This is a genomic window from Arsukibacterium tuosuense, from assembly GCF_900215315.1.
GTDB lineage: Bacteria > Pseudomonadota > Gammaproteobacteria > Enterobacterales > Alteromonadaceae > Alishewanella > Alishewanella tuosuense.
In genome coordinates this window covers 230,687-275,544 of the sequence record NZ_OBEB01000007.1, presented here as the reverse complement: position 1 = coordinate 275,544, position 44,858 = coordinate 230,687, and the positions used below count along the sequence as shown (strand labels likewise).

General features: G+C 50.0%; 45 protein-coding genes (1 of these 45 cut by a window edge). 7 read left to right on the top strand and 38 right to left on the bottom strand.

The features are described from left to right. Positions 1 to 384 precede the first annotated feature (384 nt). From CRO03_RS15415 to trmJ, 19 genes are all read right to left on the bottom strand, one after another. Positions 385 to 2,640 (bottom strand): arginine/lysine/ornithine decarboxylase, encoded by a 2,256-nt coding sequence (locus CRO03_RS15415; RefSeq protein WP_097112524.1) that lies wholly within the window; start codon positions 2,638 to 2,640, stop codon positions 385 to 387. Between the two features lie 16 nt (positions 2,641 to 2,656). Continuing rightward, positions 2,657 to 4,141, bottom strand: a complete 1,485-nt coding sequence (der, locus tag CRO03_RS15410) for a ribosome biogenesis GTPase Der (RefSeq protein ID WP_097112523.1) — start codon at positions 4,139 to 4,141, stop codon at positions 2,657 to 2,659. A 72-nt stretch (positions 4,142 to 4,213) separates the two neighbouring features. Further along, positions 4,214 to 5,389 (bottom strand): outer membrane protein assembly factor BamB, encoded by a 1,176-nt coding sequence (gene bamB / locus CRO03_RS15405; RefSeq protein ID WP_097112522.1) that lies wholly within the window; start codon positions 5,387 to 5,389, stop codon positions 4,214 to 4,216. Positions 5,390 to 5,401: 12 nt separating this feature from the next. Next, positions 5,402 to 6,031, bottom strand: coding sequence for a YfgM family protein (locus CRO03_RS15400; RefSeq protein ID WP_097112521.1), 630 nt, complete (start codon positions 6,029 to 6,031; stop codon positions 5,402 to 5,404). Between the two features lie 104 nt (positions 6,032 to 6,135). Then, positions 6,136 to 7,413: a histidine--tRNA ligase gene (gene hisS / locus CRO03_RS15395; RefSeq protein WP_097112520.1), complete on the bottom strand. Its 1,278-nt coding sequence runs from the start codon at positions 7,411 to 7,413 to the stop codon at positions 6,136 to 6,138. 76 nt (positions 7,414 to 7,489) lie between these two features. Then, positions 7,490 to 8,602 carry a flavodoxin-dependent (E)-4-hydroxy-3-methylbut-2-enyl-diphosphate synthase gene (gene ispG / locus CRO03_RS15390; RefSeq protein ID WP_097112519.1) on the bottom strand — a complete coding sequence of 371 codons (1,113 nt, stop codon included), beginning with the start codon at positions 8,600 to 8,602 and terminating at the stop codon, positions 7,490 to 7,492. 2 nt (positions 8,603 to 8,604) lie between these two features. After that, positions 8,605 to 9,528: a RodZ domain-containing protein gene (locus CRO03_RS15385; protein WP_097112518.1), complete on the bottom strand. Its 924-nt coding sequence runs from the start codon at positions 9,526 to 9,528 to the stop codon at positions 8,605 to 8,607. Then, entirely contained in the window at positions 9,525 to 11,543 is a 2,019-nt protein-coding gene (gene pilW / locus CRO03_RS15380; RefSeq protein ID WP_245861684.1) for a type IV pilus biogenesis/stability protein PilW, read from the bottom strand. Before pilW ends, CRO03_RS15385 begins: the two co-directional genes overlap by 4 nt. Before the next feature lie 21 nt (positions 11,544 to 11,564). Further along, positions 11,565 to 12,692, bottom strand: a complete 1,128-nt coding sequence (gene rlmN / locus CRO03_RS15375; protein WP_097112516.1) for a dual-specificity RNA methyltransferase RlmN — start codon at positions 12,690 to 12,692, stop codon at positions 11,565 to 11,567. Between the two features lie 245 nt (positions 12,693 to 12,937). Then, entirely contained in the window at positions 12,938 to 13,369 is a 432-nt protein-coding gene (gene ndk / locus CRO03_RS15370; protein WP_097112515.1) for a nucleoside-diphosphate kinase, read from the bottom strand. A 91-nt stretch (positions 13,370 to 13,460) separates the two neighbouring features. Then, complete coding sequence (fdx, locus tag CRO03_RS15365) at positions 13,461 to 13,799, bottom strand: ISC system 2Fe-2S type ferredoxin (RefSeq protein WP_097112514.1); 339 nt, start codon at positions 13,797 to 13,799, stop codon at positions 13,461 to 13,463. A gap of 2 nt (positions 13,800 to 13,801) precedes the next feature. After that, entirely contained in the window at positions 13,802 to 15,658 is a 1,857-nt protein-coding gene (hscA, locus tag CRO03_RS15360; protein ID WP_097112513.1) for a Fe-S protein assembly chaperone HscA, read from the bottom strand. Positions 15,659 to 15,666: 8 nt separating this feature from the next. Then, positions 15,667 to 16,191, bottom strand: a complete 525-nt coding sequence (gene hscB / locus CRO03_RS15355) for a co-chaperone HscB (RefSeq protein ID WP_097112512.1) — start codon at positions 16,189 to 16,191, stop codon at positions 15,667 to 15,669. 30 nt (positions 16,192 to 16,221) lie between these two features. After that, on the bottom strand, positions 16,222 to 16,545 hold the full coding sequence (gene iscA, locus CRO03_RS15350) for an iron-sulfur cluster assembly protein IscA (protein ID WP_097112511.1): 324 nt from the start codon (positions 16,543 to 16,545) through the stop codon (positions 16,222 to 16,224). A 6-nt stretch (positions 16,546 to 16,551) separates the two neighbouring features. Next, a complete protein-coding gene (iscU, locus tag CRO03_RS15345; protein WP_019675682.1) occupies positions 16,552 to 16,935 on the bottom strand; it encodes a Fe-S cluster assembly scaffold IscU in 384 nt (127 codons plus the stop codon). Positions 16,936 to 16,964: 29 nt separating this feature from the next. Beyond that, a complete protein-coding gene (locus CRO03_RS15340; RefSeq protein ID WP_097112510.1) occupies positions 16,965 to 18,179 on the bottom strand; it encodes an IscS subfamily cysteine desulfurase in 1,215 nt (404 codons plus the stop codon). Positions 18,180 to 18,198: 19 nt separating this feature from the next. After that, entirely contained in the window at positions 18,199 to 18,681 is a 483-nt protein-coding gene (iscR, locus tag CRO03_RS15335; RefSeq protein ID WP_046555617.1) for a Fe-S cluster assembly transcriptional regulator IscR, read from the bottom strand. Positions 18,682 to 18,782: 101 nt separating this feature from the next. Further along, positions 18,783 to 19,592, bottom strand: coding sequence for a serine O-acetyltransferase (cysE, locus tag CRO03_RS15330; RefSeq protein WP_245861682.1), 810 nt, complete (start codon positions 19,590 to 19,592; stop codon positions 18,783 to 18,785). A gap of 4 nt (positions 19,593 to 19,596) precedes the next feature. After that, the gene (gene trmJ, locus CRO03_RS15325; RefSeq protein ID WP_097112538.1) at positions 19,597 to 20,346 is read right to left on the bottom strand and encodes a tRNA (cytosine(32)/uridine(32)-2'-O)-methyltransferase TrmJ; all 750 of its coding nucleotides are present in this window, start codon (positions 20,344 to 20,346) and stop codon (positions 19,597 to 19,599) included. A 194-nt stretch (positions 20,347 to 20,540) separates the two neighbouring features. Here trmJ and CRO03_RS15320 point away from each other — a divergent pair, with 194 nt between their 5' ends. The 4 genes from CRO03_RS15320 to CRO03_RS15305 all read left to right on the top strand — a co-directional run bounded on the left by CRO03_RS15320 (position 20,541) and on the right by CRO03_RS15305 (position 25,529). After that, positions 20,541 to 21,365: a class I SAM-dependent methyltransferase gene (locus CRO03_RS15320; RefSeq protein ID WP_097112508.1), complete on the top strand. Its 825-nt coding sequence runs from the start codon at positions 20,541 to 20,543 to the stop codon at positions 21,363 to 21,365. Positions 21,366 to 21,378: 13 nt separating this feature from the next. Continuing rightward, a complete protein-coding gene (purD, locus tag CRO03_RS15315; protein ID WP_097112507.1) occupies positions 21,379 to 22,674 on the top strand; it encodes a phosphoribosylamine--glycine ligase in 1,296 nt (431 codons plus the stop codon). A 3-nt stretch (positions 22,675 to 22,677) separates the two neighbouring features. Then, complete coding sequence (locus tag CRO03_RS15310) at positions 22,678 to 24,471, top strand: ExeM/NucH family extracellular endonuclease (RefSeq protein ID WP_097112506.1); 1,794 nt, start codon at positions 22,678 to 22,680, stop codon at positions 24,469 to 24,471. Between the two features lie 161 nt (positions 24,472 to 24,632). Further along, entirely contained in the window at positions 24,633 to 25,529 is an 897-nt protein-coding gene (locus CRO03_RS15305; protein ID WP_097112537.1) for a phosphoribulokinase, read from the top strand. A gap of 55 nt (positions 25,530 to 25,584) precedes the next feature. Here CRO03_RS15305 and speD read toward each other — a convergent pair whose 3' ends face one another. From speD to rpe, 11 genes are all read right to left on the bottom strand, one after another. Then, positions 25,585 to 26,391 (bottom strand): adenosylmethionine decarboxylase, encoded by an 807-nt coding sequence (speD, locus tag CRO03_RS15300; protein ID WP_019675691.1) that lies wholly within the window; start codon positions 26,389 to 26,391, stop codon positions 25,585 to 25,587. 48 nt (positions 26,392 to 26,439) lie between these two features. Beyond that, complete coding sequence (locus CRO03_RS15295) at positions 26,440 to 26,868, bottom strand: OsmC family protein (RefSeq protein ID WP_097112536.1); 429 nt, start codon at positions 26,866 to 26,868, stop codon at positions 26,440 to 26,442. An 84-nt stretch (positions 26,869 to 26,952) separates the two neighbouring features. Then, positions 26,953 to 27,303, bottom strand: coding sequence for a DUF3802 family protein (locus tag CRO03_RS15290; protein ID WP_097112505.1), 351 nt, complete (start codon positions 27,301 to 27,303; stop codon positions 26,953 to 26,955). A gap of 107 nt (positions 27,304 to 27,410) precedes the next feature. Beyond that, on the bottom strand, positions 27,411 to 28,880 hold the full coding sequence (astD, locus tag CRO03_RS15285; protein WP_097112504.1) for a succinylglutamate-semialdehyde dehydrogenase: 1,470 nt from the start codon (positions 28,878 to 28,880) through the stop codon (positions 27,411 to 27,413). A gap of 13 nt (positions 28,881 to 28,893) precedes the next feature. Next, positions 28,894 to 29,913 carry an arginine N-succinyltransferase gene (gene astA, locus CRO03_RS15280; RefSeq protein WP_097112503.1) on the bottom strand — a complete coding sequence of 340 codons (1,020 nt, stop codon included), beginning with the start codon at positions 29,911 to 29,913 and terminating at the stop codon, positions 28,894 to 28,896. A 114-nt stretch (positions 29,914 to 30,027) separates the two neighbouring features. Beyond that, on the bottom strand, positions 30,028 to 31,245 hold the full coding sequence (locus tag CRO03_RS15275) for an aspartate aminotransferase family protein (protein ID WP_097112502.1): 1,218 nt from the start codon (positions 31,243 to 31,245) through the stop codon (positions 30,028 to 30,030). A 290-nt stretch (positions 31,246 to 31,535) separates the two neighbouring features. Further along, a complete protein-coding gene (locus tag CRO03_RS15265; protein WP_097112500.1) occupies positions 31,536 to 32,651 on the bottom strand; it encodes an HDOD domain-containing protein in 1,116 nt (371 codons plus the stop codon). Further along, positions 32,651 to 33,262, bottom strand: coding sequence for an anthranilate synthase component II (locus CRO03_RS15260; RefSeq protein ID WP_097112499.1), 612 nt, complete (start codon positions 33,260 to 33,262; stop codon positions 32,651 to 32,653). Before CRO03_RS15260 ends, CRO03_RS15265 begins: the two co-directional genes overlap by 1 nt. A 111-nt stretch (positions 33,263 to 33,373) precedes the next feature. After that, positions 33,374 to 34,060: a substrate-binding periplasmic protein gene (locus tag CRO03_RS15255; RefSeq protein ID WP_170949033.1), complete on the bottom strand. Its 687-nt coding sequence runs from the start codon at positions 34,058 to 34,060 to the stop codon at positions 33,374 to 33,376. 91 nt (positions 34,061 to 34,151) lie between these two features. Continuing rightward, on the bottom strand, positions 34,152 to 35,156 hold the full coding sequence (gene trpS / locus CRO03_RS15250; RefSeq protein WP_097112497.1) for a tryptophan--tRNA ligase: 1,005 nt from the start codon (positions 35,154 to 35,156) through the stop codon (positions 34,152 to 34,154). A gap of 78 nt (positions 35,157 to 35,234) precedes the next feature. Continuing rightward, on the bottom strand, positions 35,235 to 35,912 hold the full coding sequence (gene rpe, locus CRO03_RS15245; RefSeq protein WP_097112496.1) for a ribulose-phosphate 3-epimerase: 678 nt from the start codon (positions 35,910 to 35,912) through the stop codon (positions 35,235 to 35,237). 222 nt (positions 35,913 to 36,134) lie between these two features. Here rpe and CRO03_RS15240 point away from each other — a divergent pair, with 222 nt between their 5' ends. From CRO03_RS15240 to CRO03_RS18690, 3 genes are all read left to right on the top strand, one after another. Further along, complete coding sequence (locus CRO03_RS15240) at positions 36,135 to 36,815, top strand: TorF family putative porin (RefSeq protein WP_097112495.1); 681 nt, start codon at positions 36,135 to 36,137, stop codon at positions 36,813 to 36,815. A gap of 154 nt (positions 36,816 to 36,969) precedes the next feature. Continuing rightward, positions 36,970 to 37,224, top strand: coding sequence for a hypothetical protein (locus tag CRO03_RS15235; protein WP_212682431.1), 255 nt, complete (start codon positions 36,970 to 36,972; stop codon positions 37,222 to 37,224). After that, on the top strand, positions 37,224 to 37,418 hold the full coding sequence (locus tag CRO03_RS18690; RefSeq protein ID WP_097112494.1) for a DUF2970 domain-containing protein: 195 nt from the start codon (positions 37,224 to 37,226) through the stop codon (positions 37,416 to 37,418). Before CRO03_RS15235 ends, CRO03_RS18690 begins: the two co-directional genes overlap by 1 nt. Here CRO03_RS18690 and CRO03_RS15225 read toward each other — a convergent pair. The 8 genes from CRO03_RS15225 to CRO03_RS15190 form a co-directional block, all read right to left on the bottom strand. Continuing rightward, complete coding sequence (locus CRO03_RS15225; RefSeq protein ID WP_097112493.1) at positions 37,357 to 38,235, bottom strand: Dam family site-specific DNA-(adenine-N6)-methyltransferase; 879 nt, start codon at positions 38,233 to 38,235, stop codon at positions 37,357 to 37,359. The genes CRO03_RS18690 and CRO03_RS15225 overlap by 62 nt on opposite strands. Positions 38,236 to 38,239: 4 nt before the next feature. Then, a complete protein-coding gene (locus tag CRO03_RS15220; protein WP_097112492.1) occupies positions 38,240 to 39,736 on the bottom strand; it encodes a hypothetical protein in 1,497 nt (498 codons plus the stop codon). Continuing rightward, complete coding sequence (gene aroB, locus CRO03_RS15215) at positions 39,736 to 40,791, bottom strand: 3-dehydroquinate synthase (RefSeq protein WP_097112491.1); 1,056 nt, start codon at positions 40,789 to 40,791, stop codon at positions 39,736 to 39,738. The genes CRO03_RS15220 and aroB overlap by 1 nt, the downstream gene beginning before the upstream one ends. Before the next feature lie 36 nt (positions 40,792 to 40,827). Beyond that, positions 40,828 to 41,346: a shikimate kinase AroK gene (gene aroK, locus CRO03_RS15210; RefSeq protein ID WP_097112490.1), complete on the bottom strand. Its 519-nt coding sequence runs from the start codon at positions 41,344 to 41,346 to the stop codon at positions 40,828 to 40,830. A 166-nt stretch (positions 41,347 to 41,512) separates the two neighbouring features. After that, positions 41,513 to 43,579, bottom strand: coding sequence for a type IV pilus secretin PilQ (locus CRO03_RS15205; protein ID WP_097112489.1), 2,067 nt, complete (start codon positions 43,577 to 43,579; stop codon positions 41,513 to 41,515). Positions 43,580 to 43,597: 18 nt separating this feature from the next. Then, entirely contained in the window at positions 43,598 to 44,134 is a 537-nt protein-coding gene (locus CRO03_RS15200; protein WP_097112488.1) for a pilus assembly protein PilP, read from the bottom strand. Continuing rightward, on the bottom strand, positions 44,131 to 44,730 hold the full coding sequence (locus CRO03_RS15195) for a type IV pilus inner membrane component PilO (RefSeq protein ID WP_097112487.1): 600 nt from the start codon (positions 44,728 to 44,730) through the stop codon (positions 44,131 to 44,133). The genes CRO03_RS15200 and CRO03_RS15195 overlap by 4 nt, the downstream gene beginning before the upstream one ends. Then, positions 44,727 to 44,858: the final stretch of a PilN domain-containing protein gene (locus CRO03_RS15190; protein ID WP_097112486.1), read on the bottom strand. 465 nt of this gene lie beyond the right edge of the window; the window shows 132 of its 597 coding nt (coding positions 466–597); the start codon falls outside the window, past its right edge; its stop codon occupies positions 44,727 to 44,729. Before CRO03_RS15190 ends, CRO03_RS15195 begins: the two co-directional genes overlap by 4 nt.

The window sequence follows — 44,858 nt, the reverse complement described above, 5'->3', positions numbered from 1 at the left end:
ACGGCCTCCTTGGAAATAGTTTTTTTCGACGGCAATCAAAAAATAGCTATTAACTCGGAGGCCGTCCAAGGCCACTTAGGCTAGATGATTATCAGATAACAATTAAATTTCGTTACCTTAATACTTTTGGTTCTGACCCCATAAATTCAAAATCTTTTTTGCGGTGCAGGCTTTGCAGGCATATATCAACAAAGCCTGAGCTGGGGCATTACCCGACTTCGCCGGCCTCTGCCTGTTGTCGCTCTCCTGCCGCTGTTAAGTATTTAACATAGCAAAAGGGACGTAAAAAGATAGCGGCAAAATGTTAGTAAATATGAACTGAGGCAGCAGCAATAGACAGGGATTGGCTGGTGTTGACTAGCCAATCCCTATATCAGGTTAACGTTACTCTTTTACCACATCAATAAAGTAGTGGCTTTCACCGGCGATAGTTTCCCGCACCAGACCATGGACATCGGTCTCAAAGCCCGGGAACTGGCCGTTAAAGGCGCGGGTAAACTTCAGGTAGTTAATAATGGTGGCGTTAAAACGCTCGCCCGGCACCATTAGCGGAATACCCGGTGGGTAAGGAGTTACTAACATGGCAGTAACCCGGCCGGCAATATCGTCTATCGACACCCGCTCAATTTCGCGGTGCGCCATTTTGGCCCAGGCATCGGCCGGGGTCATCGCGGTTTCAATGGTCGACAGGTACATCTCAGTGGTCACTTTAGCCACGTCGAACTGGCGGTAGATATTGTGAATTTGCTGACATAAGTCGCGCAGGCCCACTTTTTCGTAACGCGGGTTCTTGGCCACGAATTCCGGCATCACCCGCCACATCGGCAGGTTTTGATCGTAGTCGTCTTTAAACTGTTGTAACTCGGTAACCATGGAGTTCCAGCGGCCCTTGGTAATGCCGATGGTAAACATAATAAAGAACGAATACAGGCCGGTTTTCTCAATAATAATGCCGTGTTCGGCCAGATACTTGCTGACGATAGTGGCCGGTATGCCCTGCTCGTCAAACTGGCCCAGCATATTCAGGCCCGGGGTAATAATGGTGGCTTTAATCGGGTCAAGCATATTAAAACCTGACTCTATTGGCCCGAAACCATGCCAGCTGTCAGTAGCATGCAGCACCCAGTTGTCCCGCTCGCCAATACCTTCTTCCGGCAGATGTTCGGGGCCCCAGACTTTAAACCACCAGTCGTCATCACCGAATTCGTTATCCACTTTGCGCATCGCCCGGCGAAAGTCGATGGCTTCCAGTAAGCTTTCTTCAACCAGCGAGGTACCGCCCGGCGCTTCCATCATCGCGGCGGCGACATCACAACTGGCGATAATGGCATACTGCGGGCTGGTGGAGCTGTGCATTAAATACGACTCGTTAAAGCGGTGGGTATCTAAATTACGGTTAGTGGCATTTTGTACCAGAATTTGTGATGCCTGAGATAAGCCTGCCAGCAACTTATGGGTAGACTGGGTAGCAAATACCAGAGTTTCATCCGAGCGCGGCCGGTCTTTACCGATGGCGTGCATATTGCGATAAAAATCGTGGAAACTGGCATGCGGCAGCCAGGCCTCGTCAAAATGCAGGGTATCGATGGTTGAGCCCAACTGCTGCTTAATTTCTTCCACGTTATACAAAATACCGTCGTAGGTGCTTTGGGTAATGGTTAAAATGCGCGGCTTTTTGTTTTTGGCATTGCGGGCAAAGGGGTTCGCCTCAATTTTTTTGGCAATGGCCTCTGGTGAAAACTCACTTTTCGGAATAGGGCCAATAATGCCGTAATGGTTGCGGGTTGGCATTAAAAATACCGGAACGGCACCGGTCATAATAATCGAGTGCAAAATCGACTTATGGCAGTTACGGTCTACTACCACAATATCGCCCGGCGCTACTACAGAGTGCCAGACCATTTTATTTGAGGTAGAAGTACCGTTGGTGACAAAGAATAAATGGTCAGCATTAAAAATACGGGCGGCATTTTGCTCGCTTTGCGCCACCGGGCCGGTGTGATCCAGCAACTGACCTAACTCGTCAACCGAGTTACAGACATCGGCCCGCAGCATATTCTCCCCAAAGAACTGGTGAAACATCTGGCCGACCGGGCTTTTTAAGAAAGCCACGCCACCAGAGTGGCCCGGGCAGTGCCAGGAATAAGAGCCGTCAGAAGCATAATCCATTAAGGCATTAAAGAATGGTGGCGCTAAGGCATCCAGGTACTTTTGCGCCTCGCGGATAATATGGCGGGCGACAAATTCTGGTGTGTCTTCGAACATATGAATAAAGCCATGCAGCTCGCGCAATACATCGTTCGGAATATGGCGGCTGGTGCGGGTTTCACCGTACAAGAATATCGGGATATCAGCATTACGTTTGCGTACTTCTTTAACAAAGGCCCGAAGCTCAGTCAGCGCGGTATTCACATCGGCGTCGCTGCCACTGCCAAACTCTTCATCATCTATCGATAAAATAAAACACGAGGCGCGGCTGGCCTGCTGGGCAAAAGCCGTTAAATCGACATAGCTGGTATAGCCTACGACTTCAAAGCCATGGCTGCCGATGGCCTGGGCTAAATCACGAATACCTGAGCCCGAAATATTTTCTGAACGGAAATCTTCATCGATAACAATAACCGGAAAACGAAATTTCATCAGTTAGTCCTTGCTGTTAATCTTTTTTCGCCACTTTCTGACGGGCCTTCATCAACCGCTCACGCTTGTATTTCTGCAGCGCAGTTTCAGTGTTCTTTTTAGTAGGCGTGAACGGGTTTTCACCTTCCCGGAATTCGACCCGCACCGGCGTGCCCATCATTTGCAGCGATTTGCGATAGTAATTCATTAAATAGCGTTTGTATGAGTCAGGTAAGTCTTTAACCTGATTACCATGAATGACGATAATAGGCGGGTTATAACCACCGGCATGGGCATATTTCAGTTTTACCCTGCGGCCATGCACCATCGGTGGCTGGTGATCTTCCTGCGCCATTTTCATAATGCGGGTAAGCAGCGAGGTACTGACCCGTTTAGTGGCAGAATCGAACGCTTCTTCTACCGACTCAAATAAGTTACCCACGCCTGAGCCATGCAGGGCTGAAATGAAATGCAGGCGGGCGAAATCGATAAAGCCAAGCCGGCGGTCCAGCTCGCGTTTTACTTCATCTTTAATGCCATCGTTCAGGCCGTCCCATTTATTAACGGCAATAACTAACGAACGACCAGCGTTTAAGGCAAAACCCAGAATGCTTAAGTCCTGATCTGAAATACCCTGGCGCGCGTCCAGCACCAGCAACACTACGTTAGCTTCTTCAATCGCCTGCAGGGTTTTTATTACTGAGAACTTCTCAACCATGTCGTCAATTTTACCCCGACGGCGCACACCAGCGGTGTCGATCAGGGTGTAGTTCCGCTCATTGCGCTGCATCGGAATAAAGACCGAGTCGCGGGTGGTACCGGGCATATCAAATACCACTACCCGCTCTTCACCCAGAATACGGTTGGTCAGGGTTGACTTACCGACATTAGGCCGGCCAACAATCGCCAGTTTAATGTGCTCGCTGCGCAAGCGGGCGGCTTCAGCATCGGCTTGTTCTTCGGTCAGGGTTTCCAGCGCCGGGCCAGCATCGGCTTCGGCCTCATCGTCTGCCCCTGCCTGCACACTGTCGGCCAGAAACGGCAACAAGGCATGTTGTAGCAGCGATGACACACCGCGGCCATGGGCGGCTGCTATCGGATAAACTTCACCAATGCCCAGACTGTAAAAGTCGGCCACGGCACTGTCGGCATCCAGACCATCAGTTTTATTGGCTACCAGAAATACCGGCTTTTCCACCCGGCGAATATGCTCGGCAATGGCGCTGTCACCGACGGTCGCGCCCGCCCGGGCGTCAACCATAAACAGCACCACATCAGCCTCGTCAATTGCTTTTAAGGATTGCTCAGCCATTTCAACTTCGATGCCTTGCTCATTGCCATCGATACCACCCGTATCTACTACAATAAACTCCAGGCCTTCGAAATTAACCGAGCCATACTTACGATCCCGGGTTAAGCCCGGGAAGTCTGCAACCAAAGCGTCACGGGTGCGGGTTAAACGATTAAACAGTGTGGATTTGCCAACATTGGCGCGCCCCACCAGGGCTACTACAGGTAACATTCAGTCAACCTCAGAAATAAGAAAACAGGCCCAATCAGGCCTGTTCCTTCAGTTATATGCCTAGGGTACCGGTTAAGGTACTTGTAATAAGACTAGCTCACCATTGCGGCTTGTCACTAATATATAGTCGTCGGTCGCGACGGCTTCACGATAAAAACCAGAGCCATCCATGCTTTGCCGGGCAACGAAATCACCATTGTCTCGATTGAGCCAGTGCAGGTTACCTTCATTGTCACCCACTACCAGATAATCTTTATATACAGTTGGCCCGGTCAAAAAGTGCCGTTGTAAGCCTTGCTGCCCCCACACTTCACTGCCATTACGCCGGTCAACAGCATAAATACCACCTGTTGAATCAACCAGATATAAGATATTGCCGGCCACAGCCATATTACGGAAACTGGCATAATCGCGTTTCCATAACTGGCGGCCACTGCGCAGCTCCATCGCCACCAATTCACCGTTATAAGCGATGGCATACAAGGTCCCCGCAACGACAATGGGCTTGGCATCGACATCAACCAGCCGGGATAAATCGGTACTACCCTGCGGTGAGGCTATGGCTTCTTCCCAGGCCTGATAACCACGGTCAGCGATCAACACGCCCACCCGGCCCGTGCCACTGCCGTAAATTACCCCACCGGCTTCAATTACCGGTTCACTGACTCCACGAATGGTCAGGGCGGGCTGCTCATCTTCAAATGTCCAGCGCTGCTCGCCGGTTGCCGCATCTAACGCGATCAACGTACCCGCGGTCGTCGCAACTACCAGCAGGCCAGCATCAACTGCCGGGCTTGCCAACACTTCACCTTTGACTGCAACCCGCCACAGAAGCTCGCCGGTTTCAGCATTCAATGCGAATACTTCACCATCTTCGGTACCCAGATACAATTTATTGTCGTTAAAGGTTACGCCACCGGCAATCCGGGCGCTATCGCCGCTTAGACGCGCTAACAACGAAGTTTCGTCCTCATCGCGTAAGTCAAAGCTCCACAAGGTACGACCATTACTAAGGTTTTTAGCCTCAACAATACCGTCACGACTGGCTGCATAAACCTTGTCTGTAACAATAACCGGTTTTAAACCTGACTCGTAATGCTCAACCCCGTTGCCCACATTACTTTGCCACACTTTCTTCGGGCTGATGCTGTTCTGCACGTCCGGCAAAACCAGTTTTTCTTTGCTGGAACAGGCAGTTAACGCCAGAGCCACGACAACGGCCGCTGTTAATTTTCCGAATAATTTCACGCCTACCCCTTATTAACTGGCTGTAATATGTGCCAATTCATCCAGTTTTACCTGTAAAAGTGGCCGGGTTTGCTCGCTACTGGCCAATGCTTGCTGATACGCTGCTTTTGCCTGCGCTAACTCGCCGGTCAACTGCAATACATCGCCTTTTAATTCAGCCTGCTGGCCAACAAAACTTGCCGGTACCGGCAGCTGCAAGGTCGCCAGCGCATCAGCATAGTTACCCTGCTCACGTTGTACCCGGGCCAGCCGCAACTGGGCAATAGCTTGTACCGGAGCATCGGCAGCGTTATTTACTACCCAACTTAAGTGCTCAGCAGCAACCGCAAGTTGTTGGCTGTCAATTGCTTCACGGGCCGCCAGTAAGGCAGCAAATACTGCATAGCTGGTGTCACCTTTGGCATCAATAAAGCCTTTGGCACTGGCTAACCAATCGCTGCCTTCCGTTTGCTGCTGTTCCAGCAACTGGCTGTACTCGGTTGAAACTTGCTCTGCCTGGCTGCGTTGCTCTGCCTGAAAATAGCGCCAACCGTAAAGTCCTGCCAAACCAATAACCACGCCGCCTAAAATCGCTTTGCCGTAGCTATTCCAAAAGCGTTTAATAGCTTCAACCTGTTGTTCTTCGCTGCTGTAAATTTCCAATGTTACTACTCCGTAATATCCTGCTTATCTGGTTAAGTACCGGCTGATTCCCGCTTGATAACGGCTGTCTGCGGCCAGCACTGTTTACTGTTTGTAAAACTGTTTTACTCAACAACGCTGGCCAGTAATTGCGGCAATTCAGCCAGTGCCAGCGTTTGTTGTGGTTTATCCTGACGCAGCCATTTCAGCGTTATTTCACCACGTTCCAGTTCATCTGCACCAATGATTAACCCTAGTTCAGCGCCAGACTTGTCGGCCCGTTTCATTTGCTTTTTCAGGTTGCCGCCGCCGCAGTGCAAGATAACACGTTTTGGCGCTAACCCGCTACGCAGCTGTTCGGCAATCGCAATGGCAGCAAGTTCCGCCGCTTCACCCATTGGCATAATATAAATATCGGCTGTGGCCTCAGGCACGCTGACCAGCTGCAGGGTTTGCAGCAATAATACCAGCCGCTCCATTCCCAGAGCAAAACCCACTGCCGGCGTGGCTTTGCCGCCCAGTTGTTCGACTAAACCATCGTAACGACCACCAGCACATACGGTGCCCTGGGCGCCCAGCTCAGTAGTGACCCACTCAAAAACGGTCTTGTTGTAATAATCAAGACCACGCACCAGGGTCGGGTTTACCGTGTAGGCAATGCCTGCAGCATCCAGGCGGCGTTTTAACTGGCTGAAATGTTCTGCCGAATCGGCATCTAAATAGTCACATAGCTGCGGCGCAGCCGCTAATACCTCAGCCAATGCCGGGTTCTTGCTGTCGAGTACCCGCAACGGGTTGCTGTGCATCCGGCGCAGACTGTCTTCGTCTAACTGTGACTTGTGCTGTTCCAGATAGGCCACCAGCGCGTCGCGGTATACTGCCCGGGCTTCGTTTGAGCCCAGCGAATTTAATTGCAAGCTGACATAAGGTGCCAGCCCCAGTTGCTGCCATAAATTAGCTGTCAGCATGATTACTTCAGCGTCAATATCGCTGCTGGCAATGCCAAAAGCTTCCAGGCCGAACTGGTGAAACTGACGATAACGGCCTTTTTGCGGCCGCTCATGCCGGAACATCGGCCCCATATACCACAGCCGTTGTTCCTGGTTATATAACAGGCCATGTTCGTTGCCGGCCCGCACACAGCAAGCGGTACCTTCCGGACGCAGGGTCAGGCTGTCACCGTTGCGATCGGCAAAGGTATACATTTCTTTTTCAACGATATCCGTTACTTCACCAATGGAACGCTTAAACAGCTCAGTCATTTCGACGATAGGAAAGCGGATTTCACTATAGCCAAAGCGGGCCACTGTACTGCGCAATACCTGCTCCAGATGTTGCCAAAGTGGTGTATCCTGCGGCAGGCAATCGTTCATGCCGCGTATTGCCTGAATATTTTTTGCCAAAATTAAATTCTCACTACCATGCTAAAAAGCGGCTGATTATAAGAGGTGTTGGTAATAACACCAAACCGCTCCCATTTTAATCCAGTTGTTTTATGCCAATCAGTTGTTGACGGGCGACCAGATACTGCCGCACCTGCTGCTCCAACTGCTCAGCGATGTTGTTGTTGTCCAGCCGCAGCTTCTGCCGCTGGCCATTTAAATAAAAGCCACTTTTGCGGTTAGCACCTGCTACGCCTAAATCGGAAATAAGCGCCTCGCCCGGGCCATTCACTACACAGCCAATTACTGACACGGTTAAAGGCTCGACAATATCTTCCAGCCGTTGCTCCAGTTCGTTCATGGTTTTGATCACATCGAACTCCTGGCGCGAGCAGCTGGGACAGGCAATAAAATTAATGCCGCGCTGGCGAATACGCAGCGATTTAAGAATATCAAATGCCACTTTGACCTCTTCCACCGGATCAGCCGCCAGCGAAATCCGCAGGGTATCGCCAATACCCTCTGCCAGCAGCATTCCCAAACCGATGGCCGATTTAACAGCGCCAGCGCGGGCGCCACCGGCTTCGGTAATGCCTAAATGCAGTGGCTGCTTAATTTGTTTGGCCAGCAACCGGTAAGCGCCTACCGCCAGAAACACGTCTGACGCTTTGACACTGACTTTAAATTGGTCGAAATTCAGCCGATCCAGAATATCAACATGACGCATCGCCGATTCCACTAACGCTTCCGGGGTTGGCTCGGTATATTTTTCCTGAATATCAGCCTCTAATGAACCACCGTTTACCCCAATACGGATCGGGATATTGTGATCGCGGGCACAGTCGACCACGGCGCGGATCCGATCTTCGCGGCCAATATTACCCGGGTTAATCCGCAGACAATCGGCACCATATTCGGCCACTTTTAACGCTATCCGGTAATCAAAATGAATATCCGCTACCAGCGGAATGGTTGCCTGCTGTTTAATCAGTTTAAAGGCTTCAGCCGCTTCCATGGTAGGCACCGATACCCTGACCAGATCAGCACCGGCATCGGCAATCGCCTTAATTTGTGCCAGGGTCGCCGCAACATCAGTAGTGCGGGTGTTGGTCATCGATTGCACCGCAATCGGGGCGTCGCCACCGATTGCAACACTACCTACATGAATTTGAGTACTCAGGCGTCGGGTAATAGGATTGTCAGCAAACATGATTAGTCGGGTTCCGCCAGGGTAAATTTAGCCACTCTGCCTGCGGGCAGCGATGACATATCAAAGGGTTGGTTATTCAGGGTAATTCGCACCACACTGGGGTTGCCAAGAGTGACTACGAAGGGGGCCTTACCACTCACCATCATCTGGTAACCCGCTTCTTTAGTACCATAGGCAATACGGTTGCCGTCAGCATCCAGCACATCTATCCAGCAATTGTCCTGGAAATCCATAATAATAACATCAGGCTGAGGTGAAGCTACTGCCTCTGCTGCAATCTGGCTGGCCAGCTCGGGCATAGTTTCAGCGGCGATAAAATCAGGCAGGCTGACAGCCGCTGGTTCAGTTTCAGCATTACTGCTATCAGCACTTTTAGTTTCAATAGTACTTTCAGCTTCACCTGCATTAACAGTACTTCCAGCCATCGCTGGAGCTGCACTACCGTTGTCCACCTGCGCAGCTGCAGCAGGCTGCTGTCCTGGTGCACCGTCAGCGCCAGGGCTTGTCGTTTGCCACCACCACAACACCAGCATCAGTATCAGAATAAAACCTATGGCATAGGTTAACCACATAAAGCGGTTTTCAGTTGCCTGTAACTCTGCGCGATTTGAGAAGGTCCGCATCGGCTTCGCCGGGTCGCCACTGCCAACATTTTGTTGCTCGAACGCCGTCAGCACCTGTTTCTCCGGCAACTTAACCAGCCGGGCATAGGCCCGCAGATAACCACGCACAAAGGTGACCAGCATCGAACTGTCCAGTTGGTCAGCTTCAATTTGTTGCACCAGATTAACCCGTAAATTTAATTGCAGAGCAACTTCAGCTACACTGAGTTTGCGTCGCTCTCTGGCCTGGCTGAGCAACTGACCGGCGGTCAGCACGGTTGGCTCTGTTGATTCTGATAACTCAGTTGGTTCTGTGGTGGTCATGGTTCAATGCGGGCCGGGTCGATAACCAGAACCTGTTGGCCCACCTGCAACTTACTTTGCTCGGTGAGGTTATTCCAGGCCATAAAGCGCTCCAGCCGGATATTATAGCGATAGGAAATACCAAACATGGTTTCTCCTGCTGCTACCTGATGGTAAGGCTCAGAGGCATCAATGGGCTCATTGTACTCTGTAAGTCTTGCAACTGTTTGCGGTTGCTGTTGCTGTAACTGTTCTTCGTCAACTTCAGCTAACCAGATCCTCTGGCCTGTTTTAATAACTGATTCCGGAGTCAGCTGGTTCCACTGCATCAGCCTGGCCAGCCTGATGTTATGCGCCACCGAAATGGCATACAGTGACTCGCCCTCTTGTACCACATGAAAGGTTGCCGGCTCGTCGCTCAGTTGCGCTGCTGTTGCCACTTGCTCAGGCTGCGCTTCAGATTGGGCTGCAGGCTGGCTTACTGTAGCAATTTCAGACGGGCTTTCACTTTCAGTCTCATTTTTAATTTCACTGGCGTTTTCACCAGTTTCAACGGTCTGAGTTGGAGCGGATTCAGTTAATACGGTTTCAGCCGGCAGACTTAGCGGCGGCGTCGCCGCTAAAACCAGCTGACTGGCGGCATCCTGCTCAGCCTGTTGCTCAGCGGCTTGCTGCTGTGCAGGCTGGTTATCTGCTGCCTGTTGCTCTGTCGCCTGTTGTGCAGCTAATTCTTGAGCAGCCAGTGCATCTGCTGCGGCTTGTTGCTCAGCTAATTCTTTGGCCGCCAATGCATCAGCTGCCGCTTGTTGCTCAGCTGCCTGCTGCTCTGCAAGTTGCCGGGCAACCAGTGCTTCGGCCGCAGCCTTTTGGGTTGCAGCTTGCTGCTCTGCTTGTTGGCGCTGTGCCAGAGCTTTCTCTGCCGCTTCGTCTTCTGTGGGTTGCTGGCTGCTTAGGGCGCCGGCAATCGCCTGGCTGCTTACCGAACTGGCCGAACTTGCACTGGTTGCCGCACTTTCTGATGTTTGCTGGTCACTTTCAGTTTGTTGCTCTGTGGCTTGCGATAATGCTTGTGCAGCCGGGTCCGGTTCACGAACTACCGGTTCTGCAGGTTCTGCTGTTTTACGTCTTACCACTCTTAATCTGGGGTTAGCGACTGGGGCGCTGGTTACCACCTCTGATGCAGCACCGTCTAGCATCACAATATTGGCCATCAGGCTTAATTTGTATTGCTCACGTAATTGTTCAAATTCACTTTCCAGCAAACGTTGCTGCAACAGTAAGCGGGCTTCTGGTGTATCGATATACAAGGTTAGCAATAATTGCTCAGCATGTTTCATGGTGCTGACATCACCCTGCTTTTCTGCCACCAGATAATTAAGCAAAGTACTGCGCGCTGACACCCGGCCTAAACGCTGGATTTTTTGCAATGATGTTTTAGCACCAACATTGTCGCCCATCGCATAATTTAATGCGGCTAAGTTAATCAATGAGCTGATGCGGGTGCCATTGTGCGATACTGAAGATTCAAGAAAGGTTTTGGCTTTGCTGAAGCCCTGCTGGTCCAGCTGACACAGTGCCAGGTTTTCATAGCTTTCAGCTACCCGGATATAACCCGGCCGTGAAATCGCTTTTAACAGCAGCTCTTCTGCTTCATCGTACTTGCCAACCTGACACAAAAACGCACCATAGTTGTTGTAGGCATCCGCATTATTGCTGTCTTTATCGAGTGCTTGTTTATAGGCTTCTTCGGCCTGAACCTGCTCGCCAACACTCTGATAGTAAAACGCCAGGGCGTTGTACACTTCAGGCAAGTCGGGCGCAAACGCTTTGGCACGCTCTAAATTGTATTTAGCCTGCGTGGTATCGCCCCGACGCAAATAATTTAAGCCCAGAGAAATTCGGGTACGGGCAGCTTCACTGTTATCAAGCGTTCGCTCACCAACCTGGCGGTCAGATCCGACATAACTACTTTGTGATACACACGCTGTCAGGGTTAACGACATACAGAGTGCAAGCCCTACCGAAAATTTCTGCATTACCACTGGTCATCCCTTGGGTTACGGCAGCGTTTTAACCAGAATAGGCTGGCCTTTCTGCTGCTTCTTTATCAGTCTCTTGGTTCGATCTATCACATCGCCTACCAGCTGGCCACAGGCGGCATCGATATCATCGCCCCGGGTTTTCCGTACCATAACAGTAAAACCGTGTTGTTGTAACACCTTGTTAAAACGGTCAATCCGCGAGTTGCTCGACCTTTTATAGGGCGACCCCGGATACGGATTAAAGGGGATAAGATTAATCTTTGCCGGCGTATCTTGCAATGCCTGCGCTAACTCATGCGCCTGTTCCATGCTGTCGTTGATACCATCGAGCATAACATACTCTACTGTGACCTTATCATTGGCCTTAGAGTTCTCGACATAACGACGCGAGGCCGCTAAAAATTGCTCCATCGGATATTTTTTATTAACCGGCACCAGTTCATCACGTAAGGCATTATTTGGTGCATGTAATGAAATAGCCAACGCCACATCAATCCGCTCACGCAACAGGTCGAGCGCTGGCACCACGCCAGAGGTACTTAAGGTAACCCGACGTTTTGACAGGCCAAAACCATAATCTTCCAGCATCAGCTCCATTGCCGGCACCACGTTATTCAGGTTTAACAACGGCTCGCCCATGCCCATCATCACCACATTTGTAACCGGCTTTTCGCCGGTATCGCCGTAACTGCCAATAATCTGGGCAACACGCCACACCTGACCAATAATTTCACTGACGCTGAGATTACGGTTAAAACCCTGCTGCGCGGTAGAACAAAAAGTACAGTCCAGCGCACAGCCTACCTGGGAGGAGACACACAAGGTGCGCCGATCTTTTTCAGGGATCCAGACGGTTTCCACTTCCTGACCACCGGCGAGGCCCATCACAAACTTAATAGTGCCGTCAGTGCTGTCCTGCCGGGTTACCACGACAGGCGCGGCAATAACTGCCAGCGTTTTTAGTTTGTCACGCAATGCTTTATTGATATTGGTCATTTTGTCGAAGTCATCAACGCAGAAATGATAAATCCACTTCATCACCTGATCGGCCCGAAATGGTTTTTCACCAATAGACACAAAAAATTCCTGCATTTGAGCACGGGTAAAATCTAACAAATTTACCTGGTTTACCGGCTTGTTCATACCCTGATGACTCCTGCTGACATCTATCAATAACTCATTTTTACGACTTTAATATATCCAAAGGATTTCGAAATGGACGTAGGCGGCTAGACCGTGAATCCCCATGAACTTAGCACTACTAAGTGATTGGGTCGGACTGGCGAACCAGTTAACGGGCGTAGCCAACACCCGTGCATTTTGAAATACGACGGATAAAGGCAGAAAAGGGGCTGACGCCCCTTTCCTTCAGCCAACACTTTTCCGAATTAACGGGTACGGCTGCACAGCTCAGCTTCAGTGAAGAAAAATGCAATTTCACGGGCAGCAGATGCTGCTGCATCAGAGCCGTGCACCGCGTTTTCATCAATGCTGTCAGCATAGTCAGCACGTAAGGTGCCGGCTAATGCATCTTTTGGGTTAGTGGCACCCATGATTTCGCGGTTTTTCCGCACAGCATCTTCACCCTCTAATACCTGAACCATAACCGGACCAGACGTCATAAAGCTTACCAACGCGTTGAAGAACGGACGCTCTTTGTGCTCGCCATAGAAACCTTCAGCTTGTTCCTGGCTTAAGTGTAGCATTTTAGAGGCAACAATCCGCAGACCGGCAGATTCAAAACGGTGGTAAATAGCACCGATCAGGTTCTTGGCTACTGCATCCGGTTTAACAATTGAAAAAGTACGTTCTAAGGCCATGTCAGGCTCCTGTCATTAAAGGGTTAAAATTTTAACGCGGCAAATTATACGCTAATTGCCGGAAAAAACCTACAGTGGCAGATATTTCAGACTAGTGGCCTTCACTAACCATATTGACGGTATATTTCGGGATTTCCACTACCAGATCCTCATCGGCAATCCGTGCCTGACAGCCCAGACGCGATTCCGGTTCCAGCCCCCAGGCTTTATCCAGCATATCGTCTTCCAGCTCATCACTTTCGTTCAGTGAGTAAAAGCCTTCGCGGACAATGACATGGCAGGTGGTACAGGCACAGGATTTCTCACAGGCATGCTCGATGGCGATGCCATTTTTCAATGCTACATCCAGCACAGTGTCGCCGGTATTCGCATCGAGTGCGGCGCCTTCTGGACACAATTCAGCATGGGGTAAAAATACGATCTTTGGCATGATTAAACCTCGTCAACTTTATGGCCCTGCAGGGCCTGCCGGATTGATTTATCCATACGCCGGGCAGCAAAGTCATCTGTTAAAGTATTGGTATGTTCGATGGCGGCTTTAATGGCTGCCGTGTCGTCCTGCTGTCGCACTTGCGCTAAGGTGGCCAGTGCCGTTTTAATTTCTGTCAGTTCCTGCTCATTCAGCAGCGTACCGTCATGTTGCAGCGCGGCGCTGACTGCTTCCAGCACCCGGTCAGCCTCGACCTGCTGCTCACGTAATAAACGCCGCTGCATATCCTCACGGGCGTGTTGCATTGAGCCACTGATCATACCGGCTACCTGTTCGTCAGTTAAACCGTAGGATGGCTTAACCTGAATACCTGCGGCGACACCGGTCGATTTTTCTTCGGCACTGACATTAAGCAGGCCATCGGCATCAACCTGAAAAGTTACCTTAATATGAGCACCACCAGCTGGCATCGGTGGAATACCGCGCAGCTCAAAGCGGGCAAGCGAGCGGCAGTCTTCAACCAGTTCACGCTCGCCTTGCAGCACATGAATGGCCATGGCGGTCTGGCCATCTTTAAAGGTGGTAAATTCCTGAGCGCGGGCCACCGGAATAACGGTATTGCGCGGAATAACTTTTTCGGTCAGGCCGCCCATGGTTTCCAGGCCTAGAGACAACGGAATAACATCTAACAGCAAGGTTTCATGCTCAGCTTTATTACCTACCAGCACATTGGCCTGGATAGCTGCACCCAGCGCGACCACTTTATCCGGGTCAATTGAGGTTAATGGCTCAGTAGCAAAAAACTGGCCGACCTGACTGCGCACCAAGGGCACCCGGGTAGAGCCCCCAACCATCACCACTTGCGCCACTTCGTCCGGGGTTAAATCGGCATCGCGTAATACCTGGCGGCAGCTACGAATGGTTTTTTTAACCAGGGCAGCGCACAGTTGTTCAAATTCAGCCCGGCTAAGCGTGCCTGCAAGCCTCTGCTCATCAGCGACAAAGGAATAATCAGCCGTATCGTTGTCGGTTAACTGCTCTTTCAGCTTACGGGCTGCAGTCAAATATTGGCGCCGGCCGGTATGGCTTAACTGCTGCTGGCCGCTATGCTGCTGTAACCAACCGACAATAGCCTGGTCAAAGTCATCGCCGCCCAGCGCAGAATCACCACCGGTTGCCAGGACTTCAAACACGCCACGCTTTAACCGTAAAATAGAAATGTCAAAGGTGCCACCGCCTAAATCGTAAACGGCAATCACCCCATCCTGACCAGAATCGAGGCCATAGGCCAGGGCAGCAGCGGTCGGTTCATTTAATAAGCGCAGCACATTTAAACCCGCCAGCCTGGCGGCATCTTTAGTGGCCTGACGCTGAGCATCATCAAAATATGCTGGCACGGTAATTACCACGCCATTTAACTCGCCACCCAGTACCTGACTGGCCGTATCGGCCAGGGTGGCCAGAATTTCAGCTGACACCTCAACCGGGTTTTTCACCCCTTCACGAGTTGCCACGGCAGCCAGCCCGCCCTGGTCAACTAACTGATAAGGTAATAACTCAGCCAGAGGCTGGGTTTCAGCATAGCCTTTACCCATTAGCCGCTTTATAGAAAAAATAGTATTGCTGGCGTCTGCCGCTGCGGCGGCGACAGCATCTTGTCCTACTTCGGTTTTATCCGGGCCGTATCGCACTACTGAGGGGATCATGTCAACGCCGGCAGCATTGTGCAGGGTGTTAGCCTGACCGCTGCGAACCGCGGCAACCAATGAATTAGTAGTGCCTAAATCGATACCGGCAGCCAGTTTATGTTGATGGGGCGCAGCACTCTGGCCGGGCTCTGCAATCTGTAATAACGCCATAGCTTAGTTTAGTCTTGTAATTGCTGTTCAATTAACTCCAGCTCGTGCTGCAGTTTAAAGAAAAATTTGAGTTTACGCACCAGTTCCGCAGCCTGCTGGTTCTGTTCAGCCGTATTGGCCTCAAGTGCTGCTGCCAGTTGTTTTAACAATACCTTGCGTTGCTGCTGCAATTGTTGCTCTACCGCCATAATGGCGTCGTCCGGATCATCACTTGTGCTGATTTCTTCCAGCTGTTCCCGCAACTCCATTTGCTGCATTAAAAACACCGGATCGGTGAAGCTGCGTTGTTCATGGCTGATTTTCAGACCACGTAACGCCAACAGATGTTCAGCCCGGAGCAACGGTTGCTTCAGGCTGTGATAGGCATCGTTAATATTAGCGGTTTGCTGCACCGACATCAGGCGGTCACGATTAGAGGCAGCCGCATAATTGTCAGGATGAAATTGGCGCTGCAATGCCAGATAGCGTGAACCGAGTTCAGTTAAATCCAGCTCAAAGGTCGCCGGCAAATCAAACAACTGAAAATAATTCATCTAATATCGGCCTTACAGCAGTCGGAAAAATTAAACGGTAAAGCTTTCGCCGCAACCACATTCGCCGTTAACATTTGGATTCTTAAACTGAAAACCTTCGTTCAGGCCTTCTTTGACAAAATCCAGCTGGGTGCCGTCGATATATACCAGGCTTTTACCGTCGACAATCAGCTTCAGGCCATGCTCTTCAAACACCTGATCATCGTCGTTCAGCTCATCGACAAACTCCAGCACATAAGCAAGACCGGAACAGCCGGTGGTCTTAACGCCCACCCGCAAACCCAGGCCCTTACCGCGATTCTGCAGAAAGTTACGTACTCTTTCAGCTGCCGCTGTGGTCATCGATAATGCCATACCGCCCTAACCTCCGCGCTTTTGCTTATAATCGGCAATCGCCGCTTTGATTGCATCTTCTGCCAGAATAGAACAGTGAATTTTCACCGGTGGCAACGCCAGTTCGTGGGCGATGTCTGTGTTCTTAATTTGCTGGGCTTCATCCAGACTTTTGCCTTTAACCCACTCTGTTACCAGCGAGCTGGAAGCAATGGCGCTGCCGCAACCGTAAGTTTTAAACTTGGCATCTTCAATAATACCCTGTTCATTAACTTTAATTTGCAGTTTCATCACGTCACCACAAGCCGGGGCGCCGACCATACCGGTAGCGATGCTTGGGTCATCTTTGGCGAAAGAACCCACATTACGTGGATTTTCATAATGATCGATTACTTTATTGCTGTAAGCCATGATTGTTACCTCGTTGGGCCGGTCCGCGCTTAGTGCGCAACCCATGCCACAGTGTTTAAATCAATACCGTCTTTGAACATGTCCCATAACGGTGACATTTCACGTAATTTATCAATCGCCTGATGGACAATTTTAATCGTGTGGTCAATCTGTTCTTCCGTAGTAAAACGGCCGATGCTAAAACGAATTGAACTGTGAGCAAGTTCATCCGTTAGGCCCAGGGCCCGCAATACATAAGATGGCTCTAAGCTGGCTGAAGTACAGGCTGAACCTGATGATACGGCAATATCTTTTAATGCCATGATCAGCGACTCGCCTTCCACAAAGTTAAAGCTGATATTGGTAATACCCGGTACGCGGGGTGCGCCGCCGCCATTTAAATACACTTGCTCAATATCTTTAATGCCATCCCACAGGCGATCACGCAATGCGGTGATCCGCTCACGCTCAGCGGCCATTTCTTCTTTGGCTAACCGGAATGCTTCGCCCATAGCAGCAATCTGATGCGGTGCCAGAGTCCCTGAACGCATACCGCGCTCATGGCCACCACCGTGAGTTTGTGCTTCTAAGCGAATCCGCGGTTTACGCCGCACATACAATGCACCAATGCCTTTCGGGCCATAGGTTTTGTGACCAGAGAACGACATTAAATCGACTTTCAGGTTCTGTAAATCAATGTCCACCTTACCGGTGGCCTGGGCCGCGTCGACATGAAATACAATACCTTTGCTGCGACACAGTTCACCGATAGCAGCAATATCCTGAATAACACCAATTTCGTTATTAACGAACATAAGGCTGACCACAGTAGTGTCAGGCCGCATAGCCGCTTCCAGTTTAGCCAAATCAACCAGGCCATTGCTTTCCACGTCCAGGTAAGTAACTTCAAAACCTTCACGCTCCAGCTGGCGCATAGTATCGAGCACCGCTTTATGTTCGGTTTTAGCGGTAATTAAATGCTTGCCCTTTTTCTTATAGAACTGGGCTGCGCCTTTAATTGCCAGATTGTTCGATTCAGTGGCACCAGAGGTAAACACAATTTCCCGTGGATCAGCGTTAACCAGTTCAGCTATCTGACTACGGGCGATTTCCACCGACTCTTCCGCCTGCCAGCCGAAACGGTGCGAACGGGACGCAGGATTACCAAACTCGCCATCCATAGTCAGATATTGCATCATTTTTTCGGCCACACGCGGGTCAACCGGGGTGGTAGCCGCATAATCCAGATAAATAGGTAGCTTCATTGTTGGCTCCGTAATGCGTTTACAACTGGCAACTGACTTTGATGTCAGTTGCAGGATTCTTTACATTGCGACTGTTTTGCCGCTGTGCAATATTTTGCACATCTTGCTGACTGACCAGTGCAGCCAGGCTGATATTGGTTAGAAAATCTTCTATCCGGTGACTTAAATCGTGCCACAGAGTATGGGTTAAACACTTAGCGCCACTCTGGCAATCTGATTTGCCCTGGCAGCGCGTGGCATCTACTGACTCGTCAACTGCGGCAATAACCGCCGAAATTGAAATGGCTTCCGGTGCCAGCCCCAGCTGATAGCCGCCACCCGGGCCGCGCACGCTGCTCACTAAACCTTGTTTACGCAAGCGGGCGAATAATTGTTCAAGATAAGATAACGAAATACCCTGGCGCTCAGAAATATCGGCCAGCGGCACCGGACCCTGCCCTGCGTGCAGTGCCACATCCAGCATGGCAGTCACAGCATAGCGACCTTTCGAGGTTAATCTCATAACACGCTCCCTGACTTCATAGGGGCTATTGTACAATCCTGACTATTTTAGTCAAGTATATATCCTACCAGTATAGTCAGGTATTACGAGCACGGTATTAATTAAATACCCGGATCAAAAGCATCAACTTCTTTGCGTCGTTGCTCAGCTGCTTGCTGCTCGGCCCGTTTAAAATCTTCTTCCGGTAAATCTAACTCCGGCATTTCAGCACAAACGTTACCGCCCAGGCTGTTGACACTGCTACACAGCTCCGCCACTTTATTATCCAGCAGATGGATGTGGTCGAGCAAGGTACCGATAGCGCTGGCAACCGGATCCGGATTTTCTGCTGACACTGCATAAGCATCAAACCCAAACTTCTTCGCCAGATGCTGGCGCTGCTCACTGACTTCTGCCGCCACTTTAGCAACAATCCGGCCCGGAATACCCACCACGGTCGCCCCCGCCGGCACATCACGCACCACCACGGCATTGGAACCGATGCGGGCATTTTCGCCCACCTGTAATGGCCCCAGCACTTTAGCGCCGGCACCAATGACCACACCATTAGCCAGGGTAGGATGGCGTTTGCCAGGGTTCCAACTGGTACCGCCTAAGGTGACACCATGGTACAACGTACAGTCATCACCTATCTCAGCCGTTTCACCAATGACCACGCCCATGCCATGGTCTATAAAAAAGCGGCGACCAATTTTAGCACCCGGATGAATTTCGACCCCGGTCAGCCAGCGGGCAATAGTACTTAAAAAGCGGGCCAGCCACTTAAAATTCGCCCGCCACAACCTGTGGTTAAGCCGGTGCCACCAGATTGCATGTAACCCAGGATAATTAGTAAGCACCTCGAAAGTACTGCGCGCCGCCGGATCGCGATCAAAAACACTTTTTATATCTTCTCTGATACCCGCAAACATCGCCTTACTCCTTGTGAGTATTGCCATCAACTTTTTCAAGCCGCTGCATCGAGGTCAGAATGCCGCGCAAAATATTATACTCGGCTTCTTCCGGCCTGGCCCGGTTAAACAACCGTTTTAATTTTGTCATCACGACCCCGGGATGCTGCTTAATAATAAAACCGGTGTGCTGCAACGCCGCTTCCAGATGCTGATAAAAGTTTTCCATTTGCTCTGAGCTTGGGTAGTTGACAGCATCAGGTTCGGCAGCAGCAGGCACCTTGGCCAGATAAGCCATCCGCAGCTCGTAACAGACAATTTGCACTGCCATCGCCAGATTCAGCGAGCTGTACTGCGGATTAGCGGCAATACAGACATGGTAATTACACAGCTGCAGCTCTTCGTTGCTAAGGCCACTGGACTCACGGCCAAACACTACCGCTACCGGCTTATTACTCTGGGCTATGGCTAACTCAGCGCATTCGCGCGGCTCCAGCATAGGCCAGCTGAGCGTGCGGGACCGGGCGCTGCTGCCCACGACCAGGGCACAATCGGCGACCGCCTCTGCCAGGGTGTCAAAGGTAGTAGCACCAGCCAGAATTTCGCTGGCACCGGCAGCCAGTGCATAGGCCTGGCCGTCTGGTGCCGTCTTAGGCGCTACCAGGCATAACTGAGATAAACCCATGGTTTTCATTGCCCGGGCCACCGAGCCAATATTACCGGTATGGGTGGTACCAACCAGCACCACTTTAATATTGCCTAAGGCACACGGCATTTTATTGTCCATAAGGGATAACCCGATAACACATAGTTAAAAAGGCTGGCATTCTAGCATAGGCTAATGTAATTGTTGATTGAAATTTGGCAGTCTGGCCATCTAAATGAAGACGATAGCCACTGTCGATAAACACTGCAATTCATTGACTGCTTTGCTAAACTATCGCCACTTTTATCAAAGAGAGCCTGAAGATGAAAACACTTAGCAAAGTTATAACGTTATCAGCAATACTCTTGTCGCTGCCAGTACTGGCAGACAGCACCACTGACGCCCTGCAGCAAGCCGCAGATCATCATGTCCGCAGTGAACAGAACAAAAGCCGCGATCAGTTCCGTAATCCGGTGCAAACTCTGCAGTTTTTTGACGTTACGCCTAAAAGCACCGTGGTAGAAATATCACCGGGTGGTGGCTGGTATACCGAAATACTGGCACCACTATTGGCAGCTCATGGCACCTACTACGCTGCCCATTTCCCGGCTGACAGCAGCTCAGATTATTACAAAAAAAACCTGGCAGCATTTAAAGAAAAGCTGGCTGCGGATCCAATATACAGCCGGGTAATGTTAACCGAATTTGCCCCGGGTAACAGTAACGCCATTGCACCGGCCGGCAGCGCAGATGTGGTACTGACTTTCCGTAACCTGCACAATTGGTATGGTCAGGGTGGCGATGAGGCTATGGTCGCAATATTTAAAGACTTTTATAAAGCGTTAAAGCCCGGTGGTGTCCTGGGTGTAGTCGAACACCGTCTGCCAGCCGATCAGACGGCCGGGGACTGGACCAAAACCGGCTATTTCCCAGAACAACTGACCATAAGTCTGGCTGAACAAGCGGGCTTTGAACTGGAAGCAAGCAGCGATATTAACGCCAACCCTAAGGACAGCGCTGATCATCCTCGTGGTGTCTGGAGCCTGCCCCCGGTATTGCGGTTGGGCGAGCAAGACAAAGCCAAATATCAGGCAATTGGTGAAAGCGATCGTATGACCCTGAAATTTCGTAAACCTGTAGCACAATAAAACGGAAAACCCGATGAAAGTACTGGTAATCGGCGGCGGCGGCCGCGAACATGCACTGGCCTGGAAGGCGGCGCAATCTCCCTTAGTCAGCCAGGTATTTGTTGCACCCGGCAATGCGGGCACCGCCCGTGAAACAAACCTGCAGAACGTGGCTATTGCCGCTGATGATGTAGCAGGTTTACTGGCCTTTGCCACAGAGCAGCAAATCGGCCTGACGATAGTTGGCCCGGAAGCGCCGCTGGCCAAAGGTGTGGTCGATGCGTTTCGTAAGCAGGGCATGGCTATCTTTGGCCCCACGCAGACGGCAGCGCAGTTAGAGAGTTCAAAAGCTTTTGCCAAGGACTTTCTGGCCCGTCATCAGATCCCCACCGCCGCTTACCAGAACTTTACCGAGATTGCGCCGGCTAAAGCCTTCGTCAGACAATTGGGTACGCCTATTGTGATTAAAGCAGACGGCCTGGCCGCCGGTAAGGGCGTTATTATTGCCCAGAGTGAAACCGAAGCCTTTGCTGCCATTGACGATATGCTGGCCGGCAACAAATTTGGTGATGCCGGCAGCCGGGTAGTTATTGAAGAGTTTTTACACGGTGAAGAAGCGTCTTTTATCGTAATGGTAGATGGCGAACATGCGCTGGCGTTTGCCTCATCGCAGGATCATAAAGCCCGCGACAACGGCGACAAAGGCCCAAACACCGGTGGCATGGGGGCTTATTCTCCCGCCCCGGTTGTTACACCTGCGGTGCACGACTGGGTAATGCAGCAGGTTATTTATCCAACCGTGCGCGGCATGGCTGCAGAAGGTAATGTATTTACCGGCTTTTTATATGCCGGCCTAATGATAGCCCCCGACGGCTCAGCCAAGGTGCTGGAGTTTAACTGCCGCTTTGGTGATCCGGAAACCCAACCGATAATGCTCAGGTTAAAATCTGACTTAGTAGCGCTATGCCAGGCTGCCGTCGAAGGCAAGCTTGATCAGGTGGATATCGATTTCACCGAACAGGCAGCGGTAGGCGTTGTGCTTGCGGCCGGCGGTTATCCGGACAGCTATGCTAAAGGTGCAGCGATAGCCGGCCTGGACGGCATCGACACTGACAGCGCCAAAGTGTTTCATGCCGGCACAGCGTTAAAAGACGATGAAGTAGTGACAAATGGTGGCCGGGTACTCTGCGCCACGGCGCTGGGTGCCAACGTCAGTGCTGCGCAGCAGGCTGCTTACCAGCTGGCAAGCCATATCAGCTGGGATGGCATGTTTTATCGCAGCGACATTGGCTATCGTGCGGTTGCCCGCGAACAAACACAACAAGGCTAAATCATGCGTTTAATGATGTTTATGCCGCTTATCGCAATACTGCTAGGCCTGACAGCCTGCAGTAATTCTGAGCAGCAACTTAGCTGTGACGCGCCGTCCCGACCCGTTGTCACTATTTCTGCTATTCAGGGCCAGGCAGAGCAAAGCCCGTTACTGGGCCAGCAAGTGATAACCCAGGGGGTGGTAATAAGCGAAGTGTATCCTGACTCGCCACTGCCCGGGTTGATGCTGCAAAGTCTGGCTGCCGATGATAAGCCTCAGACTTCAGAGGGTTTATTTATTCAGCTTACTGAGTTCAGTGGTTATCAGCACGGCGACGTATTGCTGCTACAGGGCACGGTAGCTGAAATTAACGACCTGACATCGCTGACAGATATTAACCAGGTTGTCCGATGCGCTACTGAGACGCAACCCGAGCCAATGGCTGTTACCCTGCCCCTGCCCGCTGAGCTGAACTTTGAAGCACTTGAAGGCATGTGGCTGAGCTTTTCGCAGGATCTGATTGTTAATGACAGCTATCAACTGGGCCGCTATGGCGAGCTGATCTTGGCCGACCAGCGCTTACTTGTACCGACTGAAATTAAACAACCCGGCGCAGCAGCCCGCGAGTATGCAGCACAACAACTACGGCAAATGCTGGTGCTGGATGATGGCCGCTGGCAGCAAAACCCCGATCCGGCGCCTTACCCGCCAACCGGTCTGACTGCAGACAATAGTCTGAGACTGGGTGACACCGTGCGCGGTGTCAGTGGCCTGTTGTTTCAGGATGAGCGCGGCTACCGGCTAATCCCTACCCGGACTCCGGAGTTTCTGACTACCAACCCAAGGCCAGCCGCGCCGGTTGCCAAACAAGCTGATGAGCTGCGGATCGCGGTATTTAATGTCCTGAACTTTTTTACCGGCCATGGTCAGGCAGAGCCTTTCCCAACCCGTCGTGGCGCCCGGACGCCGGCAGATTTAGCCCGGCAGCAGGCAAAGCTGGTTAGTGCGCTGGCGGCGATGGATGCGGACATAATCGGTTTACTGGAACTGGAAAATAATGGCTACGGTAACGGCAGTGCCATGGCAACGCTGGTGGCAGCATTAAACGATGTCGTCAGTACCCCCTATACCCTGGTTAAAACTGCAGAGACGCCGGGCACTGATGCCATTAAAGTAGGCTTAATATACCGGGGTGCAGCGGTCATCGAAACCGGCACAGCTGCTACTCAGACGGCTGAGCCTTTTACCCGGCTGAACCGGGCGCCGGTGGCTCAGACCTTTAAACATCTGGCCAGCGGCAAAGAGGTCACCGTAGCAGTTAATCATTTTAAATCAAAAGGCAGTTGCCCGCGGGACGCCAGCCTGCAATTACAGGCTGATCAGCACGACGGTCAGGCGTGCTGGAATGCGGCAAGGGTTGAAGCCAGCCATGCCTTATCAGCCTGGTTAGCGACGGCGCCCACCGGTGTTACCACCCCTTACCAGCTGGTTGTGGGTGATTTAAATGCCTACCGGATGGAAGATCCGGTACGGGCACTGGAACAGGCAGGTTGGACTTATTTGCATGATGAGCAGAATCCGGGGTTTTCTTATGCATTTCGTGGCCGCAGCGGTTCATTAGATCATGCACTGGCCAGCCCACAACTGGCTCAATATCTGCGCACGTTGCAGCACTGGTCAATCAATGCCGATGAACCCATGCTGCTAGATTACAGCAGCCGTTATAAATCAGCAGAGGCACAACAACGCCTGTTTGGGCCAACCCCCTACCGTTCTTCTGACCACGACCCGGTAATAGTAACCTTCGGCTTTTAACTTCCCTATGTGCCAGGCGGCCGGCGAACCTTGCTGACCGCCCAGCCAGCTCAATATAATTTCAATATCCCAGTTCAACTTGCAGACGTCTGCCAGATAAAAGTTGCAGCAGGTAGCGGTGTTGCTTTATGGTATCTGCAATTAATTTAATGGCGCAGCCTATGTCTCATAAAAATCCGATTATCGCGATCACCGGCTCGTCAGGCGCCGGCACTACCACCACTACGATCGCTTTTCAGCATATATTCCGTACCCTGGGGATTGATGCCTCTTTTGTCGAAGGTGATTGCTTTCATCGTTTCAGCCGGCCGGAAATGGATTTAGCGATGCGTAAAGCTAAGGAAGCAGGCCGTTATATCAGTTACTTTGGGGCTGAAGCCAACGACTTTGCTGCGCTGGAAACCTTTTTCGCCAGTTACGCGGAAACCGGCACCGGCCGCATTCGCCATTATCTGCATACTTTTGATGAAGCCGTACCCTATAATCAACTGCCAGGCACTTTTACCCCCTGGCAGGATTTACGCGCCAATACCGATTTGCTGTTTTATGAAGGCTTACATGGCGGTGCAGTAACCGAGCAACACAACGTGGCGCAACATGTCGACTTACTGATTGGCATGGTGCCGATAGTTAACCTGGAGTGGATCCAGAAAATTATTCGCGACACCTCAGAGCGGGGCCACAGCCGCGAGGCAGTGCAGGCCAGCATTGTCCGCAGTATGGATGATTATATTAACCATATTACGCCGCAATTTTCGCGCACTCATATTAATTTTCAGCGGGTGCCGACTGTGGATACCTCTAACCCGTTCAGCGCAAAAGATATTCCGTCACTGGATGAAAGCTTTGTGGTAATCCGCTTTCGCGGTATCAAGCATGTTGATTTTCCGTATTACCTGCGGATGATCCATGGCTCTTTTATGTCGCGGGTAAATACCCTGGTGGTACCAGGTGGCAAAATGGGCTTAGCAATGGAGTTGATTCTGACCCCACTGATAGAGGCAATAATGCAAAAGCGGCGCCAGGCTCGTGGTCAGGCCGACTGGTTAGGTAAGTAACCCTGTCTGCACTGGCCGCCAGCTGGCGCCGCCATTGTCATCCTGAATTTTGCGGTTACTTCATCTCAGGTAAATTACGACCGTAGAAAATTTCCCGGATTTCCTTAAACACCTTTTTACTGATCGCCTTCTGCTCATCTGCTGTCATGCTATCGGTACCCATGCCAAACAGATAGTTGTTCAGATCAGCCTCTTTTAACATCATCTTGGTGTGAAACAGGTTCTCCTGATAGACATTAACATCAATCATCTGGAAAGCCTGCTTGGTATCAACATCCATAAAGTTCTGAATAGAACTGATTGGATGATCAATATAATGCTTGGTACCGCTGATATCGCGGGTAAAACCGCGGACCCGGTAGTCAATAGTTACCACGTCTGATTCAAAACTGTGGATTAAAAAGTTCAGCGCTTTTAACGGCGAAATAATGCCACAGGTTGACACTTCAATATCGGCCCTGAACGTACAGATGCCGTCATGCGGATGCACTTCCGGATAGGTGTGAACACAGATATGGCTTTTATCCAGATGCGCGACTACTGCTTCTGGCAACGGCCCCGGATTCTCTGAATTGTCAGGATTGACCAGCACCGGTTCCTCGCTTACCAGAATCGTTACGCTGGCACCTTGCGGATCGTAATCCTGGCGGGCAATGTTCAACACATTGGCACCGATAATATCTACTACTTCAGTTAAGATATCGGTTAACCGATCAGCATTATATTGCTCGTCAATATATTCGATATATTCCTGCCGGTGCTGCTCAGTCTTGGCATAACAAATATCGTATAAGCTAAAGCTTAAACTTTTGGTCAGGTTGTTAAACCCATGCAGTTTCAGTTTTTCAAAAGGCTTTACCAATTTCTGCGTTCTCCACTACAGCAAGCGCTGTATTGTTTAGCTGGGCAATTACTCAGACGTATTAGCCTGGTTTGCATTGTTAACACTATAGGAATGGCTTACAGCAACGCTGCTGGCCAGCATAATAGACACCGAGCAATATTTATCCGCTGATAAATCGACTGCCCGTGCCACTTGTTTTTCGCTGAGATCATGGCCCGACACCACAAAATGCAGGTGAATTTTGGTAAACACCCTGGGCACGCTGTCAGCCCGCTCAGCTGTCAGTTCGACTTCACAACCCTGCACCTGCTGGCGAGCTTTTTGTAAAATACTGACCACATCTACTGATGAACAAGCTCCAGCCGACATCAGCACCATCTCCATCGGGCTTGGCGCTGCGCTGTCTGCACTGTTCGCATCAAACACCACGGCATGACCGCTGGCGGAGCGACCAATAAAACTCAGGTTATCAACCCAACTGACTTTTGCTTGCATATCCGGTCCCGGCATGAAATTTTAGGCTGGATATTCTACGGAAATATAGGGCGGGTAGCCAGCATTAATCCAGTGCGAGCAATGCTAATCCATTAGCCTGGCAATGGCGCTGTCAAACAGGTTTTTGATTAACAATGCAATTTCATTAATCAGCTCTGCCTGCTCGGCAGTTGCTTTTTTTTCCAGCACACTGCTCAGCACTTCCTGAAAATCATACATAATGCCATCAACTTCACGAATTATCATGCTGCGATGGTTCATTTCCAGCTCAGTATGCTGAGTACAGAGGGTGATAATTTGTTCGGCAACGCGTTCTTCCAGAATCTCCCCGACGCTCTTACCTTCGGGCAGTGCCGTGCCGTCCTCAGTAAACAGGGAAAGATGTTCAGTTAAAAACTGAATAAGATGTTCATAGCCGGGTTGATCAGTCACCATGTGGAAGGGTACCTGCATTGCTTGGCGTTAAAAAACATTACAATAGCGCAATTTAAGCAAAATGTCGGCAAGAAAACAAATCGGGGCCGCAGCCCCGATTTTACCAGTTAAAAAGTTAGCCCCGGAGACAGTTGCTCAGGCATTGACACTTGATCTAGCTCTACCGATGCAACCGGATAGGCGCAGTAATCGGCGGCGTAATAAGCGCTGGCCCGGTGATTACCACTACCACCAATACCACCAAATGGCGCTGCGGAGCTGGCGCCGGTTATCGGCCGGTTCCAGTTAACAATACCCGCTCTGATCCGCCGGTAAAAATGCTGATAAAGCTCCTGACTGTCGCTGAGTAAACCTGCCGACAAGCCAAAGCTGGTGTTGTTAGCCGCATCAATAGCCGCATCAAAATCGTTAAAGCGGAATACTTTTAATAGCGGACCGAAATGCTCTTCATCCGGGAAGTTCTTGACGTTGCTGCATTCGATAATACCCGGCGACACCAGCGCAGTATCGCTTTGCAAATGTTGCAGTTCAACCAAAATTTCACCGCCTAACTCAACTAATTGCTGCTGGGCAGCCCGCATACCCTTTGCTGCGGCTACTGAAATCATCGCGCCGATAAAGGGCTGCGGATCAGCATCATACAAGCCGGTTTTAATACTACGGGTCACTTCAATTAAGCGGGCCAGAATAGCATCGCCCTGAGCATTAGCCGGCAAAAACAGCTTGCGGGCGCAGGTACAACGCTGACCGGCTGAAATAAAGGCCGACTGCACGATATCATGCACCACGGCGTCAACGTTGCTGACATCCTGCACGATCAGTGGGTTGTTGCCACCCATTTCCAGTGCCAGGATTTTCTCTGGCCGACCGGCAAATTGCTGGTGCAAATAGTGGCCGGTGCGCGAACTGCCGGTGAAAAATAAACCATCGATACCATCATGGCTGGCTATCGCTTTGCCGGTATCTACCTCACCTTGCAACAGATTGAGCACGCCTGCCGGCAAGCCCGCTTTTTCCCATAGTTTAACCGTGTGCTCGGCTACCATTGGCGTTAACTCAGAGGGCTTGAACACCACGGTATTACCCGCCAATAAAGCAGGGACTATATGACCGTTAGGTAGATGCCCGGGGAAATTGTACGGACCAAATACCGCTACTACACCATGGGGTTTATGCCTGACAAAAGCCCGGCCCTGCGGCATCGGGTTCTCTTTCGTACCGGTACGCTCTTCGTAAGCCCGCACCGAGATATCAACTTTGCCTATCATAGCCGCTACTTCAGTGCGGCTCTCCCACAGCGCTTTACCGGTATCCCGGGCAATACAAAGCGCTAATTCTTCTTTATTGGCGGCCAGTTGCTCAGCAAACCGCTTTACGACTTCTACTCTGCCCTCGAAACTTAAATCGCCCCAGCCATATTGGGCGGCGCGGGCAGCATTAATGGCTGCCTCTACCTGTTCAGCACTGGCGGCCTCACCCTGCCAGACCTGCTGGTTTTTGGCCGGGTCCAGCGATGTAAATGGCTTGCCCTCTCCTGCCAGCCATTGGCCATTAATAAATTGCGCTGCGTGGCTCATGTCTTACCCCTGCTTAAATTCTGGTTAATCGGACCTGATCACCGGCTTTTACTCCCAAAGCATCGGCGCAGGCCTGCGGCAGTACAACCTGGTCGCTCTGCTCTGTCACAGTCAGCGGTAGCCAGGTGGCACGGAAATTTTCGATAGTTGTGTTACAGATTAGATAGGGCTGACTATCTGGTCCCGGCGTACCAATCTGCACCTGTAGTTTGCGACTATACCGAATTGAGCGGATATGCTCCACCCTTGCCTCAACGGTTGGCCCGGCGTCAAAAATATCGACATAGCCGCGGTTAGAAAAACCTTCCGACTGCAGTAACGCTATTGCTGGCCGGGTTTTTTCGTGCACTTTACCAATAACCTGCTGCGCTTCTTTGCTGAGCAAGCTGACGTAAATCGGGTATTTTGGCATCAGCTCAGCAATGAAGACTTTCTGGCCTATACCGGTCAGATAGTCAGCAGTCGGGAAGTCGACAGAGAAAAAGTGTTCCTGCAGCCAGCGCCAGAACGGCGAATGACCGTTCTGGTCTGATACACCACGCATTTCGGCGATAACCCTGTCAGCGAAGCGCTCGGCAAATTCAGCCATAAACAGAAAACGGGCTTTTGATAACAAGCGGCCGTTGTTTTTTTCACGACGGTTCTCACGTAAAAATAACGTACACAGCTCACTGACCCCGGTGTAATCATTACACAGGGTCAGAATATCCACTGTCTTGTAAACACCAAGTGAGCGTGAACTATGGACTACTTTACCCAAATGATAGTGATAAAAGGCATCATCCAGGCCTACTGCGGCTTCCAACGCGCTGGTACCACAAACGTCACCGTTGCTGGTGTCTTCCAGCACAAATAAATAACCTTCGTCACCCGGGCTGCTGACAGCCTTCTGTAACGACTGCTCAGAACGGCTGATCTTGCGCATCAGCAGCTCATCGTTCACCGGGAGCGAGGTAAAACCATGCCCCGACTCCACTGCCATCTGATAGAGCGCCGGGTAATCATCCGCTCGGATTGGGCGAATCACCATCATCGTCGCTTACTCCATTTTTGCTTTATAACCTGACGGGGCAAATGGTTTTGCCCCGAGCTGCTTCATCGGCGGTCTTTATGCCGCTTTATTCGTTTTGGTGTTCCAGACTTAAGCTTACGCCTCTACCACCTGTTTTACTGCCGCGGCGAAGCGTTGCATGCCTTCGCGGATATCCTGTTCGGTAATGACCAGTGACGGTGCAAAACGAATAACATCCGGGCCGGCAACCAACGCCATTAAGCCATGATCAGCTGCAGCCAGGAAAAAATCCCGCGCCCGGCCCCGGTATTTTTCATTTAGTACGGCGCCCAGTAACATGCCCTGACCCCGTACCTCTGTAAATACCTGATACTGATTATTAACGTCCTGCAGGCACTCGCGGAATTGTTGTTCGTTGCGTAGCACCTCTGCCAGCAGTTCCGGCTTGTTAATAGTATCAATAACCGCTTCTGCAACCGCACAGGCCAGCGGATTACCGCCGTAAGTACTGCCGTGGGTACCGACTTTTAAGTGACTGGCAATAGCGTTGCTGGTTAGCATCGCGCCAATTGGAAAGCCACCACCCAATGATTTTGCCGTGGTTAAGATATCCGGGGTGACGCCATAGTTCATATAAGCATAAAGTTTGCCGGTACGGCCTACTCCGGTTTGTACCTCATCAAATACCAGCAGCGCGTTATGCTGATCACATAAGTCGCGCAGGCCCTGCAGAAATTCCGGTGTTGCCGGAATAATGCCGCCCTCGCCCTGAATAGGTTCGACTACGATAGCGCAGGTATTATCAGAAATAAGCGCCTTGACACTGTCCAGGTTATTGAACTCTGCATGGGCTACTGAGCCAGGTTTTGGGCCGAACCCATCGGAATATGACGCCTGACCACCTACCGTCACAGTAAAAAAAGTGCGGCCATGAAAACTCTTACCGAAAGAGATAATTTGCTGTTTCTGCTCACCGAACTTATCCAGTGCCCAGCGCCGGGCCAGTTTAAAGGCGGCTTCATTAGCTTCAGCACCAGAGTTGGCAAAATAGACTTTGTCAGCAAAGGTGGCATCAACCAGCTTTTTGGCCAGGCGCAGCGCCGGCTCGTTGGTCAGGACATTACTTAAATGCCACAGTTTGTCAGCCTGTTGCTTCAGGGCACCGACTAAAGCAGGGTGACAATGACCGAGACTGCTTACAGCAATACCACCGGCAAAATCAATATACTCGCGTTCATTTTGATCCCAGACCCGCGAGCCCTGGCCACGCACCGGAATAACGCTGGCCGGGGCATAATTTGGCACCATCACTTCATCAAATAAGGCTCGGTTTACTGCAAAGTTTGTTGTCATGTTCCTTTCCTCTTTCTTAAGCGGGGTCGGTCTGTTGGTCAGGATCTCACTGCCACTGCCGGTTATTATCGCAGCATTATTACAGGTTTCGGGGCGGTTGTCTCGTCAGGAAAAATAGCTAAACCCAGAAAAATCAAGGGCTGCAGATAGATTTGCAGCCGAACTGAATAACTAAGCAGCCAGTGCCAGGTCATCCACAACAGACTGCCACCCCCGTTAAAGGTGCCGCTGGCGATATGCCTGTTCGCGGGCAAAAATCCGGCTTTGCATGAATATGGCTAAAAAAATTGTTATAAATCGATGCTAAGCCGTTTTAAATTGGTTTTGGCCAGGGTATTCAGCTGGTCCTCTGTTAATTTGACGGCGGTAAACCAGCTTTCTGCGTCCTGAGCACTGGCTTTACCTGCGGCCTTTAACTGCTGCCATTGCACATACACCTGAGCTTGCTGCACTATCCGGCCCAATGGGCTGATACCATTAAAGCCGATACCTTCTGCCAGCTGGTCCAGCGTCTGGCACAGTGGTAAATGCTGCAGTGACCAGCGTGAGCAGATGTCGGCACTTAAGATTTCAGCAAATTCCAGTAAACTGTTACTTAAAAAACTGGCGTCCGGTTCAAGGCTGTCCAACGCATCTGTTAATTCGTTATTGCGCTCGTCCCGCGCTTTAAGCAGCTCTTCTTGTTTAATTTGCTGATAGGTACGCAGATAATTGCGGGTCACCACTATGTGGCCAAGTGGATGGAACAAGCCGATACAAAACGCCGCATAAGGAAGTTCTGCACTATCTTCTGCCAGCCGGCGCGCGGCTATGGCACATGCCAGCGTGTAATCCCATAAGCGGGTTTTAAAGCCGACAAAAGGGTCGGTCGCATGCGGCAAACAGCGGCGCATGCCATATACCGGCACAATCAGTTGCAGACTTTCCACCCCGAGAAAACGCAGCGCCGTTTTGACATCTTTAATAAGCGCACCTGAGGCTGTCCGATTACGATATTGCGGTTGATTAACCAGTTTCAACAAGTCTTCCTTCAACCAGTCAACCTGACTGATTAACGGATCCAGTTGATTAATAGTAACGGCTTTATGCGCAAGTTTATCCAGCACCTGATGATAATGGTCCCCCAAATCGAAGATAGATGCGCTGACCAGGGATATATTACCCAAACGCTGAAACAGCTCGTCAGCAACCTGGTCATGCATATGGGCCTGAGCAAACTCGACAAACTGCTGGCGAGCCTGCTGGCCTGCCAGACGCTGCTGCATGGCCTGTGCATCGACGGCTAACAATTTACGGGTCGTTGTGACGCCGGCCTTGACCTGATACTGCAAACGGGCAGCATCCGGGTTTACACCGATAAACTCATCCCAGAAACGTTGATTTAATGACTCAGTTGATGTGTTCATTAACAATTCACTACGCTATGCGGTGCTACGACCGCCGCCAGACTTAAAAAATTAGCCAACATAGCTTTGCCCGCGCTACTTAAAATGGCTTCAGGGTGAAACTGCACGCCATGCACCGCCAACTGGCGGTGCATTAAGCCCATTATTTCTGACGACTGGCCAGACTCTTCTGTCCAGGCCGTTATCATTAGCTCTGCAGGAAGGTTATCGCTCGCAACCAGTAGCGAATGGTAACGGGTTACTGCCAGCGGGCTGGGCAGGTCGGTAAACACAGACTCGCCCTGATGATAAATATCAGAATTTTTACCGTGCATTACTTTACCCGCACGACATACTTTACCTCCAAAAACCTGGGCAATCGCCTGATGTCCGAGGCAAACCCCTAATAATGGGACTTTTCCGGCAAAGTGTTCAATTGCCGCCAGGCTGACACCGGCCTGTTCCGGCGTACCCGGGCCTGGTGATATCACCAGATAATCAGGTGCCAGTGCAGCCATTTGCGCCACATTAATTTCATCGTTGCGCTTTACCACAACCTGCTGGCCAAGTTCGGCAAAATACTGCACCAGATTCCAGGTGAAAGAATCGTAATTGTCGATCATCAGCAGCATGTAGCTGATACTCCGTTAAATTGAAGCTGCTATTAAACCAGACAGCAGGCTATGTCAGCAAGCTGTAGCCACCATCTGACAATAATGGTTTGCTGGCAGCTCTATCATTAGTTATTCAGGAAGATCTAAAACAGCAAGATGGCGGCACTGCCTGACAGCCTGGTTAAATTGTGGCAAGTACTCAGCAGCAAAACCGGGATTCAGATAAAAGCCTGCTTCACGCTGATAATAACCTGACAGTGCCAGCCCTTCGATAGCTGCTTTTTGATATTCCGCAGCCACTGCTCCAGGTACGCTAATCGCTTCTACCCTACCGGCGCGTAACAGTGGTAACAACTGCTTGTAATCATTTACCTGATGAATATTCTGATAGCCCTGTTGCGCCAACCATTCGGCCTGAGGTGATGCCTGTTTAACGGCAATATTAAGTTGCTTGTTTTGCCAATCGGGTTGGGGCCTCAAATAAGCCCAGTAATCCTGCTCCTGCACCAGATAATCGCTTGGCTGCAATAATTTGCTGCGCTCAGGAGTATAGCCCATCGGAAAAATGACATCGAACTGATGCTTTACTGTCACATGTACTAAACGGGCTGTAGGGAATTGCTGCCAAACAAAGTCAGCATTAAGCTGATGCTCCATACAATCAATGATAGCGCGGTAATTATAAGCCGAGCCAGGCTTAAACTTGCCATCTGCCAGCACTTCCAGGCCCGGAAAGCTTATTGCAGTGACGGCTTTAATTTGCCAACGTTGACTATCGCCAGAAGCTAATACATTGAAGGTCAAACAAACTGACATTATGACTATGCTATAACACTTTAACATAGCGTTTCACCTATAAATTTAGCATTAACTACAACAGTAAATGTCAATATAATGTCTTTTGGAACTATGGCAACACAAAACCTACGGCATCGTTTACTTTAGCCAGAGTAACTGCCGCCCGGGCCCGGGCTTTTTCAGCTCCGGCTCGCATTACGCTTTGCAGTACCGGCAAATCAGCCCGTAACTCGATAAAGGATTTTTGCACCGGTTCCAGCAAGGCAATAACAGCATCAGCGACATCACCTTTTAGATGACCATACATTTTACCTTCGTATTCAGCCTCCAGCGCCTGCACCGTTTTCCCGGTAACGCCACTCAGGATACTTAGCAAGTTCGCCACACCAGGCTTGGCGTCGATATCAAAACGCACCCGCGGTGGGTCCTCGGAATCTGTCATGGCTTTTTTAAACTTTTTGCTGATCATTTTCGGGTCTTCCAGCAAGCCAACAAAATTCCACGGATTCTCGTCAGATTTTGACATTTTTTTCGTCGGGTCCTGCAAACTCATTACCCGGGCGGCAACTGGCGGGATATAGGGCTCTGGCAAGGTAAACACCTCACCATGTGCCGCATTAAACCGCATAGCAACATCGCGGGCTAATTCCAAATGCTGTTTTTGGTCATGGCCGACCGGAATTTGATTGGCCTGATAAAGCAGAATGTCAGCCGCCATTAATACCGGGTAGGTAAATAAGCCGGCGTTTACATTATTATTATGGCGCTCGGACTTGTCTTTAAACTGGGTCATCCGGCTTAATTCACCAAACTGGGTATAACAATTCAGTACCCAGGCCAGCTGGCTATGCTCCGGAACATGTGACTGCATAAATACGGCTGAGCGAGCCGGGTCAATACCGCAGGCTAAATATAGCGCCAGGCTGTCTAGCGATGCACTGCGCAGTGCTACCGGGTCTTGTCTTACCGTAATGGCGTGCAAGTCGACGATACAGTACAGACAGTCATAGTCATCCTGCATCTGATCCCACTGTCGCAGTGCACCCAGATAGTTACCAATGGTGAGTTGTCCTGAAGGTTGGGCGCCACTTAATACAATAGGTTTGCTACTCATGATGGGTTCACTGTCCTCGGTTAAAACATCTGCAAAAGAGCTGCATTATAGCCGCAAGCGCCCTTTGCCCGCAGTAATTTATTTACCATGCACTGCCGCCAGGGTCTGGCGCATGCTGTTGATCGTCTGTTGATAATCATCGCTGTTAAAAATAGCGGAGCCGGCAACAAACATATCTGCTCCCGCTGCGGCAATCTCACCGATATTATCTGCCGTAACGCCACCATCGACCTCCAGTCTGATTGGCAGGCCACTGGCGTCAATTATTTTCCGGACCTGAGCCAGCTTATCTAAGGTAGCTGGAATAAACTTCTGGCCGCCAAAGCCCGGGTTAACTGACATCAGCAGAATAACATCCAGCTTTTCCAACACGTAATCCAGATAGCTTAGCGGTGTGGCCGGGTTAAGTACTACACCCGCCTGGCAACCATGACTTTTAATCAGTTGCAAAGTACGGTCAATGTGGCGTGACGCTTCCGGGTGAAAGGTAATAATACTGGCACCTGCTTCCGCAAACTGCGGGACCAGACTGTCGACCGGTTCGACCATCAGATGAACATCTATCGGCGCAGTTATGCCGTAATTTCGCAATGCCTTACATACCATGGGCCCAATCGTCAGGTTTGGCACGTAGTGGTTATCCATCACGTCAAAATGAACCACATCGGCCCCGGCTGCCAGCACGCTCTCAACTTCGCTGCCAAGCCTGGCAAAGTCTGCAGATAAAATTGAAGGGGCGATTAAATAAGGCAACATACAGGTGCTCCACACATCTTAAAAAGCTGACTTTACTGAATTAACGACTAAAAAGCACGTGCCGCAACTTGCACAAAAAGCAGGCAGCAGCGCACCAGTTAAGCGCAAAAAGTAAACTAAGCGCCTTCCAATAACTATCATACTATTGATTTTTATAGTTTATTTTATCTGGCATGCTTATTGGAATGGATTAGCCAGGGAATAAACATAAGGGCAATACCAATGAAAATGACAACGACACTCTCCAGTTTAATCACCGCCGGTTTACTTATCGGTCTGGCCACTACCAGTACCCACAGTCAAGCAGTTGAGCTCAGCGGTGATATTACGTTCACTTCCGATTATGCGTTTCGTGGTATTTCGCAAACCGATGAAGCTCCTGCTATCCAGGGTGGCCTGACCCTGAGCGACGAATCAGGCTTTTATGTTTCAGTATGGGGCTCAAGTGTCGATTTCGGCGGTGAAGGCACCCTTGAGTTTGACGTGATGCTGGGCTGGAGCGGTGCAATAAACGAAGAATGGTCAGTGGATGTCGGCGTGATGCGTTATGGCTATCCAAATACGGAATTTGCCGGTTCTAATTTCTATGAACTCTATGGCTCGCTCTCCTACCAGGATTTCACGTTCGGTCTTGCTTACAGTGATGATTACTACGCTAATGCCGGCACATACTTCTACTTATATGGTGGTTACAGCTATGCCATTACTGACAATCTGGCACTGGATTTACACGTTGGCCAGAACGAATACGATGACAGTGCAGCGAGCTATCTGGACTGGAGCATTGGCTTGAGTACCGAAGTGCTGGGGGCAGGTCTAAGTCTGGCCTACGTTGATACTGATATTGATGACTGTAATCTGTGTGACAGCCGGGTCATATTCAGTGTATCAAAAAGTTTCTGAGGGTAACTGATAGTCTGTAAAAAAAAGTTGCTCGGATACCCTGAGCAACTGATCCGGCTAATTACTACAGCGTATACTAAATAAGCAACTTGTATCCAAAATGCAGATCAATTACACTCTGCAACTAGTGATTAAAGCGTTAACTGGATTTAACATGAAAATTACCTTTAATAGTAAAGTATTAGCGATTGGCACAGTCATAGTGTTGACTGGTGTCGCCGCTGGTTACGTTAAAACTACCCCGCTTTGTCAGGATGACAACGCGACGACTGCTAACGAATTATGTCAGAATGTGCAGCAAAACTGGTTAAGCTGGATTAAAGGTGACAGCCGCTCCACCCAGTTTCATTTTGTTGACTTCCTCGAGTTGTTAAACCGCTTAACCCCTGCCAGTAATAAAACTAATTAATGACTGAAACTAAGGCCAGCACCTGGCAAGTAATAAAAGCCGTTCTGGGTGCATTCGTCGGCGTACAATCAGAAAAACAACGACAGCTTGATTTCCAGACCAAGAGCATTATCCCGTACATCGTAGTAGGTGTTATTGCTGCATTGTTGTTTGTCGCAACCCTTTTGCTGACGGTAACACTGGTGCTGGGTTGATTGCCGGATACAAGGCAAACAGTTCCGCTACCTTGCCCCTGCCTGCACCATTCTGACTAATAGAACGTCCAACCTGGACACTCCGTAAAGCTGCCTGCTGATAGATTTTGCGCGTCCAGGTTGTATCATGGTTACTAATCAACACACTGTGGCCTTTTTGTTGCGCCTGCTCAGCTAAATTTGCCAGCTGTGCCTGGTCATCCAGGTTGAACCCTTGACGGGCATAGCTGGTAAAACTGGCCGTTTTGCTAAGCGGCACATAAGGTGGATCGCAGTAAACAATAGCACCCGGTGTCAGCTCGGCGAAAACCTGCTGGTAGCTGCTGCAGCTAAAACGGGCTTTTTGGGCTTTCTCAGCAAAATAATACAGTTCTGCTTCGGGAAAGTATGGCTTTTTATAACTGCCAAAGGGCACGTTAAACTTGCCCGAAAGGTTGTATCGACACAGCCCGTTATAACCATGTCTGTTGAGGTACAGGAACAACAACGCTCGCTGATAAGGGTCTGTACTGCTGTTAAACTGTTGCCGAAAGGCAAGATAACTACTGCGCACATTAGCACTGGCACAGAACAGACTGTTGGCATCGGCAACAAAGGTATCGGCTTTATGTTGTACTATCTGATATAACTGAATTAAATCTGCGTTAATGTCGTTCAGGACATAACGCGGATAATCAGTATTCAGAAACACCGAACCTGCACCGACAAAGGGCTCAACTAACTCAGGTCCGGCAGGCAAATGTTTCGTCAGTTCCGGCACCAGGCTGTATTTTCCACCGGCCCACTTCAGAAAAGCCCGGTTACGCTTTACATTCACCAGACTATTCCTGTACTTCTGTCGCAGCACGGTTCCGTGCCAGCGCTTTAATTTCTTGTTGCACCTGACCAACCGGTTTAATAAAGGGCCCGGCTGCACGCAATGACTCGGGTAGCGACGCCATGGCCTGTCTTGCACTACTTATGTCAGGATAATGGTCCTGGTTAAGGATGATCCATTGCAACTGGCCCTGCCAACTGCGCTGATACACCATAATGTCAGTATCCGGATAAGAGCGGGCAAAGCGCTGCAAGGCAGTTTCTGATGACAGGACAGCCAGCTGCAGCACTCTTGATTCCGCTGGCAACGCAAGTAACTGCGGCTCCTGATACAGCGAACCCGCTGCTGGAATCGCTGCTGCTGTAATACTGGTTGAAGATGAGGTGTCGGCAGGTTTTGACACGACCTGCTGCTCTGCATTCCGGGATGACTCTGCAATTGCTTCAGTTGAGCCCTGCTGGCTCTCTGCCGTTTCTGTTAAGTCTGGCACTGCAGAACGGGCCTGTTGTTGCATGGACTCAGGCAGCTCAGAGCTGTCTACTGACTCAGGATTGGTTACTGGCTCAGCGCTGCTATCTTGCGCGGAGCTGCCATCTTGCGCGGCGCTGAGAGTAAGCTCAAGGCCTGTTATCACTTCAGGACTGTCAAACAGCGCTGATACGTCTTCAGACTCCGGGCTATTTGTCTGCTCAGGGGTGTTAACACGCTCAGAGCTGTCTAAAGGCTCAGGGCTATCTGCAGGCTCAGAGCTGCTTTCTGACTGATCGTCATGTTGCACGGCATTAGTTTTTGCAGTGGTGTCTGACCTTGTCTGTTCTGTGCTGGTGGGCAACCACCAGCTGATTGCGGCAACCAGCACCAACAACATTATAGCTGCAGGCAATAACCAGGATGCAGCATGCGTTTTGCGGTCTTCTGACTTAACCAGCGCACTGTGCAGCAAATGCATATTGCCCGCACTGGCAGCAAACCGCTCAGCGACCGCCAGTGGATCCAATGCTTTGTCTTTCAGCACCTGACCGGCGTCCTGCAAGGTAGGAATATTAATACTTAAATTCAGTGCCATATCGGCGGAGGGCTCGGCCAACATGAAAAAACCCAGGCAATTAAGTTGCAACAGCCTTTGCCGGGCACTACTACTAAGCAGATTAAAATTATCAACGATTAACAATAGCGGCAGACTGTCAGCTGGCGGTTCAGCCATCAGTGCTGCCAGTGCAGGTTCAGGCTGGCGCTGCCCAAACCAATGTTGTTTTAACTGGCCCTCCATCTCAGCCTCTGTAACCGGCTCGCTAAGTAGTGCCACATTTGCATGCTCAGAGAAAAGCTCTGCCAACGCTAAAGCCAGGGTCGATTTGCCACTACCTTCGCCGCCTACCAGACCAATATTCTGAAAGTCGTTAAAGGCCAGCTGAAATAACAACCTGTTGAGTAACTCGTGCTGCGAAGGCAGCAGATGGCGCAGCTCAGCGAGTTTCTGCTGTAATACCGTGGTATCCATCAGCCAAAAACCTGCTGCAATTCTGCTTCAGTAACATCCGCAACCAGGCTCGCCTGCCCCAATGCTGGCAGCAACACAAAACGCATCTGACCGTTTTTTACTTTTTTATCTGTCTTCATGTAAGGCAAAAAGTCGGCAATCTTCATCTTGTCAGGCACCGTTACCGGTAATTGGAAACAGTGCAATGCGCTACTTACCTTTGCCACGTCCCGCTCGCTTAACCAGCCACGATGGGCTGACAATTTTGCAGCCATTACCATACCAACCGCCACAGCTTCGCCGTGCAACCAGTTACCATAGCCCATAAATGCCTCAATGGCATGACCAAAAGTATGGCCAAGATTCAATAGTGCACGCTCGCCCTGCTCTGTTTCATCCCGACTGACAATATCAGCCTTCATCTGACAACAGTGCCGGATCATTTGCGCCAGAATGTCAGATTGCTGCAGGCAAATCTGCTCACTATGTTGCATTAGCCAGGTTAAGAACCCGGCATCACCTAGCAAAGCATATTTGACCACTTCTGCCATACCGGCAGCAAATTCTCGTGGCGGTAACGTGGTCAGAGTAGAAGTGCTGATAATAACCTGCTCAGGCTGTTTAAAAGCACCAATCATATTCTTACCAAGAGGGTGATTTACTGCTGTCTTGCCGCCAACAGAAGAATCTACCTGAGACAATAAACTGGTGGGAACTTGCAAAAAGCGGACGCCACGCTGGAAACAAGCAGCAACAAAACCAGTAAGATCGCCAATAACACCACCACCAAGCGCAACCAGTAACACATCGCGGGACATGCCTTTTTCAAGCAAAAAAGATAAGATTGTTTCAAAAGACGCCAGCGTTTTAAAAGCTTCACCGTCTTCAATAAGAATATGCTGGGGAGGATTGCTGAATAAGCCACTGACTTTAGCTAAATATAAAGGCGCTACAGTTGGGTTTGAAACTATAACAACCTGTCTGGCATTGGCTAGCGTTGCAGGCAATGCGCTAAAGCCGGTATCTATATCTATCGGGTAGCTGCGCTGACCAAGTTGGACTTCAACTTTTTGCATTTGCAGCTCCCCTTTCGTTAAACACCCAATTGCTCGTTAAAAACCCAACTGATCAATTATCTGGTTTGCGACAGCGCGGGCACTTTGTTCGTCAGTGCGCACAGTGAAGTCGGCGATTTCTTCATAAAGTGGGTTGCGTTCAGCCGCCAAACGTTCCAGAACCTCACGCGGTGCTTCTTCTGTTTGCAGCAGAGGGCGGCGTTTATCACGTTGGGTGCGGGCCACTTGCTTTTCTATCGGAGTCTCCAGGTAGACCACAATTCCACGGGCCGATAAACGGTTACGGGTTTCTTTGCTGATAACCGAACCACCACCTGTAGCTAAAACAATGCCCTGCAATTCGGTTAAGTCTGAAATTACCGTTTCTTCGCGCACTCTGAAACCGTCTTCTCCTTCCAGATCAAATACCCAGGCAATATCTGCACCGGTGCGGCGCTCAATTTCCTGATCTGAATCGTAAAAGTCAAGGTGAAGCATGTCTGCTAAATGACGTCCGATGGTACTTTTGCCTGCGCCCATCGGGCCAACAAGGAAGATATTACGTTTTTCTGCCATATGTCGAAGTGCTAAATCAGCTTACTCAATGAAAAGTTGAATTCAAGGACCAAAAGGCTCCCGCGAAAATTTGAAGCGCTGAATTATGTCAGGAATGGCCTTTCGTTGGCAAGTTAAATCTGACTTAATGCGGGAGCCGCTACGCAGCTCCCGCATCAGACATTGATTACTGGCCTTCAGTCAGGATTTTCGGAGTGACGAAAATAAGTAACTCATTTTTCTCATTAACATCACGTTTCGACCGGAATAATGCACCAACATAAGGTATATCACCGAACATCGGAACCTTAGACACAGTAGACAAAATTTGCTGCTGATAAATACCACCCAACACGATAGTCTCACCATTATCAACCAATACCTGGGTTTGAATTTGCTGGGTATCGATAGCGGTTGCTGGCCCTGTAGGCGTTTGTACTGTTTCACCCCGTGTATTCTGGGTGATGACCAGGTCCAGGATAATTTTATTATCCGGGGTAATCTGTGGCGTGACCGTCAGACTTAATACTGCTTTCTTAAATTCAACCGTGGTGGCACCGCTTGACGCTGCCTGAACGTATGGGATTTCCACACCTTGCTCGATGCGGGCCTCTTTCTGGTTCGAGGTAGTAATCCGCGGACTGGCGATAATTTCACCCTTATTTTCCTGCTCTAACGCTGATAACTCAAGGTCAAGCAAAGTACCGTCCGCTAAACGCGCCACATGAAAGGCAATACTGCCAGCCGGATTCTGAATTGGCAGGTTAACATTCCAACGATCATCTAATGCCGGGAACTGACCTGTCGAAATGGCATTTGAACCGTTGGCATTTCCAGAAACGCCGCGGTTACCACCACTGGTGCTTTGCTGGTCACTGAAACCCCAGCGGATGCCCAGCTCATCGGTAACGCTATCCCGAACGGTAACCATTCTTGATTCAATAAGCACCTGACGAACAGGTACATCCAGCCTCTCAATAAGCTTACGGACGCTTTCAATGTTCTTTGCGGTATCTTTAATTAAAATAGTGTTGGTACGTTCATCAACTACCACACTACCCCGGCTGGATAATAAGGTTGCATCTTTATTCGCCAGCAAACCGGCCAAATCTGCTGCTTTGGCATAGTTAATGGTTAAATAATCTGAATAAAGTGGCTCAAGTTGCTCGACCTGCTGCTTGGCTTCCAGTTCACGTGCTTCTCTGGCAGATAGCTCTTCAGTAGGTGCTACCATCAGGATATTGCCATCCATCCGCTTGTCCAGGCCTTTTACCCGTAACACGATATCCAGTGCCTGATCCCATGGCGTGCCATCCAAACGCAAGGTAATGTTGCCAGTTACCGAGTCACTGGTTACCAGATTAAAACCGTTATAGTCAGCGATTATCTGCAATACTGTCCGAATAGGAATATCCTGGAAATTCAGAGATATTGCGCGCCCTTTATATTCACGACCACCACCTAATATGCTGCGGTTAGAGGTGTCGCGCTCGACATTAAGGGTGAAAATATTATCAATTTGTTGATAGGTATAAGTAAATGCATCGCTGGTAGCAATTTCCAAGCGGGCTGATGCACCATCTTTAAATGTTTCAATTCCGGTGACAATAGTACCGAAATCCATTACATCTAACTGATACAACAACTCGTCCAGTATATCGGTATTGTGAAATTCAACGATTAATTTGCCAGCACGCTCGCTCACATCGACAGCGGCTGTATTTTCGCGCAGGAATACTAATACCCGCCCTTCGCCCTTTTCGCCACGACGGAAGTCGATAGCCTGCAGCCGGTTAATATATGTCGGTATTACATCGGCAGCCTGACCAACCTGCTCTGCGGTAGGATTGTCAGAAATGTGCATATAAAATACATTACCACGTACCCGCGTACGGTAAATCTTCAGATAATCAAGGTAAATTGTCGATTTAAAGCCTTCACCGAGGAATTCAGATTTAACTCTTTTAACGCCGGCTTTATCGATTAATACTTCTTCAAGTTTTTCTTCATAATCGGAGTTATCGAAATATAACTCAATCCGCGCAGGCTCGTTAAATACCTGAATGCTTGGATCGGTATAGAGATCTTCATCGAATATAAACTCGATCTCTGTTTCGCCGGTGAGCAAGGGGTTATACCTGACATCATACAGCAAAGGTACTGCTGCCGCTGGCAATGCTAACAACATCAGTGCTGCCAGACATAGCCGGGTGCCGGTGATTCCTCGTGAAATTCTTTTGATTATTTTATCCATGATATACTCGCACACCTATCAATTACTCGTCATTGCTGTATTTTCGACCATTTGAATCATGGTAGTCCGCTCTTTCCAGCAACCTGCCCCATCTGGGATCAACTCTAACAATTCAACATGGGTTGGCTCTACCGTAATGACCCGCCCGTGAAATAAACCAACATAATTATTCAGCGTTATCCGGTGCAAGGTTTGATCTGAGGCTTCAATCAAAGCCCAGATATTACCGGTATCACCCAGAGTACCGCGCATTTTCAGGTTATCCAGTGCATATTTCTCCAACGGCTCTTTCCGTCGCCTTGGGTCCGGATGCAAACAATCCTGCACTTGCAAGAATCGATCCTGCACTGCTTCAGGCCGTGGCTCTGAAAACGGACTCCGGCTATTTTGTGATACATATGCAATATGCTCGAACTCCTTAACCTCAGGTAACGGTTCAACTCTGGGCTGAGTACTGGCTTTAACCGAATCCATATGCGCCTGAACGTCGCTTAAGTCATCAAAGCAACCTGACAACAACGTTGCTACGGAGACAGCTAAGATGAGTTTTCTCATTGTGCAGTCTCCTTATAGCGGTAGGTTTTTGCAGTAACATTAAACCGCAACCGTTCATTCTCTGCAGTTTGGATCGAGAAGTCGTGCAGGCTGACAATCCGCGGTAACTTAGCTACTTCACTAACAAAATTACCGAACTGATGATAATCACCAACTACGTCTATTTTAATTGGTAATTCAGTATAAAATTCTTTCTCAATCTCCGGTTCCCAGTTAATCCGCAGAAAGGTTAACCCGCTAGTAGTACCAACATAGGTAATATCATCCAGCAAGCCAGGCGTTTCATGTGTAGTTGGAAGTTGCTTAAGTAAAAATGAAAATGTATTTTCCATCTCCACCATCTGCTGTTTGTACAGATCCAGGTTTACGGCTGAAGCATAGCGGGTACGATAAACCTGACGTAACTCAGTTTCTTTTTGTTTAGCACTGTTTAGCTCGTCAATTTTACTGTCAATTAATAAAAAATAGCTAAGGGTTGCCACCAGTGCCGCCAAAATAATGGCGAAAATGACTTTTGCCGCAACGGGCCAGGAGCCCATATTTTCGATATCAAGATCATTAATATCAATTTCAGATAAATTGAAATTCATGCTCATTGTGCACCACCTCTCGCACTGGGTGTAACCGGCTCACTATCCTGCACTGCTTCGTAGCCTTTTACCGTAAGATGCATTTTAAAGTTACTCAGTAACCTTGCTTCATCTTTACCGGCTTCAATAAACTC

What these genes read in the sequence shown, in the direction of transcription:
- CRO03_RS15415 (WP_097112524.1), bottom strand. Translation starts at nt 2,640, where the DNA reads ATGAAATTTCGTTTTCCGGTTATTGTTATCGATGAAGATTTCCGTTCA.
- der (WP_097112523.1), bottom strand. Translation starts at nt 4,141, where the DNA reads ATGTTACCTGTAGTAGCCCTGGTGGGGCGCGCCAATGTTGGCAAATCC.
- ispG (WP_097112519.1), bottom strand. Translation starts at nt 8,602, where the DNA reads ATGTTTGCTGACAATCCTATTACCCGACGCCTGAGTACTCAAATTCAT.
- CRO03_RS15385 (WP_097112518.1), bottom strand. Translation starts at nt 9,528, where the DNA reads ATGACCACCACAGAACCAACTGAGTTATCAGAATCAACAGAGCCAACC.
- pilW (WP_245861684.1), bottom strand. Translation starts at nt 11,543, where the DNA reads ATGCAGAAATTTTCGGTAGGGCTTGCACTCTGTATGTCGTTAACCCTG.
- rlmN (WP_097112516.1), bottom strand. Translation starts at nt 12,692, where the DNA reads ATGAACAAGCCGGTAAACCAGGTAAATTTGTTAGATTTTACCCGTGCT.
- ndk (WP_097112515.1), bottom strand. Translation starts at nt 13,369, where the DNA reads ATGGCCTTAGAACGTACTTTTTCAATTGTTAAACCGGATGCAGTAGCC.
- fdx (WP_097112514.1), bottom strand. Translation starts at nt 13,799, where the DNA reads ATGCCAAAGATCGTATTTTTACCCCATGCTGAATTGTGTCCAGAAGGC.
- hscA (WP_097112513.1), bottom strand. Translation starts at nt 15,658, where the DNA reads ATGGCGTTATTACAGATTGCAGAGCCCGGCCAGAGTGCTGCGCCCCAT.
- hscB (WP_097112512.1), bottom strand. Translation starts at nt 16,191, where the DNA reads ATGAATTATTTTCAGTTGTTTGATTTGCCGGCGACCTTTGAGCTGGAT.
- iscA (WP_097112511.1), bottom strand. Translation starts at nt 16,545, where the DNA reads ATGGCATTATCGATGACCACAGCGGCAGCTGAAAGAGTACGTAACTTT.
- iscU (WP_019675682.1), bottom strand. Translation starts at nt 16,935, where the DNA reads ATGGCTTACAGCAATAAAGTAATCGATCATTATGAAAATCCACGTAAT.
- CRO03_RS15340 (WP_097112510.1), bottom strand. Translation starts at nt 18,179, where the DNA reads ATGAAGCTACCTATTTATCTGGATTATGCGGCTACCACCCCGGTTGAC.
- iscR (WP_046555617.1), bottom strand. Translation starts at nt 18,681, where the DNA reads ATGAGATTAACCTCGAAAGGTCGCTATGCTGTGACTGCCATGCTGGAT.
- cysE (WP_245861682.1), bottom strand. Translation starts at nt 19,592, where the DNA reads ATGTTTGCGGGTATCAGAGAAGATATAAAAAGTGTTTTTGATCGCGAT.
- trmJ (WP_097112538.1), bottom strand. Translation starts at nt 20,346, where the DNA reads ATGCCGTGTGCCTTAGGCAATATTAAAGTGGTGCTGGTTGGTACCACC.
- CRO03_RS15320 (WP_097112508.1), top strand. Translation starts at nt 20,541, where the DNA reads ATGAAAACACTTAGCAAAGTTATAACGTTATCAGCAATACTCTTGTCG.
- purD (WP_097112507.1), top strand. Translation starts at nt 21,379, where the DNA reads ATGAAAGTACTGGTAATCGGCGGCGGCGGCCGCGAACATGCACTGGCC.
- CRO03_RS15310 (WP_097112506.1), top strand. Translation starts at nt 22,678, where the DNA reads ATGCGTTTAATGATGTTTATGCCGCTTATCGCAATACTGCTAGGCCTG.
- CRO03_RS15305 (WP_097112537.1), top strand. Translation starts at nt 24,633, where the DNA reads ATGTCTCATAAAAATCCGATTATCGCGATCACCGGCTCGTCAGGCGCC.
- CRO03_RS15295 (WP_097112536.1), bottom strand. Translation starts at nt 26,868, where the DNA reads ATGCAAGCAAAAGTCAGTTGGGTTGATAACCTGAGTTTTATTGGTCGC.
- CRO03_RS15290 (WP_097112505.1), bottom strand. Translation starts at nt 27,303, where the DNA reads ATGGTGACTGATCAACCCGGCTATGAACATCTTATTCAGTTTTTAACT.
- astD (WP_097112504.1), bottom strand. Translation starts at nt 28,880, where the DNA reads ATGAGCCACGCAGCGCAATTTATTAATGGCCAATGGCTGGCAGGAGAG.
- astA (WP_097112503.1), bottom strand. Translation starts at nt 29,913, where the DNA reads ATGATGGTGATTCGCCCAATCCGAGCGGATGATTACCCGGCGCTCTAT.
- CRO03_RS15275 (WP_097112502.1), bottom strand. Translation starts at nt 31,245, where the DNA reads ATGACAACAAACTTTGCAGTAAACCGAGCCTTATTTGATGAAGTGATG.
- CRO03_RS15265 (WP_097112500.1), bottom strand. Translation starts at nt 32,651, where the DNA reads ATGAACACATCAACTGAGTCATTAAATCAACGTTTCTGGGATGAGTTT.
- CRO03_RS15260 (WP_097112499.1), bottom strand. Translation starts at nt 33,262, where the DNA reads ATGCTGCTGATGATCGACAATTACGATTCTTTCACCTGGAATCTGGTG.
- CRO03_RS15255 (WP_170949033.1), bottom strand. Translation starts at nt 34,060, where the DNA reads ATGTCAGTTTGTTTGACCTTCAATGTATTAGCTTCTGGCGATAGTCAA.
- trpS (WP_097112497.1), bottom strand. Translation starts at nt 35,156, where the DNA reads ATGAGTAGCAAACCTATTGTATTAAGTGGCGCCCAACCTTCAGGACAA.
- rpe (WP_097112496.1), bottom strand. Translation starts at nt 35,912, where the DNA reads ATGTTGCCTTATTTAATCGCCCCTTCAATTTTATCTGCAGACTTTGCC.
- CRO03_RS15240 (WP_097112495.1), top strand. Translation starts at nt 36,135, where the DNA reads ATGAAAATGACAACGACACTCTCCAGTTTAATCACCGCCGGTTTACTT.
- CRO03_RS15235 (WP_212682431.1), top strand. Translation starts at nt 36,970, where the DNA reads ATGAAAATTACCTTTAATAGTAAAGTATTAGCGATTGGCACAGTCATA.
- CRO03_RS18690 (WP_097112494.1), top strand. Translation starts at nt 37,224, where the DNA reads ATGACTGAAACTAAGGCCAGCACCTGGCAAGTAATAAAAGCCGTTCTG.
- CRO03_RS15220 (WP_097112492.1), bottom strand. Translation starts at nt 39,736, where the DNA reads ATGGATACCACGGTATTACAGCAGAAACTCGCTGAGCTGCGCCATCTG.
- aroB (WP_097112491.1), bottom strand. Translation starts at nt 40,791, where the DNA reads ATGCAAAAAGTTGAAGTCCAACTTGGTCAGCGCAGCTACCCGATAGAT.
- aroK (WP_097112490.1), bottom strand. Translation starts at nt 41,346, where the DNA reads ATGGCAGAAAAACGTAATATCTTCCTTGTTGGCCCGATGGGCGCAGGC.
- CRO03_RS15205 (WP_097112489.1), bottom strand. Translation starts at nt 43,579, where the DNA reads ATGGATAAAATAATCAAAAGAATTTCACGAGGAATCACCGGCACCCGG.
- CRO03_RS15200 (WP_097112488.1), bottom strand. Translation starts at nt 44,134, where the DNA reads ATGAGAAAACTCATCTTAGCTGTCTCCGTAGCAACGTTGTTGTCAGGT.
- CRO03_RS15195 (WP_097112487.1), bottom strand. Translation starts at nt 44,730, where the DNA reads ATGAGCATGAATTTCAATTTATCTGAAATTGATATTAATGATCTTGAT.